Annotated in this window: 55 protein-coding genes and 2 pseudogenes (1 of these 57 running past the window's edge); 37 read left to right on the top strand and 20 right to left on the bottom strand. The window is 70.1% G+C overall.

Features of this window, described 5'->3' with window-relative positions:
* Positions 1-849, top strand: the 3' portion of a protein-coding gene (locus GEV07_11480; GenBank protein ID MQA03311.1) for an AMP-binding protein. The gene continues 771 nt to the left of window position 1, outside the view; the window shows 849 of its 1,620 coding nt (coding positions 772-1,620); its start codon lies off the left edge, out of view; the stop codon is at positions 847-849.
* A 7-nt stretch (positions 850-856) separates the two neighbouring features.
* Here GEV07_11480 and GEV07_11475 read toward each other — a convergent pair whose 3' ends face one another.
* Positions 857-1,993: an acyl-CoA dehydrogenase gene (locus tag GEV07_11475; GenBank protein ID MQA03310.1), complete on the bottom strand. Its 1,137-nt coding sequence runs from the start codon at positions 1,991-1,993 to the stop codon at positions 857-859.
* On the bottom strand, positions 1,993-2,823 hold the full coding sequence (locus GEV07_11470) for an enoyl-CoA hydratase family protein (GenBank protein ID MQA03309.1): 831 nt from the start codon (positions 2,821-2,823) through the stop codon (positions 1,993-1,995). The genes GEV07_11475 and GEV07_11470 overlap by 1 nt, the downstream gene beginning before the upstream one ends.
* A 116-nt stretch (positions 2,824-2,939) precedes the next feature.
* Here GEV07_11470 and GEV07_11465 point away from each other — a divergent pair, with 116 nt between their 5' ends.
* Positions 2,940-5,306, top strand: coding sequence for a bifunctional salicylyl-CoA 5-hydroxylase/oxidoreductase (locus GEV07_11465; GenBank protein MQA03308.1), 2,367 nt, complete (start codon positions 2,940-2,942; stop codon positions 5,304-5,306).
* A gap of 13 nt (positions 5,307-5,319) precedes the next feature.
* On the opposite strand, the gene GEV07_11460 is transcribed toward GEV07_11465, so the two are convergent.
* Together GEV07_11460 and GEV07_11455 are read right to left on the bottom strand one after the other, a co-directional pair.
* Positions 5,320-6,480 (bottom strand): aminotransferase class V-fold PLP-dependent enzyme, encoded by a 1,161-nt coding sequence (locus GEV07_11460; protein MQA03307.1) that lies wholly within the window; start codon positions 6,478-6,480, stop codon positions 5,320-5,322.
* 78 nt (positions 6,481-6,558) lie between these two features.
* Positions 6,559-7,095: a cupin domain-containing protein gene (locus GEV07_11455; GenBank protein ID MQA03306.1), complete on the bottom strand. Its 537-nt coding sequence runs from the start codon at positions 7,093-7,095 to the stop codon at positions 6,559-6,561.
* Here GEV07_11455 and GEV07_11450 point away from each other — a divergent pair.
* The 6 genes and pseudogenes from GEV07_11450 (at position 7,052) to GEV07_11425 (ending at position 14,549) form a co-directional block, all read left to right on the top strand.
* A complete protein-coding gene (locus GEV07_11450) occupies positions 7,052-8,683 on the top strand; it encodes a hypothetical protein (protein ID MQA03305.1) in 1,632 nt (543 codons plus the stop codon). The genes GEV07_11455 and GEV07_11450 overlap by 44 nt on opposite strands.
* Positions 8,684-8,771: 88 nt before the next feature.
* On the top strand, positions 8,772-9,515 hold the full coding sequence (locus GEV07_11445) for a cyclase family protein (protein ID MQA03304.1): 744 nt from the start codon (positions 8,772-8,774) through the stop codon (positions 9,513-9,515).
* 5 nt (positions 9,516-9,520) lie between these two features.
* Positions 9,521-11,161 (top strand): thiamine pyrophosphate-binding protein, encoded by a 1,641-nt coding sequence (locus GEV07_11440; protein ID MQA03303.1) that lies wholly within the window; start codon positions 9,521-9,523, stop codon positions 11,159-11,161.
* A gap of 107 nt (positions 11,162-11,268) precedes the next feature.
* Positions 11,269-11,681, top strand: a pseudogene (locus GEV07_11435) (MerR family transcriptional regulator).
* The gene (locus GEV07_11430) at positions 11,678-13,300 is read left to right on the top strand and encodes a peptide chain release factor 3 (protein ID MQA03302.1); all 1,623 of its coding nucleotides are present in this window, start codon (positions 11,678-11,680) and stop codon (positions 13,298-13,300) included. Before GEV07_11435 ends, GEV07_11430 begins: the two are co-directional and overlap by 4 nt.
* A gap of 7 nt (positions 13,301-13,307) precedes the next feature.
* Complete coding sequence (locus GEV07_11425; GenBank protein ID MQA03301.1) at positions 13,308-14,549, top strand: MFS transporter; 1,242 nt, start codon at positions 13,308-13,310, stop codon at positions 14,547-14,549.
* Between the two features lie 46 nt (positions 14,550-14,595).
* Here GEV07_11425 and GEV07_11420 read toward each other — a convergent pair whose 3' ends face one another.
* The 3 genes and pseudogenes from GEV07_11420 to GEV07_11410 all read right to left on the bottom strand — a co-directional run bounded on the left by GEV07_11420 (position 14,596) and on the right by GEV07_11410 (position 17,512).
* On the bottom strand, positions 14,596-15,936 hold the full coding sequence (locus GEV07_11420) for an amidohydrolase family protein (protein ID MQA03300.1): 1,341 nt from the start codon (positions 15,934-15,936) through the stop codon (positions 14,596-14,598).
* 148 nt (positions 15,937-16,084) lie between these two features.
* Positions 16,085-16,846 (bottom strand): helix-turn-helix domain-containing protein, encoded by a 762-nt coding sequence (locus tag GEV07_11415; protein MQA03299.1) that lies wholly within the window; start codon positions 16,844-16,846, stop codon positions 16,085-16,087.
* Positions 16,847-17,329: 483 nt separating this feature from the next.
* Positions 17,330-17,512: pseudogene (locus tag GEV07_11410) on the bottom strand (GntR family transcriptional regulator).
* A gap of 151 nt (positions 17,513-17,663) precedes the next feature.
* Here GEV07_11410 and GEV07_11405 point away from each other — a divergent pair.
* The 7 genes from GEV07_11405 to thrS all read left to right on the top strand — a co-directional run bounded on the left by GEV07_11405 (position 17,664) and on the right by thrS (position 24,532).
* On the top strand, positions 17,664-19,007 hold the full coding sequence (locus GEV07_11405; protein ID MQA03298.1) for an amidohydrolase family protein: 1,344 nt from the start codon (positions 17,664-17,666) through the stop codon (positions 19,005-19,007).
* A 17-nt stretch (positions 19,008-19,024) separates the two neighbouring features.
* The gene (locus GEV07_11400) at positions 19,025-19,672 is read left to right on the top strand and encodes an ABC transporter permease subunit (protein ID MQA03297.1); all 648 of its coding nucleotides are present in this window, start codon (positions 19,025-19,027) and stop codon (positions 19,670-19,672) included.
* A gap of 22 nt (positions 19,673-19,694) precedes the next feature.
* Positions 19,695-20,759, top strand: a complete 1,065-nt coding sequence (locus GEV07_11395) for an ATP-binding cassette domain-containing protein (GenBank protein ID MQA03296.1) — start codon at positions 19,695-19,697, stop codon at positions 20,757-20,759.
* A 4-nt stretch (positions 20,760-20,763) separates the two neighbouring features.
* A complete protein-coding gene (locus GEV07_11390; GenBank protein MQA03295.1) occupies positions 20,764-21,552 on the top strand; it encodes an ABC transporter permease subunit in 789 nt (262 codons plus the stop codon).
* 27 nt (positions 21,553-21,579) lie between these two features.
* Positions 21,580-22,584, top strand: coding sequence for a glycine/betaine ABC transporter substrate-binding protein (locus tag GEV07_11385; protein MQA03294.1), 1,005 nt, complete (start codon positions 21,580-21,582; stop codon positions 22,582-22,584).
* A gap of 106 nt (positions 22,585-22,690) precedes the next feature.
* Complete coding sequence (locus GEV07_11380) at positions 22,691-23,128, top strand: ATPase (protein MQA03293.1); 438 nt, start codon at positions 22,691-22,693, stop codon at positions 23,126-23,128.
* 180 nt (positions 23,129-23,308) lie between these two features.
* A complete protein-coding gene (gene thrS / locus GEV07_11375) occupies positions 23,309-24,532 on the top strand; it encodes a threonine--tRNA ligase (GenBank protein MQA03292.1) in 1,224 nt (407 codons plus the stop codon).
* A 1-nt stretch (position 24,533) separates the two neighbouring features.
* Here the strand turns inward: thrS and GEV07_11370 are convergent, their stop codons facing one another.
* On the bottom strand, positions 24,534-25,190 hold the full coding sequence (locus tag GEV07_11370; GenBank protein ID MQA03291.1) for a hypothetical protein: 657 nt from the start codon (positions 25,188-25,190) through the stop codon (positions 24,534-24,536).
* 2 nt (positions 25,191-25,192) lie between these two features.
* Positions 25,193-25,927 (bottom strand): enoyl-CoA hydratase, encoded by a 735-nt coding sequence (locus GEV07_11365; GenBank protein ID MQA03290.1) that lies wholly within the window; start codon positions 25,925-25,927, stop codon positions 25,193-25,195.
* Positions 25,928-26,141: 214 nt separating this feature from the next.
* Here GEV07_11365 and GEV07_11360 point away from each other — a divergent pair, with 214 nt between their 5' ends.
* The 13 genes from GEV07_11360 (at position 26,142) to GEV07_11300 (ending at position 40,060) form a co-directional block, all read left to right on the top strand.
* Complete coding sequence (locus GEV07_11360) at positions 26,142-27,293, top strand: acyl-CoA dehydrogenase (GenBank protein ID MQA03289.1); 1,152 nt, start codon at positions 26,142-26,144, stop codon at positions 27,291-27,293.
* The gene (locus tag GEV07_11355; protein MQA03288.1) at positions 27,290-27,883 is read left to right on the top strand and encodes a TetR family transcriptional regulator; all 594 of its coding nucleotides are present in this window, start codon (positions 27,290-27,292) and stop codon (positions 27,881-27,883) included. The genes GEV07_11360 and GEV07_11355 overlap by 4 nt, the downstream gene beginning before the upstream one ends.
* Positions 27,880-29,214: an AMP-binding protein gene (locus tag GEV07_11350; protein ID MQA03287.1), complete on the top strand. Its 1,335-nt coding sequence runs from the start codon at positions 27,880-27,882 to the stop codon at positions 29,212-29,214. The genes GEV07_11355 and GEV07_11350 overlap by 4 nt, the downstream gene beginning before the upstream one ends.
* Positions 29,211-30,389: an acetyl-CoA C-acyltransferase gene (locus tag GEV07_11345; protein MQA03286.1), complete on the top strand. Its 1,179-nt coding sequence runs from the start codon at positions 29,211-29,213 to the stop codon at positions 30,387-30,389. Before GEV07_11350 ends, GEV07_11345 begins: the two co-directional genes overlap by 4 nt.
* Positions 30,386-31,813 (top strand): NADPH nitroreductase, encoded by a 1,428-nt coding sequence (locus tag GEV07_11340; GenBank protein ID MQA03285.1) that lies wholly within the window; start codon positions 30,386-30,388, stop codon positions 31,811-31,813. Before GEV07_11345 ends, GEV07_11340 begins: the two co-directional genes overlap by 4 nt.
* 19 nt (positions 31,814-31,832) lie before the next feature.
* A complete protein-coding gene (locus GEV07_11335) occupies positions 31,833-33,992 on the top strand; it encodes an acyl-CoA dehydrogenase (protein ID MQA03284.1) in 2,160 nt (719 codons plus the stop codon).
* Positions 33,989-34,750 carry an enoyl-CoA hydratase gene (locus GEV07_11330; protein ID MQA03283.1) on the top strand — a complete coding sequence of 254 codons (762 nt, stop codon included), beginning with the start codon at positions 33,989-33,991 and terminating at the stop codon, positions 34,748-34,750. The genes GEV07_11335 and GEV07_11330 overlap by 4 nt, the downstream gene beginning before the upstream one ends.
* Positions 34,751-35,608: 858 nt before the next feature.
* Entirely contained in the window at positions 35,609-36,094 is a 486-nt protein-coding gene (locus tag GEV07_11325) for a flavin reductase (GenBank protein ID MQA03282.1), read from the top strand.
* A gap of 24 nt (positions 36,095-36,118) precedes the next feature.
* The gene (locus GEV07_11320; protein ID MQA03281.1) at positions 36,119-37,222 is read left to right on the top strand and encodes an LLM class flavin-dependent oxidoreductase; all 1,104 of its coding nucleotides are present in this window, start codon (positions 36,119-36,121) and stop codon (positions 37,220-37,222) included.
* Complete coding sequence (locus tag GEV07_11315; protein MQA03280.1) at positions 37,219-38,103, top strand: hypothetical protein; 885 nt, start codon at positions 37,219-37,221, stop codon at positions 38,101-38,103. The genes GEV07_11320 and GEV07_11315 overlap by 4 nt, the downstream gene beginning before the upstream one ends.
* 193 nt (positions 38,104-38,296) lie before the next feature.
* Positions 38,297-38,863 (top strand): TetR family transcriptional regulator, encoded by a 567-nt coding sequence (locus GEV07_11310; protein MQA03279.1) that lies wholly within the window; start codon positions 38,297-38,299, stop codon positions 38,861-38,863.
* A 16-nt stretch (positions 38,864-38,879) separates the two neighbouring features.
* On the top strand, positions 38,880-39,713 hold the full coding sequence (locus tag GEV07_11305) for an SDR family NAD(P)-dependent oxidoreductase (GenBank protein ID MQA03278.1): 834 nt from the start codon (positions 38,880-38,882) through the stop codon (positions 39,711-39,713).
* The gene (locus GEV07_11300; protein MQA03277.1) at positions 39,710-40,060 is read left to right on the top strand and encodes an SDR family oxidoreductase; all 351 of its coding nucleotides are present in this window, start codon (positions 39,710-39,712) and stop codon (positions 40,058-40,060) included. Before GEV07_11305 ends, GEV07_11300 begins: the two co-directional genes overlap by 4 nt.
* Position 40,061: 1 nt before the next feature.
* Here GEV07_11300 and GEV07_11295 read toward each other — a convergent pair whose 3' ends face one another.
* The 6 genes from GEV07_11295 to GEV07_11270 all read right to left on the bottom strand — a co-directional run bounded on the left by GEV07_11295 (position 40,062) and on the right by GEV07_11270 (position 45,961).
* Positions 40,062-40,724: a GntR family transcriptional regulator gene (locus tag GEV07_11295; protein MQA03276.1), complete on the bottom strand. Its 663-nt coding sequence runs from the start codon at positions 40,722-40,724 to the stop codon at positions 40,062-40,064.
* A 91-nt stretch (positions 40,725-40,815) separates the two neighbouring features.
* Complete coding sequence (locus tag GEV07_11290) at positions 40,816-42,285, bottom strand: ABC transporter substrate-binding protein (GenBank protein ID MQA03275.1); 1,470 nt, start codon at positions 42,283-42,285, stop codon at positions 40,816-40,818.
* The gene (locus GEV07_11285; GenBank protein ID MQA03274.1) at positions 42,275-43,414 is read right to left on the bottom strand and encodes a hypothetical protein; all 1,140 of its coding nucleotides are present in this window, start codon (positions 43,412-43,414) and stop codon (positions 42,275-42,277) included. The genes GEV07_11290 and GEV07_11285 overlap by 11 nt, the downstream gene beginning before the upstream one ends.
* Positions 43,414-44,439, bottom strand: coding sequence for a branched-chain amino acid ABC transporter permease (locus GEV07_11280; GenBank protein ID MQA03273.1), 1,026 nt, complete (start codon positions 44,437-44,439; stop codon positions 43,414-43,416). The genes GEV07_11285 and GEV07_11280 overlap by 1 nt, the downstream gene beginning before the upstream one ends.
* 41 nt (positions 44,440-44,480) lie before the next feature.
* Positions 44,481-45,206, bottom strand: a complete 726-nt coding sequence (locus GEV07_11275; GenBank protein ID MQA03272.1) for an ATP-binding cassette domain-containing protein — start codon at positions 45,204-45,206, stop codon at positions 44,481-44,483.
* Positions 45,203-45,961: an ATP-binding cassette domain-containing protein gene (locus GEV07_11270; protein ID MQA03271.1), complete on the bottom strand. Its 759-nt coding sequence runs from the start codon at positions 45,959-45,961 to the stop codon at positions 45,203-45,205. Before GEV07_11270 ends, GEV07_11275 begins: the two co-directional genes overlap by 4 nt.
* A gap of 322 nt (positions 45,962-46,283) precedes the next feature.
* Between GEV07_11270 and GEV07_11265 the strand changes: the two genes are divergently transcribed.
* Genes GEV07_11265 through GEV07_11255 form a run of 3 tightly spaced genes read left to right on the top strand, consistent with a single transcriptional unit; the run spans position 46,284 to position 47,964 of the window.
* A complete protein-coding gene (locus GEV07_11265) occupies positions 46,284-47,042 on the top strand; it encodes an enoyl-CoA hydratase/isomerase family protein (protein MQA03270.1) in 759 nt (252 codons plus the stop codon).
* Positions 46,886-47,485 carry an SDR family NAD(P)-dependent oxidoreductase gene (locus GEV07_11260; protein ID MQA03269.1) on the top strand — a complete coding sequence of 200 codons (600 nt, stop codon included), beginning with the start codon at positions 46,886-46,888 and terminating at the stop codon, positions 47,483-47,485. Before GEV07_11265 ends, GEV07_11260 begins: the two co-directional genes overlap by 157 nt.
* The gene (locus tag GEV07_11255; protein MQA03268.1) at positions 47,389-47,964 is read left to right on the top strand and encodes an SDR family NAD(P)-dependent oxidoreductase; all 576 of its coding nucleotides are present in this window, start codon (positions 47,389-47,391) and stop codon (positions 47,962-47,964) included. Before GEV07_11260 ends, GEV07_11255 begins: the two co-directional genes overlap by 97 nt.
* Before the next feature lie 13 nt (positions 47,965-47,977).
* On the opposite strand, the gene GEV07_11250 is transcribed toward GEV07_11255, so the two are convergent.
* The 3 genes from GEV07_11250 to GEV07_11240 form a co-directional block, all read right to left on the bottom strand.
* Positions 47,978-48,106 (bottom strand): hypothetical protein, encoded by a 129-nt coding sequence (locus GEV07_11250; protein MQA03267.1) that lies wholly within the window; start codon positions 48,104-48,106, stop codon positions 47,978-47,980.
* Positions 48,107-48,251: 145 nt separating this feature from the next.
* Complete coding sequence (locus GEV07_11245) at positions 48,252-49,268, bottom strand: alpha-ketoacid dehydrogenase subunit beta (protein ID MQA03266.1); 1,017 nt, start codon at positions 49,266-49,268, stop codon at positions 48,252-48,254.
* Positions 49,265-50,212: a pyruvate dehydrogenase (acetyl-transferring) E1 component subunit alpha gene (locus tag GEV07_11240; GenBank protein ID MQA03265.1), complete on the bottom strand. Its 948-nt coding sequence runs from the start codon at positions 50,210-50,212 to the stop codon at positions 49,265-49,267. The genes GEV07_11245 and GEV07_11240 overlap by 4 nt, the downstream gene beginning before the upstream one ends.
* 241 nt (positions 50,213-50,453) lie before the next feature.
* Between GEV07_11240 and GEV07_11235 the strand changes: the two genes are divergently transcribed.
* The 5 genes from GEV07_11235 to GEV07_11215 are packed head-to-tail and all read left to right on the top strand — an operon-like array spanning position 50,454 to position 54,392.
* The gene (locus GEV07_11235) at positions 50,454-51,536 is read left to right on the top strand and encodes an LLM class flavin-dependent oxidoreductase (protein MQA03264.1); all 1,083 of its coding nucleotides are present in this window, start codon (positions 50,454-50,456) and stop codon (positions 51,534-51,536) included.
* A 13-nt stretch (positions 51,537-51,549) separates the two neighbouring features.
* On the top strand, positions 51,550-51,993 hold the full coding sequence (locus GEV07_11230) for an AMP-binding protein (GenBank protein MQA03263.1): 444 nt from the start codon (positions 51,550-51,552) through the stop codon (positions 51,991-51,993).
* Entirely contained in the window at positions 51,923-52,768 is an 846-nt protein-coding gene (locus tag GEV07_11225; protein MQA03262.1) for an AMP-binding protein, read from the top strand. The genes GEV07_11230 and GEV07_11225 overlap by 71 nt, the downstream gene beginning before the upstream one ends.
* Positions 52,768-53,511, top strand: a complete 744-nt coding sequence (locus GEV07_11220) for an SDR family oxidoreductase (protein MQA03261.1) — start codon at positions 52,768-52,770, stop codon at positions 53,509-53,511. The genes GEV07_11225 and GEV07_11220 overlap by 1 nt, the downstream gene beginning before the upstream one ends.
* Positions 53,421-54,392 (top strand): LLM class flavin-dependent oxidoreductase, encoded by a 972-nt coding sequence (locus GEV07_11215; protein MQA03260.1) that lies wholly within the window; start codon positions 53,421-53,423, stop codon positions 54,390-54,392. The genes GEV07_11220 and GEV07_11215 overlap by 91 nt, the downstream gene beginning before the upstream one ends.
* Here the strand turns inward: GEV07_11215 and GEV07_11210 are convergent.
* The gene (locus GEV07_11210; GenBank protein MQA03259.1) at positions 54,383-55,312 is read right to left on the bottom strand and encodes an aldo/keto reductase; all 930 of its coding nucleotides are present in this window, start codon (positions 55,310-55,312) and stop codon (positions 54,383-54,385) included. The genes GEV07_11215 and GEV07_11210 overlap by 10 nt on opposite strands.
* Before the next feature lie 73 nt (positions 55,313-55,385).
* Here GEV07_11210 and GEV07_11205 point away from each other — a divergent pair, with 73 nt between their 5' ends.
* Positions 55,386-56,246, top strand: coding sequence for an SDR family oxidoreductase (locus GEV07_11205; protein MQA03258.1), 861 nt, complete (start codon positions 55,386-55,388; stop codon positions 56,244-56,246).
* Positions 56,247-56,261: 15 nt separating this feature from the next.
* Here GEV07_11205 and GEV07_11200 read toward each other — a convergent pair whose 3' ends face one another.
* Positions 56,262-56,588 (bottom strand): antibiotic biosynthesis monooxygenase, encoded by a 327-nt coding sequence (locus GEV07_11200; protein ID MQA03257.1) that lies wholly within the window; start codon positions 56,586-56,588, stop codon positions 56,262-56,264.
* Positions 56,589-56,819: the final 231 nt, after the last annotated feature.

Here is a 56,819-nt window from a genome sequence, read left to right as displayed (position 1 = left end):
CCGCTGCGGGTCGGCGCGTCGACGGTGCTGGTGGAGCGGGCGACGCCCGACCAGCTCGCCGACCACATCGCCGAGTCGAAGGTGACGGTGTGCTTCACCGCGCCCACCGCGTACCGGGCGATGCTGGCGTCCGGCGAGCTGGCGCGGCTGGCCACGTTGCGCAGGTGCGTGTCCGCCGGCGAGCACCTGCCGGCGACCACCTGGCAGGCGTTCTACGACGCGACGGGCGTGCGGATCATCGACGGCATCGGCGCCACGGAGATGCTGCACATCTTCATCTCGGCGGCCGACGACGACATCCGGCCGGGATCGACCGGCCTGCCGGTGCCTGGCTACCAGGCCGTCGTGGTCGACCCGGACGGCAAGCCGGTGCCGGCGGGCACGGTCGGCCGGCTGGCGGTGCAGGGCCCCACCGGCTGCCGGTACCTCAACGACGAGCGCCAGGCGGTGTACGTCGAGAACGGTTGGAACATCACCGGCGACACCTTCGTACAGGACGAGGACGGGTACTTCTGGTACCAGGCCCGCAGCGACGACATGATCGTGTCGTCCGGCTACAACATCGCCGGACCCGAGGTGGAGGAAGCGTTGCTCGCGCACCCGGACGTCACCGAGTGCGCCGTCGTCGGCGTGCCCGACGTGGAGCGCGGCCAGCTGGTGAAGGCGTTCGTCGTCCTCCGCGCGGGCGCGGCTGCCGGCGAGGCGATGGTCAAGGAACTGCAGGACCTCGCCAAGCAGGAGATCGCCCCGTACAAGTACCCACGCGCGATCGAGTTCGTGGACAGCCTCCCCCGTACGGAGACCGGCAAGCTGCAGCGCTTCCGCCTGCGGGAACCCGCCGCGGGGTAGCGCCGCTTCAGCGGTAGAGGTCGCGGGCGATGATCGTACGCTGGATCTCCGTTGCGCCCTCGTAGATGCGGGGCGCTCGCACCTCGCGGTAGAGGTGCTCGAGCAGGTGGCCACGGCGCAGCGCCCGGGCGCCGTGCACCTGGACGGCGGCGTCCACGACGTACTGGGCGGTCTCCGTGGCGTACAGCTTCGCCATCGCCGCGTGGGTGGCCAGCCGGTCCTCGCCGGCGTCGTACGCGGCGGCCGCGCGGTACACCAGCAGGCGTGCGGCTTCGGTGCGGGTGGCCATCTCGGCGAGGGTGTGTGCCACGGTCTGCTGGTCTTTCAGCGGGCCGCCGAACGCCTCACGGGAACCGGCGTGCGCCACCGCGGCGTCGAGTGCGGCCCGGTACATGCCGACGGCGAACGCGCCGACGCTCGGCCGGAACAGGTCGAGCGTGCGCATCGCTACCCGGAAGCCGCGGTCGAGCTCGCCGAGCAGGTCGTCGCGGCCGACGGCGACACCGTCGAAGGTGAGCCGGCCGATCGGGTGCGGCGAGATCATGTCCAGGTGCTCGCCGTCCAGGCCGGGGCGGTCGGCGGGTACGACGAACGCGCTCACGCCGCGCGCGCCCGCGTCCGGTGTGGTGCGCGCGAACACCGTGTAGAAGTCGGCTTCGGGCGCGTTGGAGATCCAGATCTTCTCGCCGTGCAGCCGCCAGCCGGCGCCGTCGGGTACGGCCTGTAGGTGCAGCGAGGCGGCGTCGGACCCGGCGTCCGGCTCCGACAGCGCGAACGCGGCGACGGCGTCACCACGCGCGACCGCAGGCACCCACTGCTGTACGAGCTCCGCGCTGCCGGCCTGGAGCACCGGGTAGGTGCCGAGGCCCTGCAGGGCGAGCGCGGTCTCGGCCTCCGTGCTCACCGACGCGAGCGACTCGCGCAGCAGGCACAGGTCGACCGCGGCGGCCTGTCCGGACGGCGTCCCGTACGCAACGCCTGGGAACAGCCGGGCCAGCAGGCCGAGGTCGCCCATCGCGCGGACCAGCTCCCTGTTCACCTGCCCGTCGCGGCCACGTGCGGCGATCGGTGCCAGCGTGCTTTCTGCGACCGCGCGCACCCAGGCGGCGAGTTCGTGCTGCTCCGGCGTCAGGTCGAACGGCATCAACGTCCCTGCCAGTTCGGGTCGCGCTTGCCGGTGAACGCCGCGTGGAACTCGCGGTAGTCGGCACCGTTCATCAACAGCGCCTGCGTCACGGCCTCGAGCTCGAGCGAAGCGGACAGGCTCATGTCCTGCTCGCGCGACAGCAGCGCCTTCGTCTGCGCGTACGCCTGCCAGGGGCCGCCGGCCAGCCGCGCGGCGAGCGTAGCCACGGCCTCGTCGACCGCTGTCCCGTCGTCGACGAGTTGGCTCACCAGTCCCCACCGCTCTGCCTCCTCGGCCGGCAGCGAGTCGCCGAGCATCAGCAGCTGCGTCGCGCGGCCAAGCCCCACCAGGCGAGGCAGCAGGTACGCGGCGCCCATGTCGCCGCCGCTAAGCCCTACCTTCGTGAACAGGAACGCGAACTTCGCGGCGCGCGCAGCGACCCGGAAGTCGCTCGCCAGCGCGATCACCGCGCCGGCGCCAGCCGCCGTGCCGTGCACCGCGCTGATGACGGGCACCGGACACTCCCGCAGGCACCGTACGACCTCGCCGGTCATCCGGGTGAACGCCAGCAGCTCGTCCGGGCGCATCGCAAGCGTCGCGCCGATGATCTCGTCGACGTCGCCGCCGGAGCAGAACGCACGGCCCTCGCCGCGCAGCACGACCACCCGGATGTCGTCGCGGTGCGGCACCTCGGTGAGGAAGTCGCGCAGGTCCGCGTACGTGTCGAAGGTCAGCGCGTTGAGTCGCTCCGGCCGGTCGAACGTGACGGTGGCGACGGCGTCCGTCACGTCGAGCCTGAAGTGCCGCCATTCCTCGGTGAACGGAGCGGACCCGCGGAACGGGCTCATCGTCGACGACCTCCTTGGCGAGAGTGCATGTCACTCGGGCTGAGCCTACCGTTCTGTTGACGGTCGTCGCTAGTGCGACATACTCTCGGCAAGTGTCGTGGCGACAGGAGGCGCCCATGCGGGTCGCGGTGATCGGGGGAGGTCCCGGCGGGCTCTACTTCGCCGCGCTCACGGCGCAGCTCGACCGCGGCCACGAGATCACGGTCTGGGAGCGCAACGCCGCCGAGGACACGTTCGGCTTCGGCGTAGTGCTGTCGGACGAGACGCTCGGCGGCATCGAGCACGCCGACCCGGCGGTGTTCGCGGCGTTGCAGAAGGAGTTCGCGCGCTGGGACGACATCGACATCCATGCCGGCGGTGAGGTCATCACCAGCGGTGGGCACGGGTTCGCGGCGATCAGCCGCAAGCGCCTGCTGGAGATCCTGCAGGAGCGCTGCCGCGAGCTCGGCGTGACCGTCCACTTCCTCACCCCCGCGCCGCCGGTCGAGGAGCTGGCCGCCAGCCACGACCTGGTCGTCGCGTGCGACGGCGTCAACTCGCCGACCAGGCAGCGGTACGCCGACACGTTCCAGCCTACGGTCGACGTCCGCAACTGCCGGTACATGTGGCTCGGCACCGACCTGGTGTTCGACGCGTTCAAGTTCTACATCCGCGAGACGCCGTACGGCGTGATGCAGATCCACGGCTACCCGTTCGACGCGCACGGCAGCACGTTCATCGTGGAGATGCACGACGACGTGTGGCACGCGGCGGGCTTCGACCGCATCGCCGCAACCGACCTGCAGCCGGGGGAGTCGGACCAGCCGTCGATCGACGTGGTGCGCGAGCTCTTCGCCGACGTGCTCGGCGGCTACCAGGTGCTGGCCAACAACTCCAAGTGGCTCAGCTTCGCCACCGTGCGCAACGAGCGCTGGCGGCACGACAACGTCGTGCTGCTCGGCGACGCGGCGCACACCGCGCACTTCTCCATCGGGTCAGGCACCAAGCTGGCGATGGAGGACGGTCTCGCGCTCGCCGCGTGCCTGCACGAGAACAAGGACCTGGAGAGTGCGCTGACCGCGTACGAGGAGGAACGGCGGCCGGTGGTGCTCTCCACCCAGCGCGCCGCACAGGCCAGCCTGGAGTGGTTCGAGAACATCGGCCAGTACGTCGACCAGGAGCCGATGCAGTTCGCGTTCAACATCGTGACCCGCAGCCGGCGCGTCACGTATGACAACCTGCGGGTGCGCGACCCGGAGTTCGTCGCGCGGGTCGACGACTGGTTCGCCGACCACGAACGCCGCCGCGGCGTGGCACCCGGGGACGTGCGGCCGCCCATGTTCCAGCCGATGAAGCTGCGCGAGCTGGAGCTGCCCAACCGCATCGTGGTGTCGGCGATGGACATGTACCTGGCCGACGACGGCATGCCGAGCGACTTCCACTTCGCCCACCTGACGGGTAAGGCGCTCGGCGGCGCGGGCCTGGTGATGACGGAGATGGTCTGCGTCTCCCGAGAGGGAAGGATCTCGCCGGCCTGCTGCGGCATGTACGACGACGAGCACGTCGCCGCGTACCGCAGGATCACGGACTTCGTGCACGCGCACACCCAGGCGAAGGTCGGCATGCAGCTCGGTCACTCCGGCCGCAAGGGCTCCACCAGGCGGATGTGGGAAGGCATCGACCTCCCGCTGCCGGACGGGAACTGGGAGGTCGTCGCGCCTTCGCCGCTGCCGTACCAGCCGGGCGTCAACCAGGTGCCACGCGAGCTGACGGTCGGCGAGCTGGCCGAGATCAAGGACCAGTTCGTGGCCGCGACCCGCCGCGCCGAGCGTGCCGGCTTCGACCTGGTCGAGCTGCACTGCGCACACGGTTACCTGCTGTCGTCGTTCATCTCGCCGGTCACCAACGAGCGCACCGACGCGTACGGCGGCTCGCTGGAGAACCGGCTGCGGTTCCCGCTCGAGGTCTTCGCTGCCATGCGCGAGGTGTGGCCGCAGGACCGCCCGATCACCGTCCGCATCTCCGCCACCGACTGGGTCGAGGGCGGGGTCGACGTCGACGACGCGGTGCTCATCGCGTCGGCGTTCGCCGACGCTGGCGCGAACGCGATCGACGTCTCGACCGGGCAGGTGACGCCGGAGGAACAGCCGGCGTACGGCCGGTCGTTCCAGACGCCGTTCTCCGACGCCGTAAGGAACCGCACGGGGACCGCCACGGTCGCCGTCGGGGCGATCTCGTCGTACGACGACGTCAACTCCATCCTTCTCGCCGGGCGCGCCGACCTGTGCGCGCTCGGCCGGGTGCACCTGTACGACCCGAACTGGACTCTGCATGCCGCCGCCGACCAGGAGTACGACGGGCCAGGAGTGCGCTGGCCGCTGCCCTGGCAGGCGGGTAGGCGCAAGCCGCAGGCGGGCCGCGCCGACGGCCCCAAGCCCCGCCTGGAACTGATCCGCGAGGGCGAACGGACCACCAACCACGCCCGCTGGCACCCCCAGCCGTAGCGCGGGCCGGATGTCAGGCGCGGTGCTTGCGGTAGTCGGCGATGGCCTCGCAGACCTTCGCGACGTCGCTGTGGTCGTTGTAGTAGTGCAGCGACAGCCGCAGCACGTGACCGCGCGGGCTGGTGGCGATCCGGCGGTTGGCGAGGTACGCCGCGAGCTCGGTCGGCTGCTCGTCGACGATGGCGACCTGGGCGCCGCGCAGGGCGGGCTCGGCCGGCGACCACAGCTGCTCGCCGGCGCGGGCGAGCGACTCGTGCAGGTCCGTCGCCAGCTCGCCGACGTGTTGCCACACCGCCGCCTGGTCGGCGCGGGCCAGGCACCGCATGCCGGCGACCGCGCCATACGCGGACGGGATCGACGGCGTGCCGGTCTCGAACCGCCTCGCCGTCGGTGCGAGGTCGAGTGTGCGCGGGTCGAACGCGTACGGGTCGGACTGCGCGAACCACCCGGTGAGTTGCGGCGGCACCTCGTCGGTGAGGCCGCCGCGCACGTAGAGGAACGCGATCCCCGGGATGCCCAGCAGGTACTTCAGCGCACCCGCGACCAGGTAGTCGCAGTCGAGCTCACGCACGTCGATCGGCAGCACACCGGCGGCCTGGTAGGCGTCCACGAACACCCGCGCGCCCGCGTCGTGCGCCATGCCGACCACGTCGGCCACCGGCAGCCGCGCGCCATTGCGGTACGACGCGAGCGGCACCGACACCAGCGACACCCGGTCGCCCAGGGCCGCGGCGAAGTCCTCTGCGGGCAGCGTGCCGTCGCGGTCGGGCAGGTGGACGACCTCCGCGCCGCGCGGCCGCTGTGCCAGCCAGACGTGCGCGATGGAGGGGAACTCCATGTCGGTGGTGACGATCCGCGGGCGCTCCTGCCAGCCGTACGTCGAGGCGATCTGGAACGCCCCGTCCGACGCGCACGGCACGACGGCGACCTCGTCGGGGTGCGCGCCGATCAGCTCCGCGAACAGCTGCCGCGCCCGTGCCACCTCCGCCATCCAGCGATCCCAGGGCGCGCCGTACTCCCGCATGGTGTGCTGGAACTCGAGCAGTGCGGCGGAGAGGTCGGTCGACGCGGCGCCCTGGCTGCAGCTGGCCAGGTGCACGGTGTCGGTGAGCGAAGGGAACCGGTCCCTGAAGCGCGCCGGCGAATCGGCGTCGGCAGGCGTGGCACCGGGCACGAGACCTCCCCCGTAGCAGTTTCACAAATACTAAATTCCAGCATGCCGTCGGCCTCGGTGCCGGTCAAGCGGCGGCCGTCAGTAGCTCGGCGGCGTGACGGTGACGAGGAACGTCGCGCGCTCCGTCGAGCGGTTGCAGTACCGGTGTGGGCGGCGCGAGTCGAAGTAGCAGCTGTCGCCGACCGCCAGCGGATGCTCCTTGCCGTCCACCTCGACGACGAGCTCGCCGCGGAGCACGACCACGCACTCCTCCGAGGGATGGCTCCACGGCTCCGGTGCCGAGACACCACCGGGTTCGAGTGTGCCCTCGAGCACCTCGAGCCGGCCGACGCCCGGCGAGACCCGGGTGTACGTGATGCCGCCATGCGGGGAGCGGACGAGCATCCGGCGCTCGCGCGTGACGACCGCGGCGCTGTCCACGGCCTCCTGGTCGAACAGGCTGAAGATGGGCACCTCGAGTGCTTCCGCGACGCGTCGCAGCGTCTCCAGGCTCGGGTTGGTATGCCCGCGCTCGACCTGGCTGATCAGGCCGGGGGACAGGCCGGTGCGCTTGGCGAGCTCGGTCAGCGTCATGCCGCGTTCGGTGCGTACCGCTCGCACCCGCATCTCGACCACGCTGCAGCCTCCTCGCCCGACGGTCCGTTGTCCGTCATTGACAGTGCACGGTATCGCGCTTACATTCCCACGTACGCTTTTAGCAGTATCAAAATTCTGGTCAATCTCGCCGCTCGTGGAAGGCGAAGTCATGCCCGGTCAGGTGACGCCGCCCCGCCTCCAGCTGTGGGGCGGGATGCCGATGTTGTTCGTGCCGTTCCTCGTGATGCTGGCTGGCATCCTGGTGCTCGGCTTCAAGGGGCTCGCGTTACCCGAGGCGTTCTGGCCGATGGTCCTCGCCGGGCTGTTCGTCGGGCTGCTGCTCGCCAAGAGCAGGCAGGCGTACGTCGACGCGCTCATCCAGGGCATCGCGTCGCCGATGCTCGCGGTGATCCTGCTCGCCTGGTTCCTCGCCGGTGTCTTCGGCAAGCTGCTGAACGAGACCGGCGTGATCGACGGCCTGGTCTGGGTCGCCGCGGCCATCGGGCTGAGTGCGGCGTGGGTGCCGCTGCTCGCGTTCGTCGCCACGGCGATCCTGTCCATCTCGACGGGCACCTCGATCGGCACCATCCTCGCCGTCACGCCCATCCTGTTCCCCGCCGGCTTCTCCATCGGCGCGGACCCGCTGTTCCTCGTCGGCGCGATCCTCGGTGGTGCGTTCATCGGCGACAACCTCGCACCGGTCTCCGACACCACCATCGTGTCTGCCTACTCGCAGGGCGTCGACGTGCCCACGGCCGTGCGCTCGCGGTTGAAATACGCCGCGGTCGCTGCCGTGGTGACGCTCGCCGGCTACGTGGCTGTCGGCCTCTTCGGCCCCGCAGGGGAGAGCCGCGGCGGTGTGGAGGCCACCCCGGGCGGCCTGATCATGCTGCTCGCACCGTTACTGCTGATGGTGCTCATGATCCTGCGGTGGCACTTCGTCTCGGCACTGTTGGTGAGTACGGCGTTCGGCCTGGTGCTCGGGCTGGCGACCGGCCTGCTTGGCTGGGGTGACGTGCTGACCGTCGACGGCGAGACGTTCACCGCGAGCGGCGTGATCGTCGACGGCATGATGGGCTTCGTCGGTATCGCCGTGTTCACCATCTTCCTGATGGGCATGATCGGCACGTTCCAGGCCGGCGGCCTGATCGACTGGCTGGTGGAGAAGTCACAGCGGATCGCCAAGGGCCCACGCAGCGCCGAGGTGACGATGTACGGGCTGGCGCTGGGTATCAACGTGCTCACGACCGCGGGCACGCCGACGATGGTGATGCTCGGGCCGTACGTGCGCCGGCTGGGCAACTCGTTCAAGATCGCGCCGTGGCGGCGGGGCAACCTGCTCGACGCGGCTTCCACGACGATCCTCGGGTTCGTCCCGTACAGCGTCGCGGTGCTCATCCCGTTCGCACTCGCCGCCGACACCGTGAAGGACGCGAACCTGCAGAACTTCGACCCGGTGCACCTGGTGCCGTACGTCGTGTACTGCTGGGCGCTGATGCTCGTCTTCTGGGTTGCGGTGCTCACCGGCTGGGGCAGGGACCGGATGACGGACGAGGCGTACGACGAGGAGCGCAAGATCCTCGCCGACGAGGCCGATGATTCCGTCACAGCGGAAGAGCGCGGTTGATGGGAGTCGGTGCCGCGCCATACCGTGACAGCGTCAAACCGTAGAGCGGGAGACCAGCATGCCGGTCCTGCAAGACTTCCTCAGCGCGATGTCAGCCGGGTCGATCGAGGTCGTCGACCTCACTGCGCCGCTGACCAGTGAGACCCCGATCCTCCAGCTGCCGCCGCAGTTCGGCCAGACCGCCACGTTCGAGTTGCAGGAGATCAGCAGCTACGACGACCGCGGCCCCGCCTGGTACTGGAACAACTTCCGCACCGGTGAGCACACCGGCACGCACTTCGACGCGCCGAACCACTGGATCTCCGGCAAGGGTGGTGAGGACATCGCGTCGGTGCCGGCGGGCAAGCTCGTCGCGCCCGCCGCGGTGCTCGACTTCTCCGCCGAGGTCGCGGCGAACCCCGACTTCCTGCTCGAGATCGACCACGTCAGGGCGTGGGAGCAGGCGCACGGGCCGTTGCCCGCCGGTGGCTGGCTGCTGTTCCGCACCGGCTGGGACGCCAGGTCGCGCTCGCAGGAGGAGTTCCTCAACGCCGACGAGAGCGGTCCGCACACCCCCGGCCTGTCCGCGGAGTGCGCGCGCTGGTTGGCCGAGGAGGCCCCGGTGATCGGGCTGGGCACGGAGACCGTCGGCACCGACGCGGGCGCGGCCGGCGGGTTCGAGCCGATGTTCCCGTGCCACAACCTGATGCACGGGGCCGGCAAGTACGGCCTCACCCAGCTGCAGAACCTGGCCAAGCTGCCGCCGAACGGCGCGGTCATCGTCGCCAGCCCGTTGCGCATCGCCGGCGGCTCGGGTAGCCCGGCGCGGGTGCTCGCGCTCGTCGAACACTGACGCCGATGCACGTCGCCGCGGCCGTCGGCCGCACCCTCGCGGGCCTGGGCGTGGACCATGTCTTCGGCGTGGTGGGGTCGGGCAACTTCCACCTGACCAACGCCCTGGTCGACGCGGGCGCGCGGTTCGTCGCCGCGCGCCACGAGGGCGGCGCGGCGACCATGGCGGACGCGTACGCGCGGATGAGCGGGCGGGTCGCGGCGGTGTCCGTACACCAGGGCTGTGGCCTCACCAACGCGATGACCGGCATAGCCGAGGCCGCCAAGAGCCGCACGCCGCTTGTCGTCCTCGCCGCCGACGTCACCGAGCCGAAGTCGAACTTCTACGTCGACCAGGCCGCCCTTGCGACGTCGGTCGGGGCGACGCCGATGCGGGTGACGTCCGCCGCCGACGCCGTGCAGGTGGCGGCCGCCGCGTACGACACCGCCGTGCGCGACCGCCGTACGGTGGTGCTCAACCTGCCGCTTCCGGTGCAGGCCGAGCAGGCCGGCGGTGGGCTGTCGGAGCCGATCCGGCCGCTGCCGCCTGCGGTCGAGCCGTCCGCCGCGGATCTCGACGCGCTGGTGGCCGCGCTGCGGCGAGCGCAGCGCCCGGTGTTCGTCGCCGGCCGCGGCGCGCGGTTGCCTGGCAGTCGTGCGGCGCTCGAGGAGCTGGCCGGGCACAGCGGTGCACTGCTCGCGACGAGCGCGGTGGCCAAGGGACTCTTCAACGGCAGCCCGTGGTCGCTGGACGTCTCCGGTGGCTTCGCCACACCGCTGGCGGTGGAGCTGATCCAGGACGCCGACCTCGTCGTCGGCTGGGGATGTGCGCTCAACATGTGGACGATGCGGCACGGCACGCTCATCGCGCCCGATGCGACCGTCGTGCAGGTCGACGTGGACGAGTCGGCGCTCGGTGCCCACCGCGACATCCACCTCGGCGTGCGCGGTTCGGTCGTTGAGGCGGCGAAGGCGGCCGGCACGGCAGTCGCCGACGGCGAGGCCCCCACCGGCTACCGCACCGACGCCGTCCGGCAGCGGATCGCGGCCGAGGGGCGCTGGCGCGACGTGCCGTACGACGACGAGTCGACCGGCGACCACATCGACCCGCGCACGCTCACCGTCGCGCTCGACGACCTGCTGCCGGCGGACCGCGTCGTCGCCGTCGACTCGGGCAACTTCATGGGCTACCCGAGCATGTTCCTGTCGGTGCCGGACGAGTTCGGGTTCTGCTTCACCCAGGCGTTCCAGTCGATCGGGCTGGGTCTCGCCACCGCCGTCGGCGCGGCGCTCGCACAACCGCAGCGGCTGCCGGTCGCCGCGCTCGGCGACGGCGGTGCCCTGATGAGCGCAGCGGAACTGGAGACGGTCGCCAGGTTGCGGCTGCCCATGGTCGCCGTCGTGTACAACGACGCCGCGTACGGCGCCGAGGTCCACCACTTCGGCCCGGACGGGCACGAGCTCGCCACCGTACGGTTCCCCGACACCGACATCGCCGCCGTCGCCCGTGGCTACGGCTGGCAGGCGATCACCGTACGGCAGCCGGCCGACCTCGCCCCCGTAAGCGGCTGGCTGGCCGGCCAGCGCGGCGAACCGCTGCTGATCGACGCGAAGGTGCCGTCCGCCCACGGCTCCTGGTGGCTGGAGGAAGCGTTCCGCGGCCACTGACCGAGCCGGCCGCAACTCTACCCTCACGTCAAGGTAGAGTTGGCGCGGTTCGGCGTTGGACGTGAGCAGGCGAGGAGGAACGCACCGCGGTGGTTGACGGGGGGCACATGCAGATCGGCGAGGTCGCCGAACGCACCGGGCTCAGTTTGCGCACCATCAGGTACTACGAAGAGATCGATCTCGTGGTGCCGTCGGCGCGCAGCCAAGGTGGGTTCCGTCTGTACACCGACGGTGACGTCGAGCGGCTGCTGCTGGCGAAGCGGATGAAGCCGCTGGAGTTCTCCCTCGACGAGGTACGTGGTCTGTTCGAGGTCCTCGACGAGCTCGCCGCGGAACGACCGGTCGCCGAGGAGCGCCGCCGTGAGCTCGTCGCCGGCTGGCGATGTACCGCGACGCCGTCGAACGGCGGTGCGTCGCCCTGCGGGAGCAGCTGGAGACCGCGGAGGACTTCGCCGGGCAGCTGAGGAGCGAGATGGGCAGGCAGCGCCGGCGGGCGCGAGCCGCGGAGTCGCGTTCGTGACGGCCTCCTCCGAGCTCCACACCCAGCACACCTCACGCGACGCCGCAGCGCGCGAGGCTGGCCGCAGGCGTACCTTCGCGGTCATCAGCCACCCGGACGCCGGCAAGTCGACCCTCACCGAGGCGCTCGCACTGCACGCCGAGGTGATCGCGGAGGCCGGCGCGGTGCACGGCAAGTCCGGCAGGCGCGGCGTGGTGTCCGACTGGATGGCCATGGAGCAGGTGCGCGGCATCTCCATCACGTCGGCGGCGCTGCAGTTCGCGTTCCGCGACGTGGTGATCAACCTGCTCGACACCCCGGGCCACGCGGACTTCTCCGAGGACACCTACCGGGTGCTGGCAGCCGTCGACTGCGCGGTGATGCTGCTCGACGCCGCCAAGGGCCTGGAACCGCAGACGCTGAAGCTGTTCGAGGTGTGCAAGTACCGGGGTATCCCGGTCGTCACCTTCGTGAACAAGTGGGACCGGCCCGGCCGCGACGCCCTCGACCTGATGGACGAGATCGAGCAGCGGATCGGGCTGCGCCCGACCCCGTTGACCTGGCCGGTGGGCGAGTCCGGCGCCTTCCGTGGCGTGCTCGACCGCAGGGACGGTCAGTTCGTGCGGTTCACCCGTACCGCGGGCGGCGCGACCCGGGCACCCGAGGAGCGCCTCTCGCCGGTGTACGCGCGTGCCGAAGAAGGCGCCGAGTGGACCCGCGCGGTCGAGGAGGCCGAGCTGCTGTCGGCCACCGACCAGGACCACGACGAGGCGACGTTCCTCGCCGGCACGACCACCCCCGTGCTCTTCGGCGCTGCGGTAATGAACTTCGGGGTCGGCCAGCTGCTCGACGTCCTCGTCGACATCGCGCCGTCGCCCGCGCCCCGTCCCGACGTCGACGGCAACGCGCAGCCGCTCGACGCAGCGTTCAGCGGGTTCGTGTTCAAGGTGCAAGCGGGCATGGACCGCGCCCACCGCGACCGGCTGGCGTTCATGCGGGTCTGCTCCGGGGTGTTCGAGCGCGGCATGGTGGTGACGCACGCCGCCAGCGGCAAGCCGTTCGCCACCAAGTACGCGCAGCAGGTGTTCGGGCGTGAGCGCAACACCGTCGACGTCGCCTACCCCGGTGACATCGTCGGCCTGGTGAACGCGTCGGCGCTGCGGATCGGCGACACGCTGTACGACGGGAAACCGGTCGTCTATCCGGGGATCCCGAGCTTCGCGCCCGAGCACTTCGCGGTGACGCGGGTCAGCGACACCGGTAAGTCGAAGCAGTTCAGGCGCGCCATCGAACAGCTCGAGCAGGAGAACGTCGTGCAGGTGCTGCGCTCGGACCTGCGGGGTTCCGCGGCACCGGTGCTCGCGGCGGTCGGGCCGATGCAGTTCGAGGTCGTCGCGCACCGGCTGGAGCACGAGTTCAACGCGCCCGCCCGCCTGGACCAGCTCGACTACCAGCTGGCCCGGCGCACCCGCGCCGAGGACGCCGCCATGCTCGACCGACAGCGCGGCGTCGAGGTGTTCGAACGTACCGACGGGGCGCTGCTCGCGCTGTTCACGGACATCTGGCGGCTGCGCTCGATCGAGCGCGACCACCCGGACGTCCTGCTCGAGCCGCTGCTCGCCGGCCGCACCACCGAGTAAGGCGTACGTGCCCGACCCTTCGTCGTCTCGTTGGTACGTCCCGCGCGTCGTCGGCACCAGTGCCCTCGTCCTCGCCCTGACCGCGCCCGGCCAGACCGCCGCCGTGTCCGCGTTCGTCGACCCGTTGATCGACGGCCTGGAGCTGAGCCGTTCGGTCGTATCGGCGGCCTACCTGGTCGGCACCCTCGTAGGCGCCGGTGTGATGCCGCTGCTCGGCCGCGCGATCGACCGGTACGGTGCGCGCCTCATCATGGTGGTCGTCGCGGTGGGCTTCGGCGCCGTGCTGATGGGGTTGTCGTTGGTGCAGGGCCTCGTCGGCCTCACCGCGGGGTTCGTCGGCATCCGCATGCTCGGCCAAGGCGCGCTGAACCTGGCGGCGACGACGGCGGTGGCGCTGTACGTCCATCGGCGCCGTGGTTTCGCGCAGGGCATCACCGCCGCCGTCGGAGCGGCAGGCATCTCGCTGACGCCGGTGCTGCTCGAAGGTTTGGTCGCGGAGCACGGATTCCGCACCATCTGGTTCGCCGAGGGGCTGGTGATCTGGGCCACCGTCATCCCGCTCGCGCTGCTCGGCCTGCCGCGCCGGATACCCCCGCGCGACGCGCAACGGGAGGAGACGGGGGCGCGGCGCAACGACCGGCTGCCGCCGGTCGACTGGACACTGAGCGAAGCGCTGCGTACGCCGATGTTCTGGGTCGTCGCGTCCGGCGTCACGATGGTCAGCACGCTGGGCACGGCCGCAGCGTTCCACCAGATCGCGTTGCTCGGCGAGCGCGGTCTCTCGCGTACCGAGGCGGCCGCGAACTTCCTCCCGCAGACCGTCGCTGGTCTGGCGGCGACGGTGCTGCTCGGCTACCTCGCCGACCGCGTCTCCGACCGGCTGCTGATCATCGCCAGCCGCACGGTGCTCGCCGGCGCGCTCGTCGCCGCCGGCTACGTCACACCCGGCGTGACCGCCGTCGGCTACGGCATGCTGATGGGCGTCGCCGGCAACAGTTTCCGGCTGATCGAGGCGACGGCGTTCCCGAGCAGCTTCGGCCTCGCCCACATCGGCGCGATCCGCGGGGTCGTGCACACCCTGGGCGTGGCCGGCAGTGCCGTGGGGCCGTTGCTGCTCTCCCTCGGCCACGACTGGCTCGGCGGCTACCGGCCGGCGCTGCTCGTGCTCGCGCTGCTGCCCGTCGGCACCATCGCCTTCGCGGCGTTCGTGAAACCACCGCCGCCGCGCCCGCCGCAACGCACCGCGTAGCGTCCTGAACGCGGCCCGGTCGCGGCGCCCGGCGAGTCCGACCGCGCTAGCGCACCCCGGCGAGCGCCGGGGTGTCGGCGTCGGTGGTCATCGGTTGTTCCATGGCCGCGCCTGCGACCGGCTCGCCGAGTTGGAGCACGAGCCAGATCTTGTCGCGGTCGGCCAGCAGTGCGGGCTGGCTCAGCACGTCACCGTCGACGACGACGAGGTCGGCGAGCTTGCCCTCCTCGACGGTGCCGACGTGGTCGTCCAGGCCGAGCGCCTCGGCCGCGGTCTTCGTCGCGGCGACGAGCGCCTCGCGCACGGTGAGGCCGTGGTGGATCATCCGGAGCAGCTCGCCGGACGTCGACATGACCTCGCCCTGCCGGTCGCTGCCCAGCGCGATCTTCACCCCCGCCTCCCGCGCCGCGCGCATGCTCTTCGCGCCCTCGGCGAGGTTGAGCTTGCCCAGCTCGCTGAGCATCGGGTCGGCTTCCGGGTTCGTGGGCGCATCGGTCGGGTCGATGACGTCGAGCGAGTAGCCCGCCCAGTAGTAGTAGCCGGTCAGGGTCGGGACGAGGAACTGGCCGTTCTCGGCCATCTGGTCGAGCAGCTCGGGACGCTGGTTGAGGAACATGCCGTGCTCGATGGTGTCCATGCCGTGCGCGATCGCGGCGGCCGTGCCGTCGAGCCCTTCCGCGTGCGCGCACACCCGGTACCCCAGGCGGTGCGCCTCGTCGACGGCGGCGGCGAGCTCGCCGTCGGTGAACTGCGTCGGCTCGGGGTCCTCCAGCTCGTTCGACCGCGCCCCGGTGGTCATCACCTTCACGAAGTCCGCGCCCCACCGCACCTGTGTGCGTACGGCGTTGCGCACGCCGTCGGGCCCGTCGACCTCCTGGTACATGTCGCCGTAGAACCGGCCGCCAGGGGCGGTGGCGGAGATGATCTTCCCGCAGGTGAGTATGCGCGGGCCGCGGAACGCGCCGTAGCGCATGGCCTGCCTGGCCTCCTGCGGCTGGAGCCCCTGTGAACCGGTGTTTCGCAGCGTCGTCACACCCATCCGCAGCATGTCGCGCAGCGCCGCCTGCAGGAAGTGCGTGGGCGTGTTGGGCAGCATCTCCTCGGCACCCGGCTTCGGGTCGATGGTGCCGCCGGCGAGGTGCGTGTGCGCGTTGGTGAGGCCGGGCAGCAGGGTCCTGCCGCCGAGGTCGATCCGCCGCTCCGTGCCCGGGTCTGCCGGGACGTCACCGGTGTCGCAGACATGCCGGATCATGCCGTCCTCGACGAGCACTGCGCTACCGGGGCGTGCGTTGGTGCCCGTGCCGTCGAAGACGCGGGCGTTCAGCAGCCACAGTCGTCCGGCCGCCGCCGGGGGAGCTGCGATCAGTGCGGGGAAGCGGTGCGGCATCGGTTCCTCTCAGGTATCCGGCTGCGCCGGGCAGTCAGCCGGCACGCTCGCCACTGTCACACGCGTGATGCCGCAAGAGCAACAGCATTGCAAATATGGCAACACTTTCTGAAGCCGTTCGGCTGCCGTCCATCCGGCGTGGGGAGCGTCAGGAACCGGTGCTCAGCTGGGTGGAGAGCTGCCTGGCGTGCTCGACGAGGGCGTCGACGGCGGCACGTAGCGCACGGCCTTCCAGCCGGCCGAGCGGGCACTCGACGGCGAGGATCGCCGCGAGCGTCCCATGCCTGTCGTGGGCCGGTGCAGCGATCGTCAGTAGGTCGTTCTCCCGCTCGCCGCGGGCCTCCGCCCAACCGCGTGCCTTGACCTGTGCCACCTCGCGCCGGAGGACGGTGCGGTTGGTGATGGTGTTCGGCGTGAAGCGCGTCAGTCGGCCGGCTGGGAGGTGGCCGCCGTGGGCCAGCAGCACCTTGCCGACCGCGGTCGCGTGCGGCACGCTCGGCCGGCCCATCTCCACGAAGCTGCGCACCGACGACGAGCTCTGCACGTAGTCGATGGTGGTCGCGGCCTGCTCGCCTGGCACCGACAGCGTCGCGGTCTCCTTGGTCTTCTCGTTCAGTGCGAGCAGGTGCGGCCGGGCGAGCTCGCGTAGGTCCACTCTGGCCAGCGCGGCGTTGCCGAGCTGTACGAGCCGGAAACCGAGGCGGTACCTGCCGGTCTCGGGCATCTTGCGGACGAGCTCGGCGGCGACGAGCGTGGCGAGCAGCCGGGAGACGGTGCTCGCGTTGGTGCCGATCCTGCGCGCTATCTCGTTCGTGCCCAGGTCGCTGGACGAGCTGCCGAGCACGTCGAGCACCTCCGTGGCACGACGCACGGTGCTCATCGCCCGTGCGGTTCCCGCTGGCTCGCTCACGCGGCGAGGCTAGTACGGGCTCGCGGACGCGAGGTGTGCGGCCATCGCGGTGGTCGTCTGCGCGGGGTCGCCGCTGCCGAGGGCCTCGATGATCGCCTCGTGCTCGGCGGCCATCTGGTCGAGCAGCTCCTCGTCCCAGTCGAAGTCGCGCAGTCCGAGGCGGATGAGGCTGCGCAACCGGCGCAGCGTGTCCTCGGCGAGCTGGTGCCCGGCGGCGTGCGGGATGTGCAGATGGAAGTCGTCGTCGCAGTCGAGGAAGGCGTTGAGGTCCTTCGCCGCGACGGCCCGGCGCGCCCTGATCATGATCAGGTGCAGTTGGTCCACGGCCGAGACGTCGAGCAGACCGGCGGCGCGGCCGGCGCACACGGGTTCGAGCGCGTCGCGCATCGCCACCGCTTCGGCGAGCAGCTCGGCGGACGGGTTGGTGATCACCACCTGACGGCGCGCGCCCTCCTGCAGGATGCCTTGGTTGAGCAGCTCACCGAACGCCTGTCGCACGGGCGTACGCGACACCCCGAGCATGTTGCCGACCTGCGTCTCGCCGAGGCTGGTGCCCGGGGTGAACTCGCCGTGCAGGATGGCGCGGCGTAGCTGCTCGTACACGCGACGGCTGGAGAGCGTCTTGTCGTCGGCGTGGATGGTCGGTTGTGGGTGGAACCCTCTCATCGCGCCTCACCGGCAGGTGCCTGCCACGGGGAGGCGGTACGAGGTGTCGGTCGCGCCCCGTCGATCGTCGTCTTACCCACGGAAGAAGGGTACCAAAGCAGGTTTTGTATACCGATGGACTTGTGGTGTACTTGCCCGCTGAGGAGGCCCCATGCAGATCCAGACGCCGGCATTGCTGTTCGCGCCGGATGTTCCGCCGCAGCGACCGCTGTGGCTCACCAACGCGCGTCTCTTCGACGGCACGCGCGCACCCGTCCGCGACGGGGCCGCCGTACTGGTGGAGAACGGGCGCATCGTTCGCGTCGGGAGCGCCGGGGATGCCGTCCCCGAAGGCGCGACGGTCGTCGACCTCGCCGGCAAGACGTTGATGCCCGGGTTGATCAACGGGCACATGCACGCCGTCGGGCAGCTGCCCGAGCTCGGCTTCGGCTCCCAGCCGTTGCTGCCAGGCACGACGACGCACATGTTGGGCATGCACCTGCGGGAGTTCCTCAGGTACGGCGTCACGACCGTTCGCGACATGGGGACCTTCGGCGAGCAGGTGATGGAGAACCGCCAGGCGATGCGCTACGGCGCGTTCCGCGGTGCGCGGGTGCTCACCTGTGGGCTGATCATCTCCGGTACTGCGCCAGGCGGCGTCATCTTCGACGGCATGTACCGCGAGGCGGACGGCGCCGACGAGGTACGCAAGGGCGTACGCGAGCAGATCCGCCGCGGCGTCGACTTCGTCAAGGTGATGACGACAGGTGCTCGGTCGGTGGAGCTGGAGGCCGGCCTCTGCCGGGACGACCACGGCGCATCGTCGATGCCGAACCAGCTCTCCTACGAGGAGATGCAGGTAGCGGTCGAGGAAGCCCACCGGATGGGGTACTACGTCGCCGCGCACGCCGAGGGGTTGCCCGGCTGTGAGACCGCAGTGGACCTCGGCATGCGCACCGTCGAGCACGGCTACTACTTGCACAGTCGGCCGGACCTGCTGGACCGGATGGCCGAGCACGACATCGCGTTGGTGCCTACGTTCACCAGTTCGTACGTGTTCGCCGGCCGCGACCTCGAGGTCGGCACCGAAGGCGAGACCGTGCCGTACTGCACGCCGGAGCTGGAAGCCGTGGCGGAAGCGAACATCCGCGCCGCGGAGAAGACGCTGCAGGCGGCGAACGCGGCGGGCACACCGATCGTGATGGGCGCCGACGACCTGGAGCTGCGCCGTGGTGGCATCTGGATCGAGGTGCTCAGGATGATCCATCATGGCCTCCCGGCGCACGAGGTGCTGGTGTCCGCGACCTCGGCCGCCGCACATGCGTTCGGCCTGACCGAGCTGGGGACGGTGGCGGAGGGTAAGCTCGCCGACCTCGCGATCCTCGACGGGGACCCGTTCGCGAACCCGGAGATTCTCGGCGACAGCGAAAGGATCTGGCTCGTGCTACAAGACGGTGTTCCGGTGGCAGGCGCGGCGCTCGAAGTGCATCTCACCGATCTGGCGGCCGCCCGATGAACGGGTGATGTCTCGTCATGACCTTCTCCGAATATCTCGCCGACCGCTGGCCGGACATCGTGTTCCTGGCGGCGCAGCACGCGCAGGTCGTGCTCATCGCCATCGGGATAGCGACGGTCATCGGTGTCGCGGTCGCGGTGCTCGCGCAGAACCACCCGATGGTGCGCCGGGTCTCGCTGACGGTGACCGGCATCGCGTTGACCATCCCGTCGTACGCGTTGCTCGGTCTGTTGATCCCCATCCTCAGCCTCGGCGTCGTACCTGCCATCACCGCGTTGGTGGTCTATGCACTGTTCCCGATCCTGCGCAACGCGATCACCGGGCTGGAGTCCGTGCCCGCCGAGATCGAGGACGCCGCACGGGGGATGGGACTGTCGAAGTGGAGCCTGCTGTTCACCGTCCGCATGCCGCTGGCGTGGCCGGTGCTGCTCAACGGCGTACGGGTGGCCTCGATCCTCTGTGTAGGGATCGGCGCGATCGCTGCTGCGGTGGCCGGGCCCGGGCTCGGTCGGCTCATCTTCGACGGGCTCACCAGGCTCGGCGGTGCGAATGCGCTCAACGACGCGCTCGCCGGTGTGTTGGGCGTCGGCGTGCTGGCCATCGTCCTCGACCTGTTCTTCGTCCTGATCGCCCGACTGACCACTCCGCGAGGCATCCGTGGCTGATCCACACACCGACCAGCAGCCGATGATCCGGCTGGAGAACGTGACCAAGACCTACCCGGGTGTCGACGAGCCCGCGGTGGCGGACCTCTCCCTGGATGTCCATGCCGGTGAGATCGTCGTGTTGCTCGGTCCTTCCGGGTGCGGCAAGACGACCACCATGCGGATGATCAACCGGCTGATCGAGCCGACCAGCGGCCGGATCTACATCGACGGTGCCGACGTCACGAACGTCGACCCGGACGAGCTGCGCCGGCACATCGGATACGTCATCCAGCAGGTCGGTCTGCTCCCGCACCTCACCGTCGGCGCGAACATCGGGATGGTGCCGAAGGCGCTCGGTTGGGACAAGAAGCGGACCGACGACCGCGTGACCGAGCTGCTCGCACTGCTCGGCCTCGACCCGCCGGAGAGCTATCGGCGGCGCTATCCCAAGCAGCTGTCCGGTGGGCAACAGCAGCGGGTGGGGGTCGCCCGCGCGCTCGCTGCCGATCCACCGGTCATGTTGATGGACGAGCCGTTCGGTGCGCTCGACCCGATCATCAGGGACCGGCTGCAGGACGAGTTCCTCACCTTGCAGCAGCAGATCCACAAGACGATCGTGTTCGTCACCCACGACATCGAGGAGGCGCTGAAGCTCGGCGACCGGATCGCCATCTTCGGCACCGGCGGGCGCATCGCACAGTTCGACACCCCGATCAAGCTGCTCACCGAGCCGGCCGACGAGTTCGTCGCCTCGTTCATCGGCGCGGGGAGCTCGGTACGTCTCCTCGGCCTGCAACACGTCGAGGAGCTGCCGCTGCAGGCCGTCGACACCGTGGAGGACGAGCAGCAGGCGTCGCAGCACCTGGACGGCAAGCGCGTGCTGCTGACCGACGGCGGGCGCCCGGCGCGCTGGCTGCCCGCACTTGCCGACGGTCAGGTCGCGACGGTGCGCGGCGGTCAGACGCTGTACCAGGCACTGGACGCGATGCTGACCGCCCACGACGACCTCGCGGTCGTCACCGACGAAGACGGCCGGGTGCTCGGTGGGTTGTCGATGGACACGGTGCTTCGGCACGTGCCGAGCGACGAGGCCGGTGGCGGGTGATCTCGTGACGACTCGTGTCGACATCGAGACGCGGCCGCGGGCGGCGGACCCGTCGAGCAGGCGGTGGCGTGGGCTGTCCGTGTCCGACGTCGTAGTGACGCCGGCCGCGTTGCTCGCAGTGCTGGCCGCACTCTTCGTGTACCTGGGGGCGAAGGACCTGGACTCGATCGAGCGGCGGAACATCACCGCACAGCACATCGGGACCCTTCTGCTCGAGCACGTGCAGATGGTCGTCGTGTCCAGCGTGCTGGTGATCGTCCTGGCCGTGCCGCTCGGCGTGTTGCTGACCCGGTCGAAGTTCCGCGCCGCCGCCGTGCCGGTCGTCGCGGTGGCCAACCTCGGGCAGGCGATCCCCTCGGTCGGCATCCTCGTGCTGCTCGCGATCACCGTGGGCACCGGCTTCGCCATGGCGATCGTCGCCTTGGTGGCCGTCGCCTTCCTGTCGGTGCTGCGCAACACCATGGTCGGCATCTCCGGTGTCGACCGGTCGCTCATCGACGCCGCCCGCGGCATGGGACTGACCAAGTCGGCGGTGTTGTTCACCGTCGAGCTCCCGCTCTCCGTACCGGTGATCCTCGCGGGAGTACGGGTGGCACTGATCATCAATGTCGGCAGCGCGGCGCTGGCGACGTATACGAACGCGGGTGGCCTCGGTGACCTGATCCAGGCCGGCATCGCGTTGGGTCGGATGCCGATGTTGATCGCCGGGAGCGTGCTCACCGCAGTGCTGGCACTCGGTCTGGACTGGCTTGCCGGGATCGTCGAGCGAGTCCTCCGTCCACGGGGTCTCTGACCAGACTCTGCAGAGAAAGGAAAACGCATGCATGCCAAGGAATCTGGGCGCGGCGGTCGGTTGACGCGGCGGCTGCAACTCGCCGCCGGCGTTGCGGCGGTCGGTCTGCTGGCGAGCGGTTGCCTGCTCGGCGAGGACAGCGCGGGCGGGGACGCCGAGCCGGGCAGCCTCGCGAAGAGCGCGGACCTCGAGGGCGTCGAGATCACCGTCGGCTCGAAGGAGTTCACCGAGCAGCTGAACCTGTGCGAGATCACGGCGCTCGCGTTGGAGTCGGCCGGTGCGGACGTCACCCGCAAGTGCGGCCTGTCGGGCAGCAACACCACGCGCACGGCTCTGACGTCCGGCAAGATCGACGTCTACTGGGAGTACACGGGCACCGCGTGGATCAGCTACCTGAAGCACACCAAGCCGGTGGCCGGCGCGGACGCGCAGTACGACGCGGTCGCAAAGGAAGACAAGAGCAAGCACGACATCGTCTGGCTCGACAAGGCGCCGTTCAACAACACGTACGCCGTCGCGACGACCAACGAGAACGCGAAGAAGTCCGGGGTGACGAGCCTCTCCGCGTACTCGAAGCTCGCCAACGAGAACGTCGGCGACGCGGGGATGTGCGTCAACGGCGAGTTCAGCTCTCGCGACGACGGCCTCCCTGGCGTGCAGAAGCACTACGGCTTCAAGCTGCCGTCGAAGTCCGTGGCGACGCTGGAAGAGGGCGCCATCTACAAGGCGATCGACAAGCAGAGTCCGTGCAAGTACGGCATGGTCACGCCGACCGACGGCCGGATCAAGGGTCTCGGGCTGACCGTACTGAAGGACGACAAGGCGTTCTTCCCGATCTACAACCCGGCGCCGAACGTGCGTAAGCCGGTGCTGGACAAGAACCCTGCGGTCGCCAAGGCACTCAACCCGCTCGCCAAGGCGCTCGACCTGAAGACCATCCAGGAGCTCAACACCAAGGTAGACATCGACGGCGAGAAGCCAAAGGACGTCGCCGAGGAGTGGCTGCAGAAGGAAGGCTTCATCGGCAAGTAGGCACAGCTTCGTCGGTACGCGCCAGCCGGTCGGTTGCCGGCTGGCGCGTACTGCTTTCCCCGGCAGCGGCGCTACCCTGGTAGGTGTACGAGCGAGAGGTCGCGCCATGGCCGTCGACGTTGTCACCGAGATCGTCATCGAGGCGCCGTGCGAGCGGGTGGCGGAGTACGCGGGCGATCCGTCCAACGCACCACAGTGGTACGTCAACATCGAGTCGGTCGAGTGGCACACCGACCCGCCGGTGGCAGTGGGCTCGCGGGTCGCGTTCGTCGCTAGGTTCCTCGGCCGCAGGCTCGAGTACACCTACGAGATCGTCGAGCCCGTATCGGGTGAGCGGTTGGTCATGCGCACCGCCGACGGGCCGTTCCCGATGGAGACCACGTACACCTGGCGACCACACGGCGACACGGCTACCCACATGACGTTGCGGAACCGAGGTGAGCCGCGAGGGTTCGCGCAGCTGAGTGCACCGATGCTCGCCGCCGCGATGAAGCGCGCCAACCGCCACGACCTGGCCAACCTGAAGGCGTTGCTCGAACGCTAATTGCCGTGCGGCAAGACGAGAGCGCCACTATCGTTGTGGGCATGGAGCGCGCTGGATCGACGAGGACGCCGGATTCCGTCCCGGCGCGCTGACTCACGTACAAAGCTGTTCGAGCCCCGGGCGAGTGTCCCGGGGCCTAGTCTTGCGGTCACTCGCCTCAAGCCTTGCGAGGAGACCGCGATGCCCGACCATCGCAAGCTCGGCCGTGAGCTGGGCCTGTTCGACACCGACCCGCTGCTGGGCGCCGGGTTGCCGTACTGGTTGCCCGACGGTGCGATCGTGCGGCACAGCCTGGAGGAGTACGTCCGTAACGTCGAGCGGCGGGCGGGGTACCAACACGTGTACTCGCCGGTGCTCGGCAAACGGGAGCTGTACCAGATCTCCGGGCACTGGTCGCACTACGGCGACGACATGTACCCGGCGATGGACCTGGGTGGGGAACAGCTCGTGCTGCGGCCGAGCCTGTGCCCGCACCACGCGGTGATCTACCGTTCCCGCGCACACAGTTATCGGGAGCTGCCGCTGCGGATGGCAGAGCTCGGCGGCATGTACCGCGCGGAGCTGTCCGGCGTGCTCGGCGGTCTGACCCGGGTGCGGGCCATCCAGCTCAACGATGCGCACATCTTCTGCACCGCCGACCAGGTGGCCGACGAGGCGCAGGCGGCGCTGCAGTTGGTAGTCCAGGTCCAGCAGGCGCTCGACATCAGCCCGGCGCGGTACCGGTTGTCGCTGCCAGGCCCCGGCGGCAAGTATGTGGCGGATGCCGAGCTGTGGCAGCGTGCCACCGCTATGCTGACCGAGGTGCTCGACGCGTCGGGTCTGCCGTACGAGCGGGCCGAGGGCGAGGCGGCGTTCTACGGCCCGAAGCTCGACGTCCAGTTCGCCGACTCCGCGGGCCGTGAGTACACCCTGTCCACCGTGCAGGTCGACCTCTACCAACCGGAACGCTTCGACCTCCAGTACGTCGGTGCGGACGGCGCCAAGCATCGGCCGGTGATGGTGCACCGCAGCCTCATCGGCAGTGCGGAGCGTGCGGTCGCGATACTCGTCGAACAGCTCGGCGGTGCCTTGCCCGCGTGGCTGGCACCGGTGCAGGTAGCGGTGCTGCCGGTGTCCGAAGGGGAGCGCGCAAACGCCGCGGCCCTTGTAGAGCAGTGCGAGAATCACGGTCTACGAGCACGCCTGTTCGACCCGGCAGGCGGCACTCTCGGCGCACGTGTCAGACAGGCGCGCCTGGTGCCGTACCAAGCGGTCATCGGCCCCCGCGAGGCCGCTGCCGCCTCGATAGCCCTACGCCTCCGCGACGGCCGGCAACCGCCGGCCATGCGGGCCGCCACCCTCGCGCCCCGGCTGGCGGACCTGATAGCCGCGCACACTCCCACCCTCTGGCCCGACGATGGCTGACCTACTTGCCGTCAGGGCGTAGGGCGAGGTCGGTCAGCCAGGAGTGGTAGCGCAGTGTCTCCGCCAGCTCGGGGCGGGCGCGGGTGCGGTCGGCGCGTTTCACGGCGGACCAGCCTGCCGGGTCCGCGGCCAGCCGCGATGCGCAGGCGTGGGCGTCGGCGGCCGTGCCTGGCGTGGTCAGCAGGCCGCCGGCCACGGCAGCGTCCGCGTCGAGCGTGCCGCCTGTCCAGGTGAGGCGCGCCGCCGCGGGCGCGGCGCCGGCACGCGCGGCGAGCCAACCGGTGGCACCGACCAACGCCGCCGCTGGCGCCTCCCCGACTGCGACGGTAACGTGCGGGCCGCCGATGCGGACGTCCGCGGTCAACAGCAGTGCGGTGCCGAGGCCGCTCACCGCCGAGTCCACGGCGACGATCACCGGGCAGTCGAGCGCGAACAACGCGGTGACAAGTCCCTGCGCCTTCCCGATCGTGGCCTGGTCGGTCAGGTCGGCGACGTCCGGTACGTGCGCCCACGCCTGCCCGTCGACCTCGACGACGACTGCCGCCGGGGCCTCGCGCCGCCAGCCACGTACGGCGTCCGCCAACGCACCGCGCGCTTCCGCGGCGAGCCGGGCGCCCGGCCCTTCGTCGGTGCACCTGAACGTCGCGATGTCGCCCATGATCACCGTCCCACGAAGTTGGCCGGCCGCTTCTCAAGGAACGCGTTGATGCCCTCGACGTGGTCCTCGGTAGACAACAGCGTGGCGAGCAACGACTTCTCCTGGGCAAGCGCCGCCGTAACCGGTAGCTCCTCGGAGCTGCGCACGGCCTGGCGCGCCAGCCGCACGGCCACCGGGCTGTGGGCCGCGACCCGCGCAGCGAGGGCGACGCCGGCTTCGACCACCCGTTCTGCCGGCACCACCTCGGCCACGACGCCGTAATCGGCCGCGGTCCACGCGTCCAGGGTGTCCGTGCCCAGTACGACCTCAGCCGCCCGGTACCGCCCGGCCGCGCGAGCCCAGCGTTGGCTGCCGCCGGCTCCCGGCAGCAGACCTAGCCGCACCTCCGGCTGCCCGAACGTCGCGGTGTCCGCCGCCACCACCAGGTCGCAGCTCAACGCCAGCTCGCACCCGCCGCCGAGGACGAAGCCGGCGACCGCCGTGACCGTCGGCTTGGGGAACGCCGCCAGCCGTTGCCAGGCCGCCTGCCGCTGCGACGCCAGGTAGTCGGCCGGGCTGGTGTCGCGCAGCTCCCGTACGTCGGCGCCGGACGCGAACACCGTGGCGCCACCGGTGAGCACGAGTGCCCGCACCTCGTCGTCGCCGCCGGCGCGGTCGAACGCGTCGGCGAGGTCGGTCATGACGTCGGTGGTGAGTGCGTTCCTGGTCCGGGGCCGCGAGATGGTCACCACCGCCACCTGGCCGCGTCGCTCGTAGTGGACTGCCGGGTCGTCCACGCTCGCCTCCTCCGTGACATACCCGCAGGTATCTCGTCATGTCGACGGTCGAGTGCTCGATATGCCTTGCTGTACAAGGCATATCGGATCTTGACAGGCCAGAGGGCTTTTGTCTACGGTTGCGTTGACATACGCTACGGTAGGTACCCGCGCAGTCGAGGACGGGAGCGTCGCTGTGTCCGTGATCTGGGAGCCGGAGCTGACCGAGGAAGGGCGACACTGGCGAGATCTCGTCCGCGGGCTTGCCGAGGAGCACTTCGCGCCGTTGGTCGCGCAGCTCGACAGCGAGCAGCGTTACCCGTGGGAGAACGTGCAGGTGCTGGTCGACAGCGGCCTCGCGGGGCTCTTCGTCGGCAAGGAGTTCGGCGGCCAGGAGGCCCGGTTCGACACCGTGTGCGCCGTGATCGAGGAGCTGTCGCGGGTGTGTCCGTCCACCGGCGCGATCCTCACCGCCTACGCGCTCGGCGGCACGCCGCTGGTGCTCGCGGGCACGCCGGAGCAGCGGGAGCGCTACCTCGGTGGTCTCGCCGGTGGCAAGGCCGTCAGCTTCGCCCTGACCGAGGTGGGCGCGGGCAGCGACGCCGCGCGCATCACGACCACCGCCGTCAGGGAAGGGGATGGTTGGCGGTTGCGCGGCGAGAAGATCTACATCGGCAACGGCGGCGCGTCGCAGTACTACGTGGTGTTCGCGCTGACCGATCCTGAGGCCGGCGCGCGCGGCATCTCCGCGTTCATGGTCGACAAGGGCGCCACGGGCGTTGTCATCGACCGTTACGAGGACAAGATGGGGTTGCGTGGCACCAACACGAGCAACCTCAAGCTCGATACCTGGGTTGCCGACGACACGCTCATCGGTGAGCTCAACCGGGGCATGGGTCTGGCGATGCGCACACTCAACGCCGGACGCATCACCGTCGCCGCGCAGTCGATCGGCGTAGCGCTCGCCGCGTACGACGTGGCGTCGCGCGAAGCGGTGCGGCGCCAGACGTTCGGCACCTCCATCATCGACAACCAGGGCATCTCGTTCCCGCTCGCCGACGTCGCGACCCGCATCACCGCGGCACGGATGATTACCTGGCACGCGGCACAGACGTACGCGGACGGCGGCGATGTCGCGATCCTCGGTGCCATGGCGAAGCTCGACGCGAGCGAAGCCGCGCACCTCGCCGCCAACGTCGCGGTGCAGATCTTCGGCGGTGACGGTTACTGCAAGCCGTGCCCGGCCGAACGGATCTACCGTGACCAACGGATCCTGGAGATCTACGAGGGCACGTCGGAGATCCAGCGGCTGGTGATCGGGCGGGCCATCAAGAGCGAGGCGGCGTGAGCCAGCTGCTCGACGCGGCCGCCACCGTGTTCACCCGGTACGGCTACGCCGCGACGACCATCGACGCCATCGCGGAGCAGCTCGGTGCGACGAAGAGACGCGTCTACCACTACTACCGCGCGAAGTCCGACATCTTCCTCGACCTCATCATCGCCGGCATGCAGGAGATGATCGACGGGGTTGCACCACTGGCGATCCAGCGCGACGTGTCGAGCGTCGACCGGCTGTGGCGGATGGCGCACTACCACGCTGGCCTGATGATGACGCGCAACTCGTATCAGCGGGTGGCGGTGCAGGCGGTGGAGATGCATCGGCTGCAACAGCTTGCCGTGAAGCGGGAACCGCTGGACAAGTTCATCGCGCTGCGCGACGAGTACGAGCGGCTGTTCGCCGACGTCATCGACGAGGGCAAGCGCGACGGCTACCTGCGCGACGTGGACCCGCGCCTGGCCACCAAGCCGGTGCTCGGGGCGCTGAACTGGATCAGCCTCTGGTACGACCCGGAACGCGGTGACTACGCCGGCATAGCGAAAGTCGCCGACGAGTACGCCGACTTCGTGGTCAACGGGCTGCGGCGGAACCGGCCATGACGAGCACCGTGGCACGGGACCGCTACTGGGACGTCGTCGAGACGCAGCCGCGGGAGCGGCTGCGTGAGCTGCAGCTGCAACGTCTCCGCCGCCAGCTCGACTACGTCGGTGCGCACAGCGACTTCTACCGTGCACAGTGGCGCGATCTCGGCTTCGAGCCGGGCGACGTTACGGCCCTCGACGACCTCGCGGCGTTGCCGGTCGTCGGCAAGTCCGACTACGTAGCGGCGTTGGCGGACGCCCAGCCGTGGGGCAGCTTCCTCGCCGCCACACCTGACGATGTGCGGCGGGTGCACTTCTCGTCCGGCACCACCGGTGCGCCGACTCCGGTGTGCTGGACGGCGCGCGACCTCGACCGGTGGGCCGACCTGTGGGCACGGATGGCGTATAGCCAGGGCGTGCGCTCGCACGACGTCTACCAGTGCCTGTTCGGCTATCCATGGTTCGTCGGCGGTCTCGGCGGCACGGCGGGGTTCGGCCGCATCGGCGCGACGGTCATCCCGGCCGGTTCTGGGGACACCGACCGGCAGCTCGACACTATCGTCAGGTACGGCACGACGTCGGTGACCGGTACGCCGTCGTTCGTACTGCACCTGGCAGACGTCGCCGCGAGGAACGGCCGGTCGCTGCGCGACACGGCGGTGCGGCACATCCAGGTCGGCGGCGAACCCGGCGGCGGTCTGCCCGCGACGCGTGCGGCGATCGAGCAGCAGTGGGGAGCGCGCTGCTACGACGGGTACGGGAGCCTGGAGTTCCAGCCGATCGCCTGGGAGTGCGAGGAGCAGGCGGGTGCGCACCTGGCCGAGGACTTCACCTACGCGGAGGTGCTCGACCCGGACTCGCTTGAACCTGTGCCTGACGGTTCGCCCGGTGTGCTCGTGCTGACGCACCCGGACAAGCAGGCATGCCCGTTGGTGCGTTGGTGGACCGGTGACGTCGTCGTGCTCGACCGGGATACCTGCACATGCGGGCGTACGCACGCCAGGCTGGCCGGCGGTGTGCTCGGCCGGCGCGGCGACATGCTCGTCGTCCGCGGCGTGAACGTCTTTCCCCGCGCGGTCGAGCAGCTGGTGCGGCGTACCCCGCATGCGTCGGGGGAGTACCAGATCGTGTTGTCAGAGCGGGTGACCGATCCGGCGACCGGCTACCTCACCGGTATCGAGCTGCGGGTGGAGACGGATGTGCCCGATCCCGCGGCGTTCGCCGAGCAACTGACCGCCGCAGTACGTGCCGAGTTGAACGTACGGTGCTACGTGGACGTGGTCGCCGTTGGAACGTTGCCGCGTAGCACGCACAAGAGCAAGCGGGTCGTACGCGAAGGAGCGACATGAACCGAGAGGCATTCCTGGTCGGCGGCGTGCGCACGCCGAACGGTCGCTACGGCGGCTCGCTGCGTGAGGTGCCGGTCGTCGAGCTCGGTGGCATCGCCGGGCGTGCGGCCGTCGAACGGGCCGGGATCGACGCCGCGCTCGTCGGCGAGACCATCGTGAGCAACTGCCGGCAGGCCGGCAACGGCCCGAACCCGGGACGGCAGATCTCGCTGAAATCCGGTGTCGGGCAACGGGTTCCGGCGCAGACCGTGAACATGGCGTGCGCGTCCGGGCTGAAGGTGCTCGACCTGGCACGGCAGGCGGTCGCCGTCGGCAGCGCGGACACCGTGCTCGCCGTCTCGGCGGAGAGCATGTCCACGATGCCGTTCCTCGCGCCGTCCGCACTGCGGTGGGGCGGTGCGCGCCGAGGCGACATCACCATCTACGACGGCTGGCGCGACGGCGGCACCGACCCGAGCTGTGGCATGAACATGGGGCAGACGGCCGAGAAGGTGGCGCGCGAGTTCGGCGTCGAGCGCGGCGCCCAGGACGAGTGGTCGGTACGCAGCCACCAGTGTCTCGCGGCGGCGTGGGACGAGGGCAGGTTCGCGTCGCAGGTCGTGCCGGTCGAGACCGACGAGGGCTCGCTGGCAACCGACGAGGGTCTGCGCCGCGACTCCACGGTGGAGAAGCTGGCCGGGCTGAAGCCGTCGTTCGAGAAGGACGGCACGGTCACGGCGGGCAACGCGAGCCAGATGGCCGACGGTGCAGCAGGGATCGTCGTGGTGAGCGGAGATTCGTTGCAGCGCAACGGATTGACGCCGCGCGCCCGTATCCGGTCGTTCGCCCAGGTGGGTGTCGACCCGACGATGATGGGCATCGGCCCGGCGTACGCGATCCCCGCCGCGCTGGATGCGGCCGGGTTGGCGCCCACCGACGTCGACCTGTTCGAGATCAACGAGGCGTTCGGTGCGCAGATCGTGCAGAACGTGCGCGCCCTCGGTCTGGACGAGGACGTTGTGAACGTCAACGGCGGCGGCATCGCACTCGGCCACCCGACCGGGCAGAGCGGCCTGCGGCTCGTCGTCACGTTGCTCGCCGAGCTCGAACGGCGCGACCTGCAGCTCGGAGTGGCGAGCCTCTGCGTCGGCGGTGGCATGGGCGTGGCCGCGGTGATCGAGCGGGTGGCTGCATGAACGGCGAGGGCAAGCTCGCCGGCGTCGGTGTGCTCGTCGTCGGTCTCGGGCCGATGGGCCGCGGCATTGCGCGGGTCTTCGACCGCGCCGGTGCCCGCGTGAGCGTCGTGGACATCTCGCCGGAGGACACGGCCACGGGACTTGACCGCATCCGTGCCGAAGCCGACAAGGACGGCGAGACGCTGCACGACATGCAGGGTGCCGAGCTGGCGGACGCGGTGTCGCAGGCGGAGCTCGTCGTCGAGGCCGCCGTCGAGGACATGGCCGTCAAGCGCCAGCTGCTCGCGGACATCGCGGCCGCTGGCGGTCCCGAGCTGGTCGTCGCGTCGAACACGTCGTCGCTGAGCATCGGCGAGATGGGGCACGCGTTCGGCGACCCCGCACGGGTCGTCGGCATGCACTTCTTCAACCCGCCGACGAAGATGCGGCTGGTCGAGGTGATCGTTGCGGCCGGCACGAGCGCACGGACCGCCGACCGTGCGCGCGAACTGGTCGCTGCCCTTGGCAAGACCGCCGTCACGTGCGCCGACTCGCCGAACTTCATCGTCAACCGGGTCTGCCGCCCGCTGTACTACGAGGCACAGCTGCTGGTGTCGCAGGGCGTCGAGCCTGGCGTGGTCGACGCCGTGGCCTGCGGCGCACTGGGGCACCCGATGGGGCCGTTGACGCTGCTCGACTTCACCGGGCTGCACACCCACCTGGCGTCGTCGGAGACCGCACTGCGCGAGTTCGGCGACCCGCGCTACCGGCCGGTCCCGTTGGTACGCAGGCTCGTCCGCAGCGGCATGACCGGCCGGGCGGCCGGTCATGGCTACTACGACTACGCGGCGGAGAAACCGCGCGCCGCGCTCGCCCGGGTGACCAGGCAGCCGGGCGAGGCGGGGGATCCAGGCGTGCAGATCTACCGCTGCGGTGCACCCACCGAGCGCGACCTGCGTGAGGTACGCGACATGGCGGCCGCCGGTCCTGTGGTGGTAGACAGTTCGGACGGGCACTGGCTCGAGGCGCTCCCCGACGGCGTCGGCTGGCTGCATCTGCACCAGGCGCCGCACGGTGGTGTGTTCGCCGAGGTGGTGCACGACGAGGTCGCCGGAATCGAGGTGCCGTCATTCGTCTACGCCATGCTGGACGGGCTCGGTGCTGCCGCTGTGGAGGTGCCGGCGTTGCCCGGCCTGGTGGCCGACCGGCTGGCGCACTGCATGGCGAACGAGGCGAGCACGCTGGTCGAGGAGGGGATCGCAACGCCGGCCGACATCGACACGGCGCTGGCGCTCGGCATGAACCACCCGCGCGGGCCGTTCGAGCAACTCGCGGCCGACGGCGCCGACGTCGTGTGCAGCAGCCTGCGCTCGATGGCCGAGCGTACGGGCGACCCGCGTTACCGGCCGGCCCAGCTGTTGGTGCGGCAGGCGGCGCGCCGCTGAGCAACGAGGAGTGGTGGCGATGACCGTGGCCGAGGCCAGCGACGTCTCGAAGCTGCGCGCGGAGGTGCGCGAGCTGGTCGAGCAGTGGCGGCGCGCGGGACGTATCGAGCCGCAGTGCGACGCGTGGCTGCGCGGGTACGACCCGGAGTTCAGCCGTGCACTCGCAGAACGCGGCTGGATCGGCCTGACCTGGCCACGCCACCTCGGCGGCAGCGAGCGGTCGGCCGTCGCCCGGCTGGTGCTCACCGAGGAGCTGCTGCGTACCGGCGCGCCTGTCGCCGGGCACTGGATGGGCGACAGGCAGATCGGCCCGGCCATCCTGCGCTACGGCACGCCCGAGCTGCAGCGCCGTTACCTGCCGCGGATCGCCGCCGGCCACGTGACGTTCTGCCTCGGCATGAGCGAGACGGAGTCCGGGTCCGACCTCGCGTCGGTGCGGACGAAGGCGACGCAGGTCGACGGTGGCTGGCGGATCACCGGCCGCAAGATCTGGACCAGCCACGCGCACCGCGCCACGCACGCGTACGTGCTCGCCCGTTCGGACGCCTCGGGCGACAAGCACGAGGGGCTCACCGAGTTCATCGTGGACATGACCGCCGCGGGCGTCGAGGTGCGGCCGATCTACGACCTGCGTGGCGACCACCACTTCAACGAGGTCACCTTCGACGACGTCTTCGTGCCCGATAGCGAGGTGCTCGGCCGGCCGGGCAACGGCTGGACCCAGGTCACCGAACAGCTGGCGTTCGAGCGCGGCGGGATGGAGCGCGTGCTCAGCACGTACCCGCTGCTGCTCGAGGTCGTCGCAGCGGCGGACAGCGACGCCGACGTCGAACGCGTGGGCGACGCCTTCGCGCTCGTCGCGACACTGCGCAGGCTCGGGCTGCGGGTCGCCGACGAGATCGACCGCGGTGCGGCGCCGGTGCTGCCTGCCGCCGTGCTGAAGGACGTCGGCACGCTGTTCGAGCAGGACGTCAACGAGCTCGCGCGGACGGTGCTCGACGTCGAACCTGACCCGTTCGGCGGCGGTGCCGCGCAGCTGCTCGCCGAGGGTGTGCTCGCCGCACCCGGGTTCACCATCCGCGGCGGCGTGACCGCCATCCTCCGCACCATCGTCGCGCGCGAGGTGCGCAACGGCGGGCGTGCGCTGACCCGGCCGATCGGCACCCCCGAGCTCGCCGAGGTCGCCGACGACGTACTGAGCGAGCGTGGCGGGGAACCGGACACCGAGCTCGCTCCCGGCGGGGTCTGGGCCACGGCCGTCGAGCTCGGGTGGCCCGGTGTCGGTTGCGCGGAGGAGCTGGGCGGGTCCGGCGGTGAGCTCGCCGACCTGGTGCCGCTGGTGCAGGCGTGCGGCCGGCACGTGGTGAGCATGCCGCTGGCCGAGTCCGCCTGGGCCAGGTTGCTCGCCGCGCGGTACGGGCACGAGGTCTCCGGACTGCCCTCGACCGTGGTGCTGCCGCGCCAGGGAACTGAGACGTTGCGCGTCGACGGCGACACCGTCACGGGGACCGTGCAGCGCGTGCCGTGGGGATGCGCGGCGGCGACGTTGCTCGCCGTGGCGACCGACACCGACGACAGCCGCGTGCTGCTCGAGGTGGCCGGCGACGCCGGTGGCGTGACCCGTACACCGGCGGCGAACCTGGCCGGCGAACCGCGCGACACCGTGCACTTCGAGCAGGCCGTGGCGACGCGGATCGCGACGTTGGGCGCGGACGAGGAGCCGCTCGCCGTCGGCGCGCTGTTGCGTACCGCCCAGACGGTAGGCGCGTTGCAGACCGCCCTGGCACACACGGCCGAGCACGTCGCCGTACGCGAGCAGTTCGGCCGGCCGCTGGCCAAGTTCCAGGACGTCGGCGCACACCTCGCCGGGATGTTCGAACAGGTCACGCTGGCCGAGGTGGCGCTCGAGTCCGCGGTGGCAGCCGACGACGGCGACCGCATAGCCGTCGCGGCCGTTGTCGCGGCGCGGGCAGCCACGACGGTGACCAGGTCGGCGCACCAGCTGCACGGCGCGATCGGGATCACCCGCGAGCACCCGCTGCACCTGGTGACCCGCCGGCTGTGGTCGTGGCGGGACGAGGTCGGCGGCGAGCGCTACTGGGCGCGCCGAATCGGCCGGCGGGTGTGCGACCTCGGGCAGGATCCGCTGTGGGACTGGGTGATCGGAGAACGGACATGACTGGGCAGAACAGGGTCGCGCTGAGCGCCGACGCGGGCGTGTGGACGTTGACCCTCGACGACCCTGACCGCCGCAACTGCCTGGACATGGAGCTGTGTGCGGAGCTCGGCGCCGCCGTCGAGACGGTGGCCGCTGACGTGGACGCCCGCGTACTGCTCGTCACCGGCGCGGGCAAGGCGTTCTGCGCGGGCGCGGACCTGCCCGCCCTGTTCGGCGACAGCAGCCGTACGGTGGCGCAGACCCGTACGCACCTGCATCGCGTGTACGACAGCTTCCTGCGCATCCGCGACCTGCCGATCCCCACCGTCGCCGCCGTACAGGGCCCGGCGATCGGCGCCGGCCTCAACCTGGCGATGAGCTGCGACGTCCGGATCGCAGGACCGAGGGCGTCGTTCGCCGCCACGTTCTCGAAGATCGGCCTGCACCCAGGCGGCGGCTGTACGTGGTTCCTCGTCGACACGCTGGGCACCCAGCAGGCGATGGCGATCCTGCTCGGCGGCGGCGCCGTAGAGGGCGAGGCAGCGGTACGCGCCGGCCTGGCGCTCAAGCTCGCCGACGACCCGCTCGCGCGCGCCCAGGAGCTGGCCGGCCAGTGGGCAAAGCTCGACCCGGAACTCGCCCGCGACATCAAGACCTCCGTACGCACCGCCCGCAACGGCGGCTTCGACGCCGCCCTGGAGCTCGAGTCCTGGGCGCAGGCATCCGCCTCCACCAAGCCGGAGATCCAGGCCACCGTGGACCGCTTCCGCCGCTCCTGACCCCGGCCCCCGCGGGCGCCGGGCCGGTTGACCCGACACCGCCCCGTCACGCCACCCGCTGGCGAAATGTCGCCAGCCGTCCGATCCACGGGAGGCGGGCCACCTGGCCGCCGCGAACCGTGCCCCGGGTGGTCGCCTTGCGCGTCTGCCCGCCGCGCGGCCGACCAGCCCGCCGAGCCGCCTGCAACCAGCCCAGCTAGGCCACGCCTGGTTTGGGCTGGCCGGCACCACCAGCTGGCCTGCCAACCGCCTGCCGGCCACCGCCGGCCGGGCCGCCTGCAACGAGCCCAACCAGCCCGCGCCGGCCGGCCGGGCTGCCTGGGCCACCACCAGCCGGCCCGCCTGTAGTCAGCTGCCCGAACCAACCCACAACCAACTGCCTGCCGCTGGTCGGTCGGGCTGCGCCGGCCGAGCAGGCTGCCCACCGCGCGCCGGCCCGCTGCGCTGGCCGGCCACCATCAGCGGGCCCGGCACGGCTATCACCAGCCAGCTCCGGCAACCGCCTGCACGGCCCACAGCCAGCCGGTCGGCCTGTAGTCAGCTGCGCCGCACAGCCGGTGGCCGGCAGCTGCCCCCGCACCGCCAGGTGGCCGGCAGCCGCGCCGCACCACCAGGTGGCCGGCAGTTGTCCGCACTCCCTGGTGCCAGCCGCGCCGCACACCTGCGACCCAGCTGCCCGCACAGCTACGACCCAGCGGCCCGCACACCCGTAACCAGCGGGCCTGCCCTTACCGTTGGCATTCGTCTACGTTAACGTTGACGCAGAGGCGGCGGTGCTCTAGCGTAGTCGTCAACGTTAGTGATGACATGGATGGTGACCGCTGTGGACCTGGCCCCGGATACACCGTGGCGGGGGCGATGATGACCACGATCACGCAGGAGCGGTTCCGGCACGTCCTCGGGCACGTGCCGACGGAGGTCGCGGTCGTTGCCGGGGCGACCGACAGCGGTCCCGCCGGGCTCGCCATCGGGACGTTCATGTCGGTGTCGCTCGACCCGCCGTTGGCCGGTTTCCTCGTTGCCAAGACGTCCACCAGTTGGCCGAGGGTCGAACCGCTCGGCCGGTTCGCGGTCAGCGTGCTCGGCGAGGACCACATCGAGACGTCGCGCCGGTTCGCGTCGTCGGGTGGTGACAAGTTCGCCGGTGTCCCCTGGCGTCCGTCCGGGCTCGGCCAGCCCGTGCTCGACGAGTCGCTCGCCTGGTTCGACTGCACCACCGCCGACATCACGGACGCCGGCGACCACAAGCTCGTCCTCGGCCACGTCCACGACATGTGGGTCCAGTCGCAGGGGCGGCCGCTCATCTTCTGCCACGGCACCTACCAACGTCTCGGCTCCCGCTGACTCACGACCTCGAGGAGAACCACCATGCGCGTCGGCTACACCACGATCTTCCAAGGCGACGGCGACACCGCCGACGACCAGCGGGTCTACGCGGACGAGCTGCGTCTGTGCGATCTCGCCGAGCCGCTCGGGTTCGAGATGATCTGGGCGACCGAGCACCACTTCACGTCGTACACCATGTGCCCGGACCCGGTGCAGTTCCTGTCGTACATGGCCGGGCGCACGACGAACATCCAACTCGGTTCCGGCGCCGTCATCCTGCCGTGGCACGACCCGGTACGCGTCGCCGAACAGGTCACCGTCCTCGACCTGATGAGCAACGGCAGGTTCATCTTCGGCATGGGGCGGGGCCTCGGCCGGATCGAGTTCGACGGGCTGCGCATCCCGATGGACGAGTCGCGCGCCCGGTTCGTCGAGTCGGCGGAGATCGTGATGCGTGCGCTCGAGACCGGCGTGCTCGAAGCCGACGGTGAGTTCTACCAGATCCCGCGGCGTGACCTCTGCCCACGGCCGGTGAAGTCGTTCCGCAACCGGCTCTACGCGGCCGCTGTGTCGCCGGAGTCGGTGAAGATCATGGCGGACGTCGGCGCCGGCATCCTGATCAACCCGCAGAAGGACTGGCAGGACGTCGCGGAGGACATGCGCTCGTACCGTTCGCAGTACCGCGAGCTGAAGAACGAGGAGCCGCCGGCGCCGATAGTCACCGGTTGGGTCGTCTGCGACAAGGACGGCAAGAAGGCCAAGGACCTGGCGCAGGAGTACATCGGCGCGTACTACGAGTCGGTGATGTCGCACTACGAGCTCGGCGGCCGGCACTTCCAGAGCACGCAGGGCTACGAGTACTACAATCGGCTCGCGTCGTACATCGGCAAGAACGGCTCCGACAAGGTGGTCTCGAACTTCATCGAGCTGCAGATCTACGGCACGCCTGACGAGTGCTACGAGCGGATCATGGAGATCCGTTCGCAGGTCGGCAACAACGGGTTCAACGCGGTCTGCTCGTTCTCCGGGATGAGCTACGAGTTCGCCGAGTCCAACATGAAGCTGTTCGCGAGCGAGGTCATGCCTCGGCTGAAGCCGTTGCCTGACGTCGACTTCGCGGAGCTCGACGGGGTGGTCAGCGCATGAGCACGCCGGCGCCCCGGGTCATCACCAGTGAGCTGCGCTTCCCCGAAGGCCCTGCCTACCTCGGTGACGGCGCGGTGCTCGTCGCCGAGATGAAGGGCGAGTCGGTGACGCGGGTGGTCGCCGACGGCACGGTGACCGTGGTCGGCGACTGCGGCGGCGCGCCCAACGCGAGCGTGGCCGGCGCCGCGGGGGAGTGCTACGTCGCCAACAACGGCGGGCTGTCGGCGGGGGGCATGGGCTACTGGTACGCGCCCAGGCAGTTCGACGGCTGCGTGCAGCGCGTCGACGTCGACGGCACGGTCACCGGCGTGGGTGGCACGCTGCCCGGTCCTGCGCCGCATCGGCCGAACGACCTGTGCTTCGGCCCGGACGGAACGCTGTACGTCACCGACAGCGCCAACTGGGAGGAGCTGCGCAACATCAACGCCGGCCACATCGTGGCGATCGGCGCGGATGGTGCGCAGCGGCAGGCCGTCGAGGTGCCGGCCATGCCCAACGGCATCGAGATCGCACCTGACGGTCGCCTGTTCATCACCCAGTCACTAACCCGCAAGGTGCTCAGCTTCGATCTGGCCGGCGGCGAGATCAGGGAACAGGCGGTGTTCGCGAAGCTGCCCGCAGGCATGCCGGACGGGTTCTGCTTCGACGCTGCCGGCAATGCTTACGTGTGCGGCAGTGTGGGGCACGCCGTCTTCGTCTACGCCCCGGACGGCGAGCTGTCCGACACCCTAGAGACCGGCGAGGGTACGCAGCCGACGAACTGCTGCATCGGTGACGACGGCAGCCTGTACGTCACGTACGGGCTCACCGGACAGTTGGTGGCATTCGACCTTGGGCTGGAACCGGCGCCGATCCACCGCGGCACAGTGTCGCCCCGTTGATGCCATCAGGGCGGGTGACGTGACATGATCGCCAGGAGGGGGAACGGCGATCGAAAAGGAGCCCGCAGTGTCGACTCCGGGGCAGGCGAGCGCGCAGAACCGGGCTGCTGCACCGCGAAGCGACATCGCCCGTCGCCGACAGGAGCGGCGCGAGGCGAGTGGCCGCCGCTCGGATGAGCGATGGAACGAGATCATGGCGAGCGCTGCTGCCGTGTTCGCCCGGCTCGGGTACGCGCAGAGCACGCTCGAGGACGTCGCTACCGAGGTGGGGATCAACCGCGCCACGCTGTACTACTACGTCGGGACGAAGGAAGAGCTCCTCGTCGCGCTCCTCGACCAGCCGATCGACACTATGCGCAGCCGGCTGGAGGAGATCGCGGCCCAGCCCGACTCCGCGCGCGACAAGCTGGCCCAGGCGTTGCGCGAGTACGTGCAGACGATGGTGGAGAAGCCAGAGCTGTTCATCTTCCTCAGCGAGAACGTGCACAAGGTGATGTCCGGGCCGGAGGCCGAGCGCATCCGCAGCAACGCCGACAGGTACGGCCGGATGCTCGGCCAGGTGATCGACGACGGCATGCGCGCAGGCGAGTTCCGCGACGACATCGAGCCGGCGACGGCCGTGCTCGGCATCCTCGGCATGTTCAACTGGATCCACCGCTGGTACGACCCGTCCGGTCCGCGACCGTTGACCGACTTCGGCGACACGTTCATCGAGATGGCGTTGTCCGCGCTGGAGCCGAGCAAGCGCCGCAAGCGCTGACCCGCGCCGGCCGCCGATGACCGGGCGCCCTGCCGTCGCGCGGCCGTCGGCGGCATCGGTACGGGTGTTGGCGCCGGACTGCCTCGCCGGCAGGACGGCCTTGGTCACCGGCGCAGGCACCGGTATCGGGCGCGCGGTCACGCTGCGGTTGCTCGCGCTGGGCGCACACGTCGTCGGCGTCGGCCGCCGGGTCGAGCCACTCGCCGAGACCCGGGCGAGTACCGACGCACCGGAGCGGCTGCGCGTCGAACAGCTGGACATCAGGGATCGCAGTGCTGTAGCGACATTCGTCGCGGGACTCGACCGGCTCGACCTGCTCGTTAACAACGCCGGCGGCCAGTTCGTGGCACCGGCAACCGCGATCTCGGCACGGGGCTTCGGCGCGGTGCTCGACCTGAACCTGACGGCGACCGCGCACCTGACCAGGACGGCCCGCCGCGCGCTAGCCGCCGCAGGCGGCCGGGTCGTCACGCTGTCGCTGTCGGCACCCGACCGCGGCATCGCCGGGCTCGTGCACTCGACGACGGCGCGGGCAGGTATGGCGGCGTTGACCCGTTCGCTCGCGCGGCAGTGGGCAGGTGAAGGGATCCGGCTGTTCTGCCTGGCGCCCGGCACCGTGCACACGGCAGGCGTGGCGGGCGAGGTGCCGACCCAGGCGCTCGACGCGGGCGTACGGGCGAGCCTGCTCGGTCGCGACACCGGGCTCGACGAGGGCGCCGAGTGGGTCGCTGCGATGGGCAGCGGCGTCTTCGACGCGGTCAGTGGCACGGCGGTGGAGCTGGACGGCGGCGCCGGCCTGGTCGACGCTGCTGCCTCGCTTGTGCCGCCGAGCGCCGAGGAGCCGGCATGACAGTGACCGTCGTACGCGGCCGGTGTCCCGCCGGGGTGGACGCGGTGGTGTCCGCAGCGACGGCGGAGGCGTTGACGGAGCTGTTCGTGCGGGTGCGCGACGAGCTCGTCGCTACGGCCGACGGCGGAGGCGTGCTCGTCGTCGTGCAGACCGAGGAACCGTGTGCCGACGGCACTGTACGGGCGGCGGTGGGCGCGCTCGTCCGTAGCCTCGCCCGGGAGTACGCCGACCGTAGGTGCCGGGTGAACGTCGTGCTCGTCGGTGCCGCGGACGTGTCGGCGATGGAGGACTTCCTCACCAGCCCGGCCGCCGTCATGCTCACCGGAGCCGTCCTCGACGCACGTTAGCTCATTCGTGCTCCTCGGCCGCGGCCATGCTGAGCAGAACCTGGTCGCGTCCCAGCATGATGTGCTCGAACATCAGCGCTGCGGCGCGTTTCGGCTCACCCCTTGCGATGCGGTTGCGGATCATCTTGTGGAAGTTGTTGGAGCGTTCCAACTCGCTGTGTCTGAAGGCACGGAGCGCCTCGAACACCAGCGGTGCGTCGACCGTGCTCGTCAGGATGTGCGCGAGCCGGACGTGCTTGCTGGCCGCGATGATCGCGTTGTGGACTCGCCGGTTCGCGTCGCTGACCAACCGGGTCAGGTCGAGCTGGCTGAGATCGGTGCGCTGGGCGGCCGCCGCGAAGTCACGGATGCCGGTGTCGATCTCGGCGAGGTCGTCGTCGGTGGCACGGGTGGACGCGAGCTCGGCGGCGTACGACTCCAACCGGGCCCACAGGTCGTAGAGATCGAGCACGTCGTTGCGGCCCAGGGTGCGGACGATCGCACCGCGATGGCGCGTCGCGAGCACCAGACCGTCGGCGGCGAGCATCCGCACCGCCTCCCGGACGGGAGTGCGGGAGAGGTCCAGCTGCGCGGCCACCCGCTGTTCGACGATGCGGTCGCCGGGTCGTATACGTCCCTCCACGATGGCCGACCGCAACGCCTGGTACGCCACCTCGGAACCCACCTGGCCGGGGGTCACTGACGTCGCTCTCGCAGGTACCGGAGCGCAGCGGGGTCCGGTACGTGTTCGTACCGGACCCCGCTGGCTGCCATTGCTACTTCCGCTGTGCCTTGGTGTAGTTGCCGAGCTCGCCTTCGTTCTTGATCGGCTTGCCCACCGGTGCGAAGGTGCCAGCCTTCTTGCCGGTGGCGCCGGCGTACTTGTACACCTGGCCGGACTCGAACGGGTAGGCGTCGGTCACCCCGCTGACCATGCCCTTCACGCCCTCGGTCATCAACGGATACCTGGTGTTGTACTGGTGCGAGGCGATGTTGATCGTCGCACGGTTCAACCCACCCTTCATCACGCTGGCGTCCTTCAGGATGGCGGTGATGTACCAGGCCCAGAACCAGCCGTTGGCGTACTGCGCGTTGTGCGAGTCGAGACCGTGCTCCTTGAGCTTCTTGCTGACCAGTGCGGCGAACCTCGGGTCACCGACGTCCGCGTCGTCCGGTGCGTAGTAGTACCGAACGGTCTCGGTGCCGTTACCCGTCAGCCCTTGCTTCTGCAGGGGTGCGAACGTCGTCTCGATCTGTGCACACGAGTTCGAGACGATGAGCGTCGGATCCCACGAGCTCTTCTCGATCGCGCCGATGCCTTGGGTGCAGAACGTGCCCGCCTCGATCAGGATCGCGACGTCGGCCTTGCTGCCGGCCGCCGTCGTCACCTGGTCGTCGAGGTTCGGTGCGGTCGGTGAGTTGGTCTGCTCGGTGACGACCTCGAACTTGGTGCTCTTGGTCGCACGCTTGAAGCCCTGGACGTACGCCTTGCCGAGTGCGTTGTCGATCGAGACGAGCGCGACCTTCGCACCCTCGGGGTACTGCCGCTTCAGCGCCTCGACCCAGATCGCGCTCTCGTTATAGTAGTCGAGCCCGAAGCCGGACGTCCACGGGTGCTTGCCCGGGTCGAACAGCACGTTGTCGGACGCACCAGTGAGGTACTGGCCCATGCACTGCTTGTTCATGTGCGAACGCACGGCGAGGTTGTTGGCGGTGCCGAGCAGGCCGAAGCTCGCCGCGTACTCGTTCGATTCGATCGCCTTGTCGACGTTCTTCCTGGTGAGATCGGGCTGGTACTGGTCGTCGAAGATCTTCATGTCGATCTTGCGGCCGTAGATCCCGCCGTTCTCGTTGACGTACCTGAAGTAGCTCTTCATGCCGTCGCCGATGGCGCCGTACGCAGCCAGCGCACCCGAGTGCGGAACGCTGGTGAAGAGGTTGATCTTCGTCGTGACGCCGGAGTTGAGGTCCCAACCCACCGGGCACTTGCTGAGGTCGATGCTGAAATCACCTGCACCGGTGTAGGTGCAGTCCTCGTCCAGGCCCCAGTTCTTGGCATCCGGGTTGGTCGCCGGGATGGCGCCGTCGGCCGTGTCGTCCTTGCCTGTCGCCGGTTTGGTGGTGACCTTGCAGCGTGAGTCGTCGGCCGGGTCGCTTACCTCCTTCGAGTACGAGCATGCGGCCAGCGAGGTGGCGGTTACGACGATCGCCAGCACCATTGCAGCTGATCTTCGACTAAACGACATCTGTCCTTGTCCTTTCTCGCGGCCTCTCCGGAGGACGTGATGGGTGGTCCTGTGAGGTGACCAGGCGGTACTGCTCCCAGCCGCTCGGTGTGCGGGGTTCGACGACGACGACCTTGCTGAGCAAGCCCTTCAGGCCGTCGGCGATCCCGCCGGGCAGCAGGAAGACGCAGACGAGCAGCAGCACGCCGGAGATGACGCCGACGAGCTGCTGGCCCTGCGGACCCTCGATGAACGTCTGGTTGGATGCCCAGTCGGCGATGTAGGTGCGGAGCGCCACGAACACGATGGCTCCTGGGATGGCACCGACGATCGACTTGCTCCCTCCGGTGATGAGCCCGACCAGGAGGAAGACGGAGAGGTAGAGGTCGAACCGTGCGCCGGTCACCTCGGGCAGCTGGATGACGAGCAGTGCGCCCGCCACGCCGCCGAACGCGGCGCTCATCGCGAAGGTGAAGATCTTCACCTTCGCCACCGGCACACCGCTCGATGCGGCGCTCAACGGCGCGTCGCGTACAGCAATCATCGCGCGGCCGATCCGGCTGCGCACGATGTTGCGGGCGAGGAGGAACATGAGGGCGGCGAACGCAAGGATCGCGTAGTACCGGTCGATGACGGGGCCGGTCAGAGTGTACGGGTTGACGAAGAACCACGGCGGCGCGGTCATCGGCTCGTTGGCGAACTTGCCGTTCGCGCCGCCGGTGAGCCCGTCGAACTGGTCGACGAGCACCGGGAAGAGCGCAGCGATCGACAGCGTCACGGTGACCAGGTAGAGGCCACGGATGCGGAGCGCGGGCATCCCGATCAGCGCGCCCGCGACCGCACAGACCAGGAAGGCGACGGGCACGGTGGCGAGGTACGGCCAGTCGTGGTCGGCGACCAGGATCACGGCCGTGTAGCCGCCGAGGCCCACGAACGCGCTCTGCCCCAGGGAGATCTGGCCGCAGTAGCCGATCAGCAGGTTCAACCCGAGGATCGCCACCGAGTACGCCACCAGCTGGGAGAGCGCGCCGATACCCGAGACCGTGCCGATCATGAACGGCAGCGTGATCAGGACGACGGCGACGACGAACGCGAGGCCCAGCTTTGCGACGAGCAGGCGGCGGCTGCCCTGTTGGAAGTGTAGTGCCATCAGACGCGCTCCAGGTGCCGGCCACCGAGCAACCCCGATGGCTTGACTTGCAGGATGACGATGATGACAAGGAACGCGCAGCCGAGCCCGAACTCCCCGCCGAGCACCGGGACGTACCCGGTGACCAACGTGATCGTCAGGCCCACCACGACGCCTCCGACGACCGCACCGATCACGCTGTCGAGCCCGCCGAGCGTCGCCGCGGCGAACGAGTAGACGAGGATCTTGTCCATGAACGTCGGGTCGAGGTAGGTGGACGGCGCAGCCAGGCAGCCGGCGAGCGTGCCGACAGCTGCTGCGAGCGCCCAGCAGCCGCGGCTCGTACGGCCGATGTTCACGCCGACCAGGCGCGCCGAGTCGACGCTGCTCGCCACGCACCGGAACCGCAGCCCGAGCCTGGTGCGGGTCAGGGCCAGGTGGAGCGCGACCACGACCGCCACGGCGAGACCGATGTTCCCGAGCTCGGTGAAGTACAGGCGCGCCCCGGCGAGCTCCAGGTAGGAGTCCGAGCCCTTGGGGAACAGCGTCGGGAAGCCCTTGGGGTCGAACCCCCAGACCATCGCGACGATCGCGTTGAAGGCTAGGTAGAGGGCGAGCGTCACGATCACGATCGCGAGGTGGTTGTTCGGGTCGAAGTGGCTGATCAGTACGCGTTCCACGCCGACGGCGCCGACCGCGCTGACCACCATCGCGAGGCCGATCGCGACGGCGAGTGGCATGCCGAGCGACGTCGTGAACGTGTACGCGAGGTACGTGCCGATGAGCGCCATCGCGCCCTGCGCGAAGTTGATGACCTTGGTGGCCTTGAAGACCAGCACAAGCGACAGGGCAACGAGGCCGTACTGGATGCCGTTGGTGACGCCGTCGATCAGGCGCTGCACGTAGAGTGCGGCACCCTTTCTCGAGCACCGCGTACACCGAGAACGCGGCGAGCAGCACGAGCACGACACCGATCGACCGTGCCGCGGAGCGGCGCCTGGCCAGCCGCAGGACGTCGACCGGTTTGCGTTGGTCGGCGTCTGCAGGTTGTGTCATCACGGCCATGTCGGGCGTTCCCTTCGTGTGCTCAGTAACCGAGGTAGGCCCTGCGGATGGAGTCGTCGTCCTGCAGCTGCTGTGCGGTGCCGGACGCCACGACGGTGCCGGCTTCGAGCACGTACACTCGGTCGGCGATCTCCAGGGCGAGTGCCGCGTTCTGCTCGACGATGATCAGTGCCACGCCGTGCGTCTTGTTCGCCTCGGCCAGGACCTCGAAGAGGCACTGGGTGATCAGCGGCGCGAGACCGAGTGACGGCTCGTCGAGCAGCAGCAGCTGTGGTTTGCTCATCATGGCGCGGGCGATCGCGAGCATCTGTTGCTCGCCGCCGCTGAGGCTTCCCGCGACCATGTGCCTGCGCTCCCGCAGCGGCGGGAACGTCTCGTACCACGAGGCGATCTCGGCCTCGATGCCACGCGGGTTGCGGGTGAGCGCGCCCGCGCGCAGGTTGTCCTCGACGGTGAGCCCGACGAACGTGCCGCGGCCCTGCGGCACCATGGCGATCCCTCGCTGCACCAACCGGTCGGCGCGTTGGTCGACGATGGAGGTGCCGGCCAGCTCGATCGAACCCGTCGTCGCTACGGTCCGGCAGATGGAGCGCAGCAGTGTGGTCTTGCCGGCTCCGTTCGCGCCGAGCACGACCACTACCTCGCCGGCCCGCAACGTCAGGTCGATGCCGTGCAGACACTCGACGTCGTCGTAGGAGGCGCGCAGCTCGGTCAGCTGCAGCAGTGCGTTCTCGTTGATCGTCGTCATACCGCCGCCCGCCCGAGGTAGGCCTCGGCGAGACGCGCGTCCGCGCGCACTTCGCCGGGGAGACCGGAGACCAGGTTGCGGCCGAAGTCCAACGCGACGACGTAGTCGGAGATGTCCATGACTAGCTGCATGTGGTGCTCGACGAGGAGCAAGGTCAGGCCGAGCTCATGACGTAGCTGCTGCAGTGTCGTGCCCAACGCCCGCACGTCGCCGTGGGTGAGGCCACTCGCCGGTTCGTCGAGCAGTATTAGCTTCGGCCGCGACACCACTGCACGGGCCAGCTCGATGCGCTTGAGGGTGCCGAACGGCAGGCCGGAACATGGCCGGTACGCGACATCGGTGATGCCGAAGTAGTCGAGCGCCGCGAACGCGCGGGCACGTGCCTCGCGGTCCTCACGGTGTGCGGGCAGCCCTAGCGGCGCCCTGCCGAAGCCGACGCTGCCGTTGGCGTACCACCCGACCATCACGTTCTCCAGCACGGTCATGCCGGGCCAGAGCGCGCGGTTCTGGAACGTGCGCGCGATGCCGAGCCGGGCGAGGTCGGCGGCACGGTGGCGTAACAGTTGCTGCCCGGCGAACGTGATGGTGCCCGACCTTGGCCGCACCAGCCTGCTGATCGCGTTGAACGCCGTCGTCTTGCCAGCACCGTTCGGACCGATCAGTGCGCAGATCTGTTGCTCACGCACCTGGAACGAGACGCTGTCGAGTGCGGTCACTCCGCCGAACCGGACGGTGAGCTGGTCGACGTCCAGCAGGGCCGGCGCACTCCCGTCCTGGATACCGTTCGGCGGACCAGTCACTGGCACTCCTCGTCGTCAAGGATTGCACACAATTACTAGGAGAGCTCGCTGTGTAGCAGCTCTCGGTCGGGGTACGGGGTCGGTCTGTCCGGTCTCGCTCAGGCACCGCTCCTGTAACGGACTAGCCCCCGCATCACTGACATTTGTTACCCGGCTGCCGGGTGTACGTGCTGACAAGAGCATGTCGGGTGACGATCGCGCTGTCAACAGATGCGTAGACAGAACTATGAGCGTTGTATACCATCAGATCTACGCGCGGTAGCGAAGTGAGGACGCCATGTTGACTCAGGACCGGTACCGCAGCATCCGCGTCGACCGGCGCGACGCCGTTGCGGTGCTGACGCTGAACCGCCAGGAACACGGCAACAGCGTGGACGACACCATGCACTCTGAGCTCAGCACGGTGTTCGCGGACGCCAGGCGGGACAACGAGATCCGCGTGATCGTGCTCACCGGGGCGGGCGATACCTTCTGCTCCGGCGGGGATTCGAGCCCGGATCGCACCTTCACCACCTTGACCGGGCTGACGCCGATCGAGGAGGCCGAACGCATCGTCGGGTCGCTGCTCGACCTCCGGCAACCGTTGATCGCTGCGGTGAACGGCCCCGCGCTCGGCCTGGGGGCGATCCTCGCCAGCCTCGCCGATGCCTCGTTCATGGCCCGGTCGGCGTCGATCGGTGATCGCCACGTGGCCGGCGGCGTCACGGCAGGTAACGGGAGCGCGGCGCTCTGGCCGTTGCTCGTCGGCGTCAACCGCGCCAAGTGCCTGTTGCTGGACGCGGCCGTGCTGACGGCCGAGCAGGCCGCGCACATCGGGCTCGTGCACGAGGTCGTCGACGACGGCCGGGCGCTCGACGCCGCGCTCGCACTGGCCGAGCGATGGGCGGCGATGCCGTCATTCGCGATGCAGTCGACCAAGGCGGTGCTCAACGCGCACCTGCGCGACGCCGCGACGATGGCGTTGCGGTACGGGCTGGCGCTGGAAGAACAGGCGTTGACCGGTCCCGAGTTCGACGCCGTACGGAAGGGACGCTGAACAGGATGGACTTCACCGGATCCGTCGCGTTGGTCACCGGCGCCGGTAACGGTCTCGGCCGCGCCTACGCGCACGAGTTCGCCAGGCGCGGCGCGAAGGTGTTGGTGAACGACATCGCGGTGGGCGCCGACGGGCGCGCGACCGGCGAGTCGCCCGCGCAGCGTGTGGTCACGGAGATCGAGGAGGCCGGCGGCGTCGCGGTGGCCAACGGTGCCAGCGTCGCTACCGTCGAAGGTGGTGCGGCCGCCGTCGCGTGTGCGATCGAGTCGTTCGGTGACCTCGACATCGTGGTCAACAACGCCGGGATCGCGCTACCAACTACTTCACCGACGTCCAGTACGACGACGTGCTCGCGTCGCTCGGCGTGCACCTGCTGGGCGCGATCCACGTACTCCTGCCGGCGTGGCGGCACCTCGCCGCGCGCGGCGGCGGCAGGGTGGTGAACACCACGTCCGCCGTCGGCATGTTCGGGCAACGGCGGTCGGCGGTGTACGCCGCGGGCAAGATGGGCATCGTCGGCCTGACCCGGGTGCTCGCCCAGGAGGGCGCCGCGCACGGCATCAGTGTCAACGCGATCGCACCGGTGGCGAGCTCGCAGATGGCCGGCGAGGTCTACGGCCGGCTGGACGAGGAGATACCGCCGGAGCGCGTCGCCGCAGTCGTGCTCGCACTCGCGCACCCGAGCTGCCCGGTGAGCGGCGAAGTGGTCTCTGCCGGCGGCGGGCGGATGTCGCGGCTGCTCGTCGGTGCCACCGAAGGCTACTTCTCGCCGGACCTCGACGACGACGAGGCAGCCGCCAACCTCGCCGCCGTCTGCGCGCAGGAACGGCCGGTGGTCGTCCCCGACAGTGCGATGGCGGAGATCGACCTCATCCGGCGTTGTTTCCCCGATCTCGCCGCCCATCCGATGCTGCCGCGCTGACCCGTACGCCGCGCTACTCGGGTGCCTCGATCACGCAGAGCAGGTCACGCACCTCGACCACGTCTCCGGTGTCACCCTGCAGTTCGCGCACCACACCGGCAGCGGGCGCCGCGATGACCGTCCTGGCCTTCTCTGCCTCGATCTCGACGAGGTCGGCTCACTCGGTCACCTGCTCGCCGTCCTCGACGTACCAGTCGAGGATCTCGGCGTCGCTCATGCCCATGGACAGCTGCTGCAGGCGTACTTCGACACGCATGTAGTGGTCCCTTCGCGAGGTGGGGAAGTGGTCAGGCGAGGGTGCGGCGGACGGCCGCGGTCACCTTGTCCTTGCTCGGGTAGATCTGCTTCTCCAGCGCTGGGCTGAACGGCACGTGCACGTCGTCGGTCGTCACTCGTACGACGGGTCCGCGCAGCGCGTCGAAACACGTCTCGACGACGTGGGCGCTGATCTCGCTGGCGGCGCTGCAGGTGCGGTTGGCGGGATCGACGGCGACGCAGCGGCCCGTACGGCGCACGGACTCCTCGATCGTCGGCCAGTCCATCGGCACGAGGGTCCGCGGGTCGATCACCTCGCAGCTGACGCCGTCCTTCTCCAGCTCCGCGGCCGCCTGTATGGCGAGGTACACACCCTGCCCGATGCCGCCGACCGTGACGTCGGTGCCTGTCCGAGGCGTGGCGGCGACGCCGAGCGGCACCAGGTGCTCGACGTCGTCCGCGGGCTTGGGGCTGCGTCCCTTGCGTCCCCACAGGTTCGCGTCCTCGAAGCACAGCACGGCGTTGTCGTCGCGGATGGCGCTCTCGAGCAGACCCTTCAGGTCGGCGGCGTTCGACGGCACCACGACCTTGAGCCCCGGCACGTTCATGAACATCGGGTACGGCCGGTCGGCATGGTGTCCTGCGGTGCCGCCTTGGTAGTACAGCGCGGCCCGTACGACGACAGGCACCCGCGCCTGGCCGCCGAACATGTAGCGGACCTTCGCCAGCTGCGAGACGAACTGGTCCATGGCGACGAACACGAAGCTCGCCACGGTGAGGTCGACGACCGGACGCAGGCCGGCCATCGCCGCGCCTGCGGCCAGGCCGATCGAGCCGGCCTCGGACAGCGGCAGGTCGCGAACCCGCGCAGCACCGAACTTCGCCAGCACGCCGTCGGCGGCTCCGAAGACGTTGGCGCGCAGGTCCTGGCCCATCAGCACGACGCGCTCGTCGCGCTCCATCTCCTCGGTCTGCGCCTGGTTGATCGCCTGCAGGAAGCCGAGCTGTGCGGCGCGCGTGGCGGACTGGCGTGGCTTGGTGGCCGTCATGCGTCGACCTCCTCCGGTGCGGCGTAGAGGTCGGTGTAGGCCGCCTCGGGTTCCGGGTAGGGCGAGTCCTTGGCGAACTGCACGGCCTGCTCGACGACCTGCTCCACCCCAGCGCGTACGGCGTTGATGTCCGCCTCGTCGGCCAGCCGCCAGGCGAGCAGCCGCCCTGCGAACGAGGTGATCGGGTCGACGGTGTCGAACCAGCTGTCCACCACCGTCTGGTCGCGATACGGGACGGGCACTGCGAGCCCGTAGGCGTGCTCGTGGAAGCGGTAGGTCTTCGCCTCGATCAACGACGGCCCGTCGCCTCTCCTTGCCCGAGCCGCCGCGGCCGAGGTGGCGCGGTAGCAGCCCAGCACATCCTGCCCGTCCACGACGACGCCCGGCATGGCGTAGCCCGCGGCCCGGATCGCGATGTCGGGCACGGCGGCGGTGTCGGAGATCTTGGCGCTCACGGCGAGCCCGTTGTTCTCGCAGAAGTAGACGACAGGCAGCTTCCAGGTGCCGGCGAGGTTGGCCGACTCGTGGAACACGCCCTCGTTGGCGGCACCGTCGCCGAAGAAGCAGAGCGCGACCTGGTCGGACCCGCGCACCTGCGCGGCGAAGCCGGCGCCGGTGGCCACGGGGATGGCCGAGCCGACGATGCCAGACTCGCCGAGGCTGCCGACGGAGAAGTCGGCCAGGTGCATGCTGCCGCCCTTGCCGCCGCACACGCCGGTCGCCTTGCCGAGCAGCTCGGCCATCAGCCGGTCCAGGCGTGCGCCCTTCGCGATCGGGTGGCCGTGCGAGCGGTGGTTGCCGGTCATGTAGTCGTCGCTGGTGGTGGCCATGCAGGCGCCGACGGCGGCGGCCTCCTGGCCGATCGACAGGTGCACCATGGCGGGCAGGTCGCCGGCGTGGAAGAGCGCGATGGTCGCCTCCTCGAACAGCCGTACGGCGTACATCCTGCGCAGCATCTCGAGGGCGAGGTCGCGGCCGTCCGCGTCGCTGAACTCCGGAGGCAGCACGGTCTCCGCCTCGGGCTCGTGGTGGGTCTCGGGTGTGGTCATGCCGTCCCATCCGTCGCTGTCGCGTTGCGTCAGCATAGCCGTTGACGACGAGCTTGGCGCGGTTACTGTCTACGTCAACGCTGACGATGATAAATCCACTGCAGGCACGGACGGGTATCGACGGAGGTAGCACCGCATGAAGCTCGCCTTGATGTACGAACTTCCGGTCCCGCGGCCATGGACGGTCGACAGTGCGTACAACGCCTTCGAGAACACCCTGCAGCAGATCGAGCTGGCCGACCAACTGGGCTTCGACAGCGTGTGGACGGTCGAGCACCACTTCCTGGACGAGTACTCGTTCTCGTCCGCGCCCGGAGTGTTCTACGGGGCCATCGCGGCGCGAACGGAGAACATCAGGATCGGCCACGGCGTGCGGCTGCTGCCGTTCCCCTACAACCACCCGGTGCGCGCGGCCGAGGCCGCCGCGACGGTCGACGTGCTGTCGAAGGGGCGGCTGGAGTTCGGTACCGGACGGTCGGGCACCCGTACGGAGATCGAGGGCTTCGGCATCAAGCCGACGGACACCCGGCCGATGTGGGAGGAAGCGCTCGACGTCGTCGTCGGTTGCTGGACGGAGGAGGAGTTCAACTGGGACGGCGAGTACTTCAAGCTGCCCCCGCGCGGGGTCGTGCCGAAGCCGATGCAACAGCCGCATCCGCCGCTGTGGGCCGCGAGCTCGAGCTCCGACTCGCACGAGCTGATCGGCGCCAAGGGTATCGGCCTGCTGTCGTTCTCCGTAGCGATCCCGCCCGAGGGGCTGGTCAAGCGGATCGGCAGGTACCGCGACGGCCTGAGCCAGGGAAGCACGGTCGGCAAGTTCCGCAACGAGCGCATCGCCACGTTCGTACAGGCACACTGCGCGGAGACGACGCCGCAGGCGCGCGACGAGGCGCGCGAGGCGTTCCCGTGGTACATCCAGACGTCGTTGCAGCAGATCGCCGGCCTCGGTGCGTGGCAGGAAGGTACCAACCTCGGCAGCTACGAGTACGCCAAGAAGTTGCTCGGCGGCATGGATCTCGACGAGCTCACCTTCGACTACCTGATCAACAACGAGACGGTGCTCTGTGGTGACCCCGACCATTTCCTCGCTATGTGTCACCGGTACGAAGCGGTCGGCGTCGACCTCTTGCTACTTCTCGTGCAGTCCTACAACATCCCGCATGAGAACGTCATGCGCTCGATCGAGCTGATCGGTACGGAAGTCCTGCCCAAGCTCTAGCAGTGGTCGCCCAATGGAGGAGCCAATGCGCATGTCAGGACACCAGAACACGCGGATAGCGGACTGGATCCGGATCAACGCGGCAGCCCGACCTGACCGCATCTGCTTCGTGACCGAGCGCGAGAGCTACACGTTCGCGCGAGTCAACAGCCGGGTGAACTCCGTAGCCAACGCCATGCAGCAGGTCGGCGTCGGCCGTGGCGACCGGGTGGCGCTCTTCGCCACCGACTCGGTGGCGTACGTCGAGACGTTGCTCGCCACGATGAAGCTCGGTGCCGTCTGCGTGGCGCTGAACTTCCGGCTCGCCCAGCCCGAGCTGCAGACCATGCTGGCCGCGGCCGAGCCGAAGGCGTTGTTCTTCTCCGACCGCTACACCGGCATGGTGCGTGCGGTGGACGTGCCAGGCATCAAGCTGCACGTCAGCTACGACTCGGACACGGGCGACAAGAGCTACTAGCAGCTCCTCGACGAACACCCGGACATCGAGATCGACACCGGCGCTGCAGGACAAGCAGGTGCGCACGCTCGAGTCGATCGGCTACGGTGCCGCGCCGATGTCACCGGCGTTGCTGCGCCGCGCACTGGACGTCTTCGACTGCGACTTCATGAACATGTTCGGTGCCGGCACCGAGGCCGGCCTGCAGACCGTGCTGACACCCGAGGACCACAGGCGCGCGCTCGCCGGCGAGGAACACCTGCTCGGCTCGATCGGCAAGGCGGGCATGGGTGTCGCGTTGCGGCTGTGCGACGACGACCTCAACGACGTGCCCGACGGCACGGTCGGCGAGATCGTGACGCGTTCCGACGCCTGCATGAGCGGCTACCTGGACCAGCCGGAGGAGACGGCGAAGGTGCTCGTGGACGGCTGGTTCCGCGGCGGCGACCTGGCGTACCGTGATGCGGACGGGTTCCTGTATCTCAGCGGCCGCAAGAACGACATGATCATCCGCGGCGGCGAGAATATCTACCCGATCGAGATCGAGGACGTGCTCTCGTCGCACCCGGCGATCCACGAGGTGGCCGTGGTCGGCGTGCCGGACGAGCGCTGGGGCGAGGTCGTGCGCGCCCACGTCGTCGTCGCCGAGGGCGCGGCGTTCGACGAGGACGACGTGCGGGCGTACGCGCGGCAGCGACTGGCCGGGTACAAGGTGCCTGCGATCTTCCAGGTCGACACCGACTTCCCGCGCAACGCAAGCGGCAAGGTGCTCAAGCGCGCGCTGCGGAAGCAGTGATGCCCGACCGGGTCGGTTTCGTCTCCGGCGCCGGGCGGGGGATCGGTGCGGCCGTCGCCTTGCGCCTGGCGGACGGGGGCGCCGCGGTCGTGGTGAACGACAGGGACCCGCAGGCGGCCGCGGCGACGGTCGCCGCAGTCGAGGCCGCAGGCGGCACGGCGCTGGCGGCCACCGGCGACGTGTCGCGTACCGACGAGGCGGCCAGGTGCGTCGCGGTGGCCCAGCGGGAGTTCGGGCGGCTGGACTACGCGTACAACAACGCGGCCGTGCCTGGTGTCATCGCGCCGACGGCCGACTACCCGGCGGCGACGTTCTGGCGGGTCATGCAGGTGAACCTCGGCGGTGTGCTCGGTTGCCTGCAGGCCGAGGTGCAGTCGATGCGCGAGACCGGTGGTGGCTCGATCGTCAACGCGGTGTCGGCGGCGGTCGCCGGCGGCGTCGCCGGTTCCGCGGCCTATGCGGCGAGCAAGCACGCCGTGGTCGGGCTCACCAAGTCCGCGGCGCTCGACCACGCTGCGGACGACGTCAGGGTCAACGCGGTCGCACCCGGGCTCGTCGACACCGGCTTCGTCCGCGACATCGACCAGGCCCGCTTCGCCGATGCGCATCCGGTCGGCCGTCGTGCGCGTACCGAAGAGATCGCGGCAGCGGTGTGCTGGCTACTCACCGACTCGGCGTCGTTCGTCACAGGAACGGTGCTCGCCGTCGACGGTGGCCTCACCGCGCAGGTGGCCGGGCTGTGACCGCGTCCGGCGCGGCGGGCCAGGTCGCATTGCATGCCCTGGTCATCCCGGATCACGACTGGACGACGTTGCTCGCGCGGGTCAGGTATCTCGAGCAGCTCGGCGTGCGTACGGTCTGGGTGGACGACCACCTGTCACACCCGGCGCGGCCGAGCGCGCCGTGGCTGGACGCGTGGAGTGCGCTGGCCGGGTGGGCGGCGACGACCGAACACGTCCGGCTCGGCACCCTGGTCGCGAACCCCGTGCTGCGTCCGCCTGCGGTGCTAGCCAGGCAGGCGCTCTCCGTCGCGCACATCGCCGGTGACCGGCTGGAGCTCGGCGTCGGCGCCGGCTACGCGGCGACCGACCATGCCGCGGCCGGCGAGCAGCCGTGGCCGGCTGCCGTGCGGTCGGCACGGTTCCGTACGTGCGTGGAGACCGTGGCGGCGCTGCTCGCCGGCGACCCGGTCGAGCGCGACGGCGTACCCGTGCCTGCGATGCAGCCGTCGTCGCGAAGGGTGCCGCTCACCGTCGCGGCGCACGGGCAGAAGGCGCTGCGGGTGGCGGCGGAGTACGGCGACCGCTGGGTGAGCTACGGCGGGTTCGGCATGACCGCCGACGACCACCTCGCGGTCACGCGCACGCGGGTGCGGCAGCTGCGCGCGGCGTGCACGGCGGTCGGGCGCGACCCGGCGACGCTGCGCTGCGCACTGCTGCTCGGCAGTGCCGCGACGACGGAGGAAGCCGTCTGGCTGTCCGCCGACGCCGTCCGTCGCACGGTCGAGCGCTACCGGCAGCTCGGCATCGACGACTTCGTCTTCTACTACCCGCCGGCGGACGTCTGGCCGGACGGCCAGGTGGCCGAAGGCGTCTTCGAGCAGATCGTCGCGGACTACAGCTGACCGCCGACGTGCGCGTCCAGCTCCGCCCACAGCTGTTCGGGGACGGGTGCGAGCAGGTCGAGATCGGCGTCGACCTCGGCCGCCGTCCGCATGCCCACCACCACGCCGGTGACCGCCGGGTGGCGCAGCGGGAACTGCAGTGCCGCCTGCGGCAGCGACACCCCGTGGCGCTCGCAGCTGTCGGCCAGCCGGCCGGCCAGCGCCACCACGTCCTGCGGTGCCTGTCGGTACGCCCAGGGCGCGGCCGGGTCGGGTCTCGCGGTGGCGAGCAGGCCGGAGGCGAACGGCCCGGCGGCGAGCACGGCGACGTCGCGTTCGGCGCAGCGGTCGAGCAGCTCGCGGCCGTGCCTGCGGGTGAGGGTCCACGCTGCCGCGATCATCACGTGCACGACCTCGCCGCGCTCGACCAGTCGCAGCGCCGCATCCGGGTCGGTCGTGGCGACACCGAGTGCGTCCAGCCGGCCAGCGTCGCGCTGGCGGCGCAGCTCAGGCAGCGCCTCGCTGGACACGAGATCGGGCGCACACTCCGGGTCGTGCAGGAACACCACGTCGACGGAATCGCGGCGCAACCGGCCGAGACTCGCGGTGAGGGTGGCGCGTACGCCGGCCGCGGTGAAGTCGAACCGGCCGCCGCCGCGGGCCCCGTCCGCGCCGTGCGGCCGGGCGTACGGGTTGACGTTGGCCATCGCCAGCCAGCCGACCTTGGTGGTCACCGCCACGGCGTCGGGCGCGACCGCGGTGAGCGCCGAGCCCAGCAGCGTCTCCGCGCGGCCCTCGCCGTAGCTCGGTGCGGCGTCGAACCTGGTGATACCGCGGGTGAGCGCCGTGCGGAGCGCATCGCGGCCGGTGTCGTGGCCGCCGTCGGCGGCGTAGCTGCCGAGCGGGCCGCAGCCGAAGACCAGCTGGTCGATGTGCATCACACCGGTTAGCCTAGAGCATTGTCGACGTTCGTGTTGACGAAGGCGGGATGGGCGTGCCGGAGCTGCCGGCCGCGTGGTCGTGGTCACATGGGCGGGCCGCGGGCTGGGGCGCGCCTACGCGCTCGACGCCGCACGCGCGGGTGCCGCCGTGGTGGTGAACGACGTCGACGGCGCCGAGGCGGCCGGCGTGGTGGCGGAGATCGACCGTGCCGGCGGTGCGGCGGTGGCGTCGGACCACTCGGTCGCCGACCCGGCGGCCGTGCGGTCGCTGGTCGCGCTCGCGGCGTCGGCGTACGGCCGGCTCGACGGCCTGGTGGTCAACGCCGGCCGCTACCACGAGGCGGCGCCGTGGGACGAGGACGTCGAGCAGGTGCGCGCGGACGTCGGCGTCAACGTGCTCGGTGGGATCTACTGTGTCGCCAAGGCCGCGCGGGTGCTGGCGGCCGCGGGCCGTGGCTCGATCGTGATCGCGTCGTCGGCGGGGGCGCTGGGCTCGCGCAGGATCATGACCTACGCGGCGACGAAGGGCGCGCTCGCGTCGCTGACGTACGCCGCGGCGCTCGACCTCGCCGATCGCGGCGTGCGGGTCAACGCGATCGCGCCGGTGGCGCTCACCCGGATGACGCAGGGCGCCTTCGGCCGGCGGGTCGTGCCGTCCGGCGCCGGGCGGGCACTGCTCGACGGGCTGGACGAGCGGGCGCCAGAGCGCATCGCACCGCTGGTGACGTACCTACTCAGCGACGCGGCCGCCGATGTCACCGGCCAGTTCGTGCGGTTCGGCGGCAGTCGGCTCGCGCTGCTGCCGCAACCGTCACTGCCCGACTTCGACGGCGTGACGGCGGACACCTGGACCCACGCGTCGATCGCGGCGGCGTTCGCCGGCCTGCTGGCTCTGCAGTCGTTCGGCGTGGAACGGCAGCGGCCGGTGCGGTGACCCGTCCGGTGGTCGTCAGCTCTCGACGGCCATCTCGCCGAGTTCGGACCAGTCATCCTGGTCCAGGTTCATGTTCACGATCCGCGGCGTCTGCGCGAGGTGTGGTGGCAGTGTCCGCTGTGCCGTCTTGAAGTGCTCGGAGTTCACGTGCGCACCGCCGGCCTCCTCGTCGCGGAACGCCTCGACGAGAACGTACTCGTTCGGGTCCTCGACGCTGCGCGACCAGTCGAACCAGAGGCAGCCAGGCTCGGCGCGGGTTGCCGCGGTGAACTCGGCGGCGATGTCCGGCCACTGGTCCGCGTACTCCGGCTTCACGCGGAACTTCGCGGTGATGAAGATCATCGGTGCTCCTCGGCTCTCGGGTGACGCGCCGCAGGCATGCTACCCGCCTTCGACCTATGCTTGACCGGTCGATCGACTCGTCGGAGGGAACGTTGGCCGGGCTGTCATTGCAGGGGGAGCGGCGGTCGTTGCGTGATCTGGCGTATGGCTCGTTGCGGGAGGCGATCGTGCGGGTGCGGATCGCGCCTGGTGCTGCGGTGACGGAGGAGTGGCTGGCTGCGGAGTTGGGTG

The organism is Streptosporangiales bacterium (assembly GCA_009379825.1).
Lineage (GTDB): Bacteria > Actinomycetota > Actinomycetes > Streptosporangiales > WHST01 > WHST01.
Note: the sequence above shows the minus strand (reverse complement) of the source record. Positions and strands in the feature narration are given on the sequence as shown.

Excerpts from the sequence above, each read along its gene's own strand:
- GEV07_11475 (MQA03310.1), bottom strand. The coding sequence starts at position 1,993 with ATGCCGTTCGACCTGACGCCGGAGCAGCACGAACTCGCCGCCTGGGTG.
- GEV07_11470 (MQA03309.1), bottom strand. The coding sequence starts at position 2,823 with ATGAGCCCGTTCCGCGGGTCCGCTCCGTTCACCGAGGAATGGCGGCAC.
- GEV07_11465 (MQA03308.1), top strand. The coding sequence starts at position 2,940 with ATGCGGGTCGCGGTGATCGGGGGAGGTCCCGGCGGGCTCTACTTCGCC.
- GEV07_11450 (MQA03305.1), top strand. The coding sequence starts at position 7,052 with ATGCCGCGTTCGGTGCGTACCGCTCGCACCCGCATCTCGACCACGCTG.
- GEV07_11445 (MQA03304.1), top strand. The coding sequence starts at position 8,772 with ATGTCAGCCGGGTCGATCGAGGTCGTCGACCTCACTGCGCCGCTGACC.
- GEV07_11440 (MQA03303.1), top strand. The coding sequence starts at position 9,521 with ATGCACGTCGCCGCGGCCGTCGGCCGCACCCTCGCGGGCCTGGGCGTG.
- GEV07_11420 (MQA03300.1), bottom strand. The coding sequence starts at position 15,936 with ATGCCGCACCGCTTCCCCGCACTGATCGCAGCTCCCCCGGCGGCGGCC.
- GEV07_11405 (MQA03298.1), top strand. The coding sequence starts at position 17,664 with ATGCAGATCCAGACGCCGGCATTGCTGTTCGCGCCGGATGTTCCGCCG.
- GEV07_11400 (MQA03297.1), top strand. The coding sequence starts at position 19,025 with ATGACCTTCTCCGAATATCTCGCCGACCGCTGGCCGGACATCGTGTTC.
- GEV07_11395 (MQA03296.1), top strand. The coding sequence starts at position 19,695 with ATGATCCGGCTGGAGAACGTGACCAAGACCTACCCGGGTGTCGACGAG.
- GEV07_11385 (MQA03294.1), top strand. The coding sequence starts at position 21,580 with ATGCATGCCAAGGAATCTGGGCGCGGCGGTCGGTTGACGCGGCGGCTG.
- GEV07_11380 (MQA03293.1), top strand. The coding sequence starts at position 22,691 with ATGGCCGTCGACGTTGTCACCGAGATCGTCATCGAGGCGCCGTGCGAG.
- thrS (MQA03292.1), top strand. The coding sequence starts at position 23,309 with ATGCCCGACCATCGCAAGCTCGGCCGTGAGCTGGGCCTGTTCGACACC.
- GEV07_11370 (MQA03291.1), bottom strand. The coding sequence starts at position 25,190 with ATGGGCGACATCGCGACGTTCAGGTGCACCGACGAAGGGCCGGGCGCC.
- GEV07_11350 (MQA03287.1), top strand. The coding sequence starts at position 27,880 with ATGACGAGCACCGTGGCACGGGACCGCTACTGGGACGTCGTCGAGACG.
- GEV07_11345 (MQA03286.1), top strand. The coding sequence starts at position 29,211 with ATGAACCGAGAGGCATTCCTGGTCGGCGGCGTGCGCACGCCGAACGGT.
- GEV07_11340 (MQA03285.1), top strand. The coding sequence starts at position 30,386 with ATGAACGGCGAGGGCAAGCTCGCCGGCGTCGGTGTGCTCGTCGTCGGT.
- GEV07_11335 (MQA03284.1), top strand. The coding sequence starts at position 31,833 with ATGACCGTGGCCGAGGCCAGCGACGTCTCGAAGCTGCGCGCGGAGGTG.
- GEV07_11330 (MQA03283.1), top strand. The coding sequence starts at position 33,989 with ATGACTGGGCAGAACAGGGTCGCGCTGAGCGCCGACGCGGGCGTGTGG.
- GEV07_11325 (MQA03282.1), top strand. The coding sequence starts at position 35,609 with ATGATGACCACGATCACGCAGGAGCGGTTCCGGCACGTCCTCGGGCAC.
- GEV07_11320 (MQA03281.1), top strand. The coding sequence starts at position 36,119 with ATGCGCGTCGGCTACACCACGATCTTCCAAGGCGACGGCGACACCGCC.
- GEV07_11315 (MQA03280.1), top strand. The coding sequence starts at position 37,219 with ATGAGCACGCCGGCGCCCCGGGTCATCACCAGTGAGCTGCGCTTCCCC.
- GEV07_11310 (MQA03279.1), top strand. The coding sequence starts at position 38,297 with ATGGCGAGCGCTGCTGCCGTGTTCGCCCGGCTCGGGTACGCGCAGAGC.
- GEV07_11305 (MQA03278.1), top strand. The coding sequence starts at position 38,880 with ATGACCGGGCGCCCTGCCGTCGCGCGGCCGTCGGCGGCATCGGTACGG.
- GEV07_11300 (MQA03277.1), top strand. The coding sequence starts at position 39,710 with ATGACAGTGACCGTCGTACGCGGCCGGTGTCCCGCCGGGGTGGACGCG.
- GEV07_11290 (MQA03275.1), bottom strand. The coding sequence starts at position 42,285 with ATGTCGTTTAGTCGAAGATCAGCTGCAATGGTGCTGGCGATCGTCGTA.
- GEV07_11285 (MQA03274.1), bottom strand. The coding sequence starts at position 43,414 with ATGGCACTACACTTCCAACAGGGCAGCCGCCGCCTGCTCGTCGCAAAG.
- GEV07_11275 (MQA03272.1), bottom strand. The coding sequence starts at position 45,206 with ATGACGACGATCAACGAGAACGCACTGCTGCAGCTGACCGAGCTGCGC.
- GEV07_11265 (MQA03270.1), top strand. The coding sequence starts at position 46,284 with ATGTTGACTCAGGACCGGTACCGCAGCATCCGCGTCGACCGGCGCGAC.
- GEV07_11260 (MQA03269.1), top strand. The coding sequence starts at position 46,886 with ATGGGCGGCGATGCCGTCATTCGCGATGCAGTCGACCAAGGCGGTGCT.
- GEV07_11245 (MQA03266.1), bottom strand. The coding sequence starts at position 49,268 with ATGACGGCCACCAAGCCACGCCAGTCCGCCACGCGCGCCGCACAGCTC.
- GEV07_11240 (MQA03265.1), bottom strand. The coding sequence starts at position 50,212 with ATGTACGCCGTACGGCTGTTCGAGGAGGCGACCATCGCGCTCTTCCAC.
- GEV07_11235 (MQA03264.1), top strand. The coding sequence starts at position 50,454 with ATGAAGCTCGCCTTGATGTACGAACTTCCGGTCCCGCGGCCATGGACG.
- GEV07_11230 (MQA03263.1), top strand. The coding sequence starts at position 51,550 with ATGGAGGAGCCAATGCGCATGTCAGGACACCAGAACACGCGGATAGCG.
- GEV07_11220 (MQA03261.1), top strand. The coding sequence starts at position 52,768 with ATGCCCGACCGGGTCGGTTTCGTCTCCGGCGCCGGGCGGGGGATCGGT.
- GEV07_11200 (MQA03257.1), bottom strand. The coding sequence starts at position 56,588 with ATGATCTTCATCACCGCGAAGTTCCGCGTGAAGCCGGAGTACGCGGAC.